This is a genomic window from Novosphingobium mangrovisedimenti, assembly GCF_025153475.1.
Classification (GTDB): domain Bacteria; phylum Pseudomonadota; class Alphaproteobacteria; order Sphingomonadales; family Sphingomonadaceae; genus Novosphingobium; species Novosphingobium mangrovi_A.
In genome coordinates this window covers 112174-167455 of the sequence record NZ_JANZXA010000010.1, presented here as the reverse complement: position 1 = coordinate 167455, position 55282 = coordinate 112174, and the positions used below count along the sequence as shown (strand labels likewise).

At 63.3% G+C, this 55282-nt stretch carries 62 protein-coding genes and 2 tRNA genes (2 of these 64 running past the window's edge); 32 read left to right on the top strand and 32 right to left on the bottom strand.

The features are described 5' to 3' along the window. Positions 1–167, top strand: the final stretch of a protein-coding gene (locus NZK81_RS15250; protein ID WP_051010071.1) for a universal stress protein. Its footprint begins 664 nt before the window's first position; only the last 167 of its 831 coding nucleotides appear in the window; its start codon lies beyond the left edge, outside the window; its stop codon occupies positions 165–167. 13 nt (positions 168–180) lie between these two features. On the opposite strand, the gene NZK81_RS15245 is transcribed toward NZK81_RS15250, so the two are convergent. Further along, on the bottom strand, positions 181–1215 hold the full coding sequence (locus NZK81_RS15245) for a hydroxyacid dehydrogenase (RefSeq protein ID WP_013833495.1): 1035 nt from the start codon (positions 1213–1215) through the stop codon (positions 181–183). Positions 1216–1463: 248 nt separating this feature from the next. On the opposite strand from NZK81_RS15245, the gene NZK81_RS15240 reads away from it, so the two are divergent. Continuing rightward, positions 1464–2102, top strand: a complete 639-nt coding sequence (locus tag NZK81_RS15240; protein ID WP_013833496.1) for a c-type cytochrome — start codon at positions 1464–1466, stop codon at positions 2100–2102. A 127-nt stretch (positions 2103–2229) separates the two neighbouring features. Continuing rightward, complete coding sequence (locus tag NZK81_RS15235; RefSeq protein ID WP_260046963.1) at positions 2230–3513, top strand: type II restriction endonuclease; 1284 nt, start codon at positions 2230–2232, stop codon at positions 3511–3513. A gap of 12 nt (positions 3514–3525) precedes the next feature. Here NZK81_RS15235 and copD read toward each other — a convergent pair whose 3' ends face one another. From copD to NZK81_RS15215, 4 genes are all read right to left on the bottom strand, one after another. After that, entirely contained in the window at positions 3526–4452 is a 927-nt protein-coding gene (gene copD / locus NZK81_RS15230; RefSeq protein ID WP_260046962.1) for a copper homeostasis membrane protein CopD, read from the bottom strand. A 13-nt stretch (positions 4453–4465) separates the two neighbouring features. Further along, the gene (gene copC / locus NZK81_RS15225) at positions 4466–4849 is read right to left on the bottom strand and encodes a copper homeostasis periplasmic binding protein CopC (protein ID WP_013833499.1); all 384 of its coding nucleotides are present in this window, start codon (positions 4847–4849) and stop codon (positions 4466–4468) included. Between the two features lie 266 nt (positions 4850–5115). After that, the gene (locus tag NZK81_RS15220; RefSeq protein ID WP_041558976.1) at positions 5116–5583 is read right to left on the bottom strand and encodes a DUF411 domain-containing protein; all 468 of its coding nucleotides are present in this window, start codon (positions 5581–5583) and stop codon (positions 5116–5118) included. Then, positions 5580–6284: a class I SAM-dependent methyltransferase gene (locus tag NZK81_RS15215; RefSeq protein WP_013833501.1), complete on the bottom strand. Its 705-nt coding sequence runs from the start codon at positions 6282–6284 to the stop codon at positions 5580–5582. Before NZK81_RS15215 ends, NZK81_RS15220 begins: the two co-directional genes overlap by 4 nt. Positions 6285–6471: 187 nt before the next feature. On the opposite strand from NZK81_RS15215, the gene NZK81_RS15210 reads away from it, so the two are divergent. The 8 genes from NZK81_RS15210 (at position 6472) to NZK81_RS15175 (ending at position 13223) form a co-directional block, all read left to right on the top strand. Continuing rightward, the gene (locus tag NZK81_RS15210; RefSeq protein ID WP_041558977.1) at positions 6472–6753 is read left to right on the top strand and encodes a hypothetical protein; all 282 of its coding nucleotides are present in this window, start codon (positions 6472–6474) and stop codon (positions 6751–6753) included. Continuing rightward, positions 6750–7193 carry a Spy/CpxP family protein refolding chaperone gene (locus NZK81_RS15205; protein ID WP_013833502.1) on the top strand — a complete coding sequence of 148 codons (444 nt, stop codon included), beginning with the start codon at positions 6750–6752 and terminating at the stop codon, positions 7191–7193. The genes NZK81_RS15210 and NZK81_RS15205 overlap by 4 nt, the downstream gene beginning before the upstream one ends. A 6-nt stretch (positions 7194–7199) precedes the next feature. Continuing rightward, positions 7200–7760, top strand: a complete 561-nt coding sequence (locus NZK81_RS15200) for an RNA polymerase sigma factor (RefSeq protein ID WP_013833503.1) — start codon at positions 7200–7202, stop codon at positions 7758–7760. A 56-nt stretch (positions 7761–7816) separates the two neighbouring features. Further along, a complete protein-coding gene (locus NZK81_RS15195) occupies positions 7817–9598 on the top strand; it encodes a copper resistance system multicopper oxidase (protein ID WP_013833504.1) in 1782 nt (593 codons plus the stop codon). Further along, on the top strand, positions 9595–10635 hold the full coding sequence (locus NZK81_RS15190) for a copper resistance protein B (RefSeq protein ID WP_041558978.1): 1041 nt from the start codon (positions 9595–9597) through the stop codon (positions 10633–10635). Before NZK81_RS15195 ends, NZK81_RS15190 begins: the two co-directional genes overlap by 4 nt. A 127-nt stretch (positions 10636–10762) precedes the next feature. After that, complete coding sequence (locus tag NZK81_RS15185; protein WP_013833506.1) at positions 10763–12151, top strand: APC family permease; 1389 nt, start codon at positions 10763–10765, stop codon at positions 12149–12151. Beyond that, a complete protein-coding gene (locus NZK81_RS15180) occupies positions 12148–12573 on the top strand; it encodes an ion channel (RefSeq protein ID WP_232512440.1) in 426 nt (141 codons plus the stop codon). The genes NZK81_RS15185 and NZK81_RS15180 overlap by 4 nt, the downstream gene beginning before the upstream one ends. A gap of 128 nt (positions 12574–12701) precedes the next feature. Then, positions 12702–13223 (top strand): hypothetical protein, encoded by a 522-nt coding sequence (locus tag NZK81_RS15175; protein ID WP_051010072.1) that lies wholly within the window; start codon positions 12702–12704, stop codon positions 13221–13223. 4 nt (positions 13224–13227) lie between these two features. On the opposite strand, the gene NZK81_RS15170 is transcribed toward NZK81_RS15175, so the two are convergent. The 3 genes from NZK81_RS15170 to NZK81_RS15160 form a co-directional block, all read right to left on the bottom strand. Beyond that, the gene (locus tag NZK81_RS15170) at positions 13228–16968 is read right to left on the bottom strand and encodes a conjugal transfer protein TraG N-terminal domain-containing protein (protein ID WP_013833509.1); all 3741 of its coding nucleotides are present in this window, start codon (positions 16966–16968) and stop codon (positions 13228–13230) included. Positions 16969–16982: 14 nt separating this feature from the next. Next, positions 16983–18419: a conjugal transfer protein TraH gene (locus NZK81_RS15165; RefSeq protein ID WP_013833510.1), complete on the bottom strand. Its 1437-nt coding sequence runs from the start codon at positions 18417–18419 to the stop codon at positions 16983–16985. A 61-nt stretch (positions 18420–18480) separates the two neighbouring features. Then, entirely contained in the window at positions 18481–18969 is a 489-nt protein-coding gene (locus NZK81_RS15160) for a hypothetical protein (protein ID WP_369799482.1), read from the bottom strand. Positions 18970–19105: 136 nt separating this feature from the next. Here NZK81_RS15160 and NZK81_RS15155 point away from each other — a divergent pair, with 136 nt between their 5' ends. Both NZK81_RS15155 and NZK81_RS15150 read left to right on the top strand, forming a co-directional pair. After that, positions 19106–19357 (top strand): AbrB/MazE/SpoVT family DNA-binding domain-containing protein, encoded by a 252-nt coding sequence (locus tag NZK81_RS15155; protein ID WP_013833512.1) that lies wholly within the window; start codon positions 19106–19108, stop codon positions 19355–19357. Continuing rightward, positions 19354–19752 carry a type II toxin-antitoxin system VapC family toxin gene (locus NZK81_RS15150; RefSeq protein ID WP_013833513.1) on the top strand — a complete coding sequence of 133 codons (399 nt, stop codon included), beginning with the start codon at positions 19354–19356 and terminating at the stop codon, positions 19750–19752. Before NZK81_RS15155 ends, NZK81_RS15150 begins: the two co-directional genes overlap by 4 nt. Positions 19753–19793: 41 nt before the next feature. Here NZK81_RS15150 and NZK81_RS15145 read toward each other — a convergent pair whose 3' ends face one another. From NZK81_RS15145 to NZK81_RS15055, 19 genes are all read right to left on the bottom strand, one after another. Continuing rightward, complete coding sequence (locus NZK81_RS15145) at positions 19794–20708, bottom strand: conjugal transfer protein TraF (protein ID WP_369799501.1); 915 nt, start codon at positions 20706–20708, stop codon at positions 19794–19796. A gap of 5 nt (positions 20709–20713) precedes the next feature. Then, positions 20714–21310 carry a S26 family signal peptidase gene (locus tag NZK81_RS15140; protein ID WP_013833515.1) on the bottom strand — a complete coding sequence of 199 codons (597 nt, stop codon included), beginning with the start codon at positions 21308–21310 and terminating at the stop codon, positions 20714–20716. Further along, positions 21282–22187: a type-F conjugative transfer system pilin assembly protein TrbC gene (locus NZK81_RS15135; protein ID WP_041558979.1), complete on the bottom strand. Its 906-nt coding sequence runs from the start codon at positions 22185–22187 to the stop codon at positions 21282–21284. The genes NZK81_RS15140 and NZK81_RS15135 overlap by 29 nt, the downstream gene beginning before the upstream one ends. After that, a complete protein-coding gene (gene traN, locus NZK81_RS15130; RefSeq protein WP_013833517.1) occupies positions 22159–23244 on the bottom strand; it encodes a conjugal transfer protein TraN in 1086 nt (361 codons plus the stop codon). The genes NZK81_RS15135 and traN overlap by 29 nt, the downstream gene beginning before the upstream one ends. Beyond that, positions 23241–25106, bottom strand: coding sequence for a hypothetical protein (locus tag NZK81_RS15125; protein ID WP_013833518.1), 1866 nt, complete (start codon positions 25104–25106; stop codon positions 23241–23243). The genes traN and NZK81_RS15125 overlap by 4 nt, the downstream gene beginning before the upstream one ends. A gap of 412 nt (positions 25107–25518) precedes the next feature. Beyond that, positions 25519–26535 carry a TraU family protein gene (locus NZK81_RS15120; protein ID WP_013833519.1) on the bottom strand — a complete coding sequence of 339 codons (1017 nt, stop codon included), beginning with the start codon at positions 26533–26535 and terminating at the stop codon, positions 25519–25521. After that, on the bottom strand, positions 26532–27158 hold the full coding sequence (locus NZK81_RS15115) for a conjugal transfer protein TraW (protein WP_013833520.1): 627 nt from the start codon (positions 27156–27158) through the stop codon (positions 26532–26534). Before NZK81_RS15115 ends, NZK81_RS15120 begins: the two co-directional genes overlap by 4 nt. 76 nt (positions 27159–27234) lie before the next feature. After that, complete coding sequence (locus NZK81_RS15110; protein WP_065762434.1) at positions 27235–27471, bottom strand: hypothetical protein; 237 nt, start codon at positions 27469–27471, stop codon at positions 27235–27237. Further along, positions 27468–27863, bottom strand: coding sequence for a hypothetical protein (locus NZK81_RS15105; protein WP_041558981.1), 396 nt, complete (start codon positions 27861–27863; stop codon positions 27468–27470). Before NZK81_RS15105 ends, NZK81_RS15110 begins: the two co-directional genes overlap by 4 nt. Then, positions 27860–28186 carry a hypothetical protein gene (locus tag NZK81_RS15100; RefSeq protein ID WP_041558982.1) on the bottom strand — a complete coding sequence of 109 codons (327 nt, stop codon included), beginning with the start codon at positions 28184–28186 and terminating at the stop codon, positions 27860–27862. The genes NZK81_RS15105 and NZK81_RS15100 overlap by 4 nt, the downstream gene beginning before the upstream one ends. Continuing rightward, complete coding sequence (locus NZK81_RS15095; RefSeq protein ID WP_013833521.1) at positions 28186–30726, bottom strand: TraC family protein; 2541 nt, start codon at positions 30724–30726, stop codon at positions 28186–28188. Before NZK81_RS15095 ends, NZK81_RS15100 begins: the two co-directional genes overlap by 1 nt. After that, a complete protein-coding gene (locus NZK81_RS15090; protein WP_041558983.1) occupies positions 30723–31391 on the bottom strand; it encodes a TraV family lipoprotein in 669 nt (222 codons plus the stop codon). The genes NZK81_RS15095 and NZK81_RS15090 overlap by 4 nt, the downstream gene beginning before the upstream one ends. 41 nt (positions 31392–31432) lie before the next feature. After that, complete coding sequence (locus NZK81_RS15085; protein ID WP_041558984.1) at positions 31433–32758, bottom strand: TraB/VirB10 family protein; 1326 nt, start codon at positions 32756–32758, stop codon at positions 31433–31435. Beyond that, complete coding sequence (locus NZK81_RS15080) at positions 32755–33552, bottom strand: type-F conjugative transfer system secretin TraK (protein WP_041558985.1); 798 nt, start codon at positions 33550–33552, stop codon at positions 32755–32757. The genes NZK81_RS15085 and NZK81_RS15080 overlap by 4 nt, the downstream gene beginning before the upstream one ends. Beyond that, the gene (locus tag NZK81_RS15075) at positions 33536–34174 is read right to left on the bottom strand and encodes a TraE/TraK family type IV conjugative transfer system protein (RefSeq protein WP_013833525.1); all 639 of its coding nucleotides are present in this window, start codon (positions 34172–34174) and stop codon (positions 33536–33538) included. Before NZK81_RS15075 ends, NZK81_RS15080 begins: the two co-directional genes overlap by 17 nt. 8 nt (positions 34175–34182) lie before the next feature. Further along, positions 34183–34449 (bottom strand): type IV conjugative transfer system protein TraL, encoded by a 267-nt coding sequence (locus NZK81_RS15070; RefSeq protein WP_013833526.1) that lies wholly within the window; start codon positions 34447–34449, stop codon positions 34183–34185. 130 nt (positions 34450–34579) lie between these two features. Further along, positions 34580–34894, bottom strand: a complete 315-nt coding sequence (locus NZK81_RS15065; RefSeq protein ID WP_013833527.1) for a hypothetical protein — start codon at positions 34892–34894, stop codon at positions 34580–34582. Between the two features lie 201 nt (positions 34895–35095). Then, complete coding sequence (locus tag NZK81_RS15060) at positions 35096–35908, bottom strand: DsbC family protein (RefSeq protein ID WP_013833528.1); 813 nt, start codon at positions 35906–35908, stop codon at positions 35096–35098. Then, the gene (locus NZK81_RS15055) at positions 35892–36161 is read right to left on the bottom strand and encodes a hypothetical protein (RefSeq protein ID WP_041558986.1); all 270 of its coding nucleotides are present in this window, start codon (positions 36159–36161) and stop codon (positions 35892–35894) included. The genes NZK81_RS15060 and NZK81_RS15055 overlap by 17 nt, the downstream gene beginning before the upstream one ends. Positions 36162–36459: 298 nt before the next feature. Between NZK81_RS15055 and NZK81_RS15050 the strand changes: the two genes are divergently transcribed. From NZK81_RS15050 to NZK81_RS15020, 7 genes are all read left to right on the top strand, one after another. After that, positions 36460–36936: a hypothetical protein gene (locus tag NZK81_RS15050; protein WP_013833529.1), complete on the top strand. Its 477-nt coding sequence runs from the start codon at positions 36460–36462 to the stop codon at positions 36934–36936. Positions 36937–37031: 95 nt separating this feature from the next. Continuing rightward, on the top strand, positions 37032–37448 hold the full coding sequence (locus NZK81_RS15045) for a helix-turn-helix domain-containing protein (protein ID WP_013833530.1): 417 nt from the start codon (positions 37032–37034) through the stop codon (positions 37446–37448). After that, positions 37423–38208 carry a helix-turn-helix domain-containing protein gene (locus NZK81_RS15040; protein WP_148275008.1) on the top strand — a complete coding sequence of 262 codons (786 nt, stop codon included), beginning with the start codon at positions 37423–37425 and terminating at the stop codon, positions 38206–38208. The genes NZK81_RS15045 and NZK81_RS15040 overlap by 26 nt, the downstream gene beginning before the upstream one ends. Before the next feature lie 139 nt (positions 38209–38347). Continuing rightward, entirely contained in the window at positions 38348–38833 is a 486-nt protein-coding gene (locus NZK81_RS15035; RefSeq protein WP_013833532.1) for a Ros/MucR family transcriptional regulator, read from the top strand. Positions 38834–38885: 52 nt separating this feature from the next. Beyond that, positions 38886–39161: an HU family DNA-binding protein gene (locus NZK81_RS15030; RefSeq protein ID WP_013833533.1), complete on the top strand. Its 276-nt coding sequence runs from the start codon at positions 38886–38888 to the stop codon at positions 39159–39161. Between the two features lie 423 nt (positions 39162–39584). Further along, on the top strand, positions 39585–39797 hold the full coding sequence (locus NZK81_RS15025; protein ID WP_013833534.1) for an excisionase: 213 nt from the start codon (positions 39585–39587) through the stop codon (positions 39795–39797). Further along, the gene (locus tag NZK81_RS15020; protein ID WP_013833535.1) at positions 39767–40927 is read left to right on the top strand and encodes a tyrosine-type recombinase/integrase; all 1161 of its coding nucleotides are present in this window, start codon (positions 39767–39769) and stop codon (positions 40925–40927) included. The genes NZK81_RS15025 and NZK81_RS15020 overlap by 31 nt, the downstream gene beginning before the upstream one ends. Positions 40928–40976: 49 nt before the next feature. Here the strand turns inward: NZK81_RS15020 and NZK81_RS15015 are convergent. The 3 genes from NZK81_RS15015 to recJ form a co-directional block, all read right to left on the bottom strand. Beyond that, positions 40977–41052 (bottom strand) — tRNA-Glu (locus NZK81_RS15015). A gap of 38 nt (positions 41053–41090) precedes the next feature. Further along, positions 41091–41166: transfer RNA gene (locus tag NZK81_RS15010), tRNA-Glu, on the bottom strand. Between the two features lie 80 nt (positions 41167–41246). Further along, positions 41247–43034 (bottom strand): single-stranded-DNA-specific exonuclease RecJ, encoded by a 1788-nt coding sequence (gene recJ, locus NZK81_RS15005; protein WP_260046951.1) that lies wholly within the window; start codon positions 43032–43034, stop codon positions 41247–41249. A 71-nt stretch (positions 43035–43105) separates the two neighbouring features. On the opposite strand from recJ, the gene NZK81_RS15000 reads away from it, so the two are divergent. The 3 genes from NZK81_RS15000 to NZK81_RS14990 all read left to right on the top strand — a co-directional run bounded on the left by NZK81_RS15000 (position 43106) and on the right by NZK81_RS14990 (position 44994). Next, positions 43106–43579 carry a flavodoxin family protein gene (locus tag NZK81_RS15000; protein ID WP_260046950.1) on the top strand — a complete coding sequence of 158 codons (474 nt, stop codon included), beginning with the start codon at positions 43106–43108 and terminating at the stop codon, positions 43577–43579. A gap of 102 nt (positions 43580–43681) precedes the next feature. Next, positions 43682–44431, top strand: a complete 750-nt coding sequence (locus tag NZK81_RS14995; RefSeq protein WP_260046949.1) for a hypothetical protein — start codon at positions 43682–43684, stop codon at positions 44429–44431. Beyond that, the gene (locus NZK81_RS14990; protein ID WP_311202098.1) at positions 44413–44994 is read left to right on the top strand and encodes an AHH domain-containing protein; all 582 of its coding nucleotides are present in this window, start codon (positions 44413–44415) and stop codon (positions 44992–44994) included. The genes NZK81_RS14995 and NZK81_RS14990 overlap by 19 nt, the downstream gene beginning before the upstream one ends. Here the strand turns inward: NZK81_RS14990 and NZK81_RS14985 are convergent. Further along, complete coding sequence (locus NZK81_RS14985; RefSeq protein WP_260046948.1) at positions 44949–45899, bottom strand: NAD(P)H-dependent flavin oxidoreductase; 951 nt, start codon at positions 45897–45899, stop codon at positions 44949–44951. The two genes, NZK81_RS14990 and NZK81_RS14985, sit on opposite strands and share 46 nt — an antisense overlap. A 196-nt stretch (positions 45900–46095) precedes the next feature. Here NZK81_RS14985 and NZK81_RS14980 point away from each other — a divergent pair, with 196 nt between their 5' ends. Continuing rightward, positions 46096–47262, top strand: a complete 1167-nt coding sequence (locus NZK81_RS14980) for an FAS1-like dehydratase domain-containing protein (RefSeq protein ID WP_260046947.1) — start codon at positions 46096–46098, stop codon at positions 47260–47262. A gap of 212 nt (positions 47263–47474) precedes the next feature. Here the strand turns inward: NZK81_RS14980 and purL are convergent, their stop codons facing one another. After that, positions 47475–49655 carry a phosphoribosylformylglycinamidine synthase subunit PurL gene (gene purL, locus NZK81_RS14975; protein ID WP_260046946.1) on the bottom strand — a complete coding sequence of 727 codons (2181 nt, stop codon included), beginning with the start codon at positions 49653–49655 and terminating at the stop codon, positions 47475–47477. A 122-nt stretch (positions 49656–49777) separates the two neighbouring features. Here purL and NZK81_RS14970 point away from each other — a divergent pair, with 122 nt between their 5' ends. The 8 genes from NZK81_RS14970 to NZK81_RS14935 form a co-directional block, all read left to right on the top strand. After that, positions 49778–50032 (top strand): exodeoxyribonuclease VII small subunit, encoded by a 255-nt coding sequence (locus NZK81_RS14970; RefSeq protein ID WP_260046945.1) that lies wholly within the window; start codon positions 49778–49780, stop codon positions 50030–50032. Positions 50033–50035: 3 nt separating this feature from the next. Next, a complete protein-coding gene (locus NZK81_RS14965) occupies positions 50036–50944 on the top strand; it encodes a polyprenyl synthetase family protein (protein WP_260046960.1) in 909 nt (302 codons plus the stop codon). Beyond that, complete coding sequence (gene coaD, locus NZK81_RS14960) at positions 50944–51462, top strand: pantetheine-phosphate adenylyltransferase (protein WP_260046944.1); 519 nt, start codon at positions 50944–50946, stop codon at positions 51460–51462. Before NZK81_RS14965 ends, coaD begins: the two co-directional genes overlap by 1 nt. A gap of 90 nt (positions 51463–51552) precedes the next feature. Further along, positions 51553–52233, top strand: coding sequence for a peptidylprolyl isomerase (locus tag NZK81_RS14955; RefSeq protein ID WP_260046943.1), 681 nt, complete (start codon positions 51553–51555; stop codon positions 52231–52233). A 65-nt stretch (positions 52234–52298) separates the two neighbouring features. Beyond that, a complete protein-coding gene (gene queA, locus NZK81_RS14950; protein ID WP_260046942.1) occupies positions 52299–53339 on the top strand; it encodes a tRNA preQ1(34) S-adenosylmethionine ribosyltransferase-isomerase QueA in 1041 nt (346 codons plus the stop codon). A 2-nt stretch (positions 53340–53341) separates the two neighbouring features. Beyond that, positions 53342–53830, top strand: coding sequence for a hypothetical protein (locus NZK81_RS14945; protein WP_260046941.1), 489 nt, complete (start codon positions 53342–53344; stop codon positions 53828–53830). A gap of 48 nt (positions 53831–53878) precedes the next feature. Then, a complete protein-coding gene (locus NZK81_RS14940) occupies positions 53879–54820 on the top strand; it encodes an ABC transporter ATP-binding protein (RefSeq protein ID WP_260046940.1) in 942 nt (313 codons plus the stop codon). Further along, positions 54817–55282, top strand: the 5' portion of a protein-coding gene (locus tag NZK81_RS14935) for an ABC transporter permease (protein ID WP_260046939.1). 308 nt of this gene lie beyond the right edge of the window; the window shows 466 of its 774 coding nt (coding positions 1–466); its start codon is at positions 54817–54819; its stop codon lies beyond the right edge, outside the window. Before NZK81_RS14940 ends, NZK81_RS14935 begins: the two co-directional genes overlap by 4 nt.

Here is a 55282-nt window from a genome sequence, read left to right as displayed (position 1 = left end):
CCGAACCATCGGTGGCCGAGACGCTCAAGGCCTCAGCCCGCGAACTGGGCGCTTCCTGTATCGTCATGGGCGGCTACGGCCATTCGCGCTTCCGCGAGCGGGTGTTCGGAGGCGTCACGCGCGCAATGCTGCAGGATTGCCCGATCTCACTACTTCTGTCGCATTGACGGTCCCAGAGCTTCAACCGTTCACCGCACGGGCCTGCCCCGAGTCCATCGCCACAAGGTTGATCGGATGACCTGCGACAAAGGCACGAATGTTCTCGATCGTCATGTCGATGAGCCGGCGAAGAGCATCCTCAGTGTTATAGGCAACGTGCGGCGTGATGAGGACATTGGAAGCGCTCGCCAAGACATGATGAGCAAGCAGTTCCTTGAGTGCGTCCGCCCCAATCTCACGTCCACGAAAGACCTCGGCTTCGTCCCGGATAAGCGGTTCCTGCGGAAGAACATCAAGACCCGCTGCCCGTATCTTGCCGCTGGTGATGGCCCGAACGAGCGCCTCAGTCTCAATGATGTTGCCACGCGCCGTGTTGATCAGGACAGCTCCGTTCTTCATCAGTGCGAATTCGGCATTACCTATCATGCCCTTCGTGCCGGGCGTCGCAGGCAGGTGGAGAGAAACGACGTCGGCATCACCAAGCAGGACAGGAAGATCGACATAGCGAAAGCCCAAAGCCTCAGCGACCTCGTTGCGAGGCGCGATGTCATGGGCGAGCACTTTCATTCCGAAACCGCGGGCAATCTGGATGACGCATTGGCCGATCCGCCCGGTGCCGATCACGCCGATGGTCTTGCCGAACAGATCGAACCCGCGCAGATCGGCCGGGTTGAAATCACCGTGCCGAGCCCTTTCGCTATAGGCAGGCAGATGGCGCGCCAAGCCCAGCAGTAGTGCAAACACATGCTCGGCGACAGTCACATCGCCATAACCGGGCACATTCGCGACAGCGATGCCCGCCTTTGCGCAAAAGTTCAGGTCAATATGATCATAACCGGTCGACCGCGTCGCGATAAGCCTGAGATGTGGCATCTGGGCCAGAACCGGTATCGTCAATCTCGAATGGACGAAAACGGTTATGATTTCCGCGTCGTGGTAAGCGGCGACATTGGTCTCGTCGAGCGCGCCCTCGGTGCAGGTGAACTCGATCTCCGGCGGAAGGGCGTGGCACGCCTCAGCCTCCCAAGCTTCGGTTTCGAATGCGATCAACTTCATATGGCCCTCTTGCCCGATTAGGTAGCGAAAGACAGCCAAAAGCGATGCGCGACCGTCTCCATCTACTCGGACGCGCGACAAACCCTGTGGTTACAGGCCGACCGGAACCCACCGGACCCCGGTTTCGAAAAAAAGCGCCTGCCTTTTGAGGGATTTTGCACCGGCGCGCGTATCACGTTCAAAGTAGGCGCGGCAAGCAGTGCCTCTCATTTGACGCCCAATCCGGGCGCTGTCACGGGAGATAGCCAATGGCTGGTTTGCGAAACATCGACTTGCGGCACCATTTGCCGAGCACGACCTTCATCATCTTGACCCTTCTGATCCTTTCCGGACTGGGTGGCATCGCAATCTATCTCGGTGTGTACAACATCGCTGCCGACGCGCCCCATTATCGCTTCACCTATTGGCTCATCGAGAATCTTCGCGACCAGTCGATTGCCACCCGCGCGCGGTCGATCGCCGTGCCCAGGGATCTGGCCGATCCAAAGCGCGTCTCCGCAGGCGCGGGCCTCTACACAGAGATGTGCAGCGGCTGTCATCTGGCGCCGGGTATGGAGAAGACCGAAATCAGTCAGGGCCTCTACCCACAGGCGCCGGAACTCGCCCGAGTATCGGACCATACGCCGGCACAGGAATTCTGGATCATCAAGCATGGTGTCAAGCTGACCGCGATGCCCGCATGGGGCAAAACCCATGACGACAAGCTCATCTGGGACATGGTCGCCTTCGTCCAGCAACTCCCGAAGCTTTCACCCGCTCAATATCAAGCGGTGATAAAAAGCGCACCGCAGGACCATGATGCGATGATGATGAACGAAATGGAGGGGACGCCAAAAAAGCCGCACGACGATGCTCACCCCGATTCGCATCATGAGGGAACGCATTGACCCCTTCCAAAAGCCGGAAGCAGCGCCCGTCTTCAACTTGGGACTTGAGATCCCAATAACTGGACGCGATCGATTTACGTCGAAATATAATGCCGTAGGCACGACGAGTCGAAGGGGGACCATCTGTATGAACACCAGGCGCGATCTGGTCCGCGAACTGATCGGTCGCTGGCGCGAGGATCCGGGAGCAACTTACCGGAGCTGGTTCCTCTGGGACGAGCGCTTGAAGAACTTTCGCTCGATCCGGCGCGGGATTGCACAAGTCGTTGCAGAGATCGAGGCGGGCCGCTTTGGTGTCGCCTACCGCGGATCCTCGCTCGAGACGGTTGTGCATTCGGTGGCCGAACAGCGCCAGATCTTCAAGGGCGCCGATCACGCCTTCCTCTGGAAGCCAAAGCTCCGGATCCCCGACATTTACGAAAATCCGGACAACCAGCGCGCCTTCGGGCGGCTGCTTCATCATTGCTCTTGCTGCGACAACGCGGAGGAGATCATCTCAGGCATCCACGCTATCGACCGGTTGAAGATCAAGGGGCTGGGTCCGGCGGTGGCCAATCTGCTCTACTTTCTGCACCCGACGCTGGTTCCCCCGTTCAACACGGCCATCGTCAAGGGGTACAATGCGCTCTCCGGCGCCAATGTGAAGCTTGGAAGCTGGGAGCATTTTCTTGCCATGCGCTCCGGCATCCTCGATCTCAACGACCGCTACCGCAATCTGCTTTCGAACGATCTGGGCGCGATCGGCGGGCTGTTGTTTGATGTGGGTTACGGCCGCTATCCGCCGCCGCCTCCCGACGATGCTCAGGCTCTGGCGGGCGACTGGCTGGCCCGGCTCGACGAGGCGCGAGCGCAGGCGCAAAAGCTCGACAAGGTGACGATCGCCCAAAACGAAAGTGATCGCAGCCACACCGAGATCCAGGCCTGGCTGCGCGATCTTGGTCATGCATTGGGCTATGATGTCTGGATCGCCGCAAACGACCGGGGGCGGCTTCACGACGGCATGCCGCTTGGGACACGCTGTCTCGATCATTTACCCAATGCCGTCGCAACCGCCTCCGGCGGAGATTCCATCCGTCTGATCGACGTCCTCTGGCTCGAACGGGGCAATGCGAATGTCACCGCGGCTTTCGAAGTGGAGCATTCGACGTCGATCTATTCAGGAATTGTCCGCATGCTCGACCTGGCGCTGAGCGGCGGAGACCTTCACGCCTCCGCCGGGCTGTTTCTCGTCGCGCCGGACGCGCGCGAGGCCGATGTCCGCGCCCAACTACGCCGTCCGGCGTTCAGCCGGGTCGCCGACCTCGATATCTCCTATCTCCCTTATGGCGAACTCGAGCAGCACCGCGAGGCGATCGCCCGCTTTGGCTCCGGCCTCAAGGCCATCAAGGCGATTGCGCATCGGTTGCCCTGAGGGCGAACGGGGCTACATCCCGGATATCGGCGGCTCGAGCATGCCGAGCCATGCTACCAAGCCGAGGATTACGATCGCGCAGGTGGTTTCGGTAAGGAGAGTCTTGCGCAGCCCGTTGACCGCGCCAATGTGATCGCCGCAGGCGATGGCCGCCTCGAGCACAGGGGTCATATAGAAGCGGTTGGCGGCGGCGAGTCCCAGCATGACTCCGAAAAGCAACAGCTTGACCAGCAGGAGCTGGCCGTAGAGCGATCCCAGCAGCGAACCGAAGCGCTCCGGGCCGACGAGAAGCCAGCTGTTCACGCCGCCCGTCAGAACCAGCAGCGCGACGACAACGGTTCCGACCACGGCAAAGCTTGCCAATGCGCGATGCGAGAATTCGACATGAGCCTGGGTCATGCGGCGATGCGGCCGGAATAACAGCGTGGTGAGCGCCAGCAGCGCTGCCACCCACACACCCGCGGCTAGCAGATGAATAATGTCGGCACCGAGGTGAATGAGACCAACCCATCCCTCGTCCATCGCGCCGTGCCCTGTCCAGACGACGCTCGAAAGCGCCACCGCTCCCAACAGCGACAGCAGCCACATCCAGCCCGTGCGCAATCCGTGCGGGCTCAGGGCTATGACCAGGAAAAGCAACAGCGCGCCGATGCGGACGAGCCATGTCGTCCCGACGCTCGTGCCACCGATCACCAGGCGCAGTGCGGAGCTGTCAACTTCGCCAGGAGCCACGCCGCTCATCGAAGCGGTGAGCGATACAATCGCCTGGCCCGACAAGAGCAGACCGATGAAGGCAATTCCACCCACCAGCCTGCGCAGCGTGAGAGCGGCCTCGGGAGACCGTTCCACGCCGCGCAGGCCGTAAAGCGCGAAGAGCGGCAAACCGAAGAGCAGCATCAGGTCCATGTAAAGCGCGAACCTGATAAGGACGGCGGCCACGTCAGGCACAGGCTCACTTCACCTTGAAGTTGAATGTGCCATTTACGCGATGGGTGTCCGCGGTAACGGCATGCCAGTCGAGCTTGTAGGTGCCCGTGTGCAGAGCACTTTTGGGAACCGCGACGAGCGTCTTGCCGTCGGCGCCCACGCTGGTATCGACCGCAATCTTCATTGGAGGCATCTTCATACCCGGCATGTCGGTCATGACGAGGTCGATGCCTGAGAACTGGTTCACGAGCGTTTCGTTGAAGCGCAACTCGATCCTCGCCGGCCTCTCCACGGTCGCATCGGCTGCGGGGGTCGATGAGACTAGCTTGGGATGGGCCTGGGCCGCGGTTCCGCTGATGAGTGCGGTAGCGAGGCCAAAAGCGGCGAGCAATGTGCGAACGGGGGTCATGGCATACTCCATTTGGCGGCAACGACGATTGATACGCGCGTCGCGGGGTAATCCCTCACATGAGGGGCAAAAATTTTTGTTTGCGGGCTTGAGGCCGCCTTGTCCGACAAAATGGCATTAGAATATTGACAGGTAACAGGTTCTGCCGCGCATTCGCACGAATGCGCCCGATTGACGCACGCAGGATCCGTTGGATGGCGTGGAAAGACCGATACCTTACCTGCAAGTTCCAACTCCCCACCGGTTTCGCAATATTTGAAGGGCCTTCAGGGGTAGCTGGCAAAGAGCTTCGTTCCGCCGGGGCCGAAGGCGATGACTGCGTAATGCTGGATGCGGCCACCCACTTCCATCCCGGGCGAGCCGAGCGGCATGCCGGGAACGGCAAGTCCGCGAACACCTGCAGGCTTTTCGCGGAGCAGTCTGGCAATATCGCGCGCCGGCGCATGGCCTTCGATTACGTAGCCATCGACAACCATGCTATGACATGAGCGAAGCTGCTGCGGGACGCCCTTGCGGTCCTTGAGCGAAGTCATGTCTGCCGTGTCCACAACCGAAACCTTCGCTTTCATATCCGAGCGGATGTGGGCCGCCCATTTTTCGCAGCAACCGCATTGGGGATCGCGATACATCGTGTAGCTGGCCGCCTGAGCTCCGGCCGAACACGCGGCCAGCCCGAGCATGAGCAGACCGGATACACTCGTTCCGCGTATGGATCTGGAGAAATTGCCAATCATCGGCTGGTCCTTTCATTGTCCTGTCGGATCTTCCTTGCGCGCCAGAGCGAAATGGTGCCTGTGAGTGTGTTGAAGCGTTCCAGGCATTGAGCGTCGTCAAATCGGCTCAGGAGCAACTGCTCCAAAGCTCCGTCTGCGTTCGGCTGCGTATCGGTAATGCCGTCCAGGCGCTGGACACTGTTGCGATACAGAGCGCGCATCAGCCGACCGTCCTGCCGCATATAATCGGCGATGAGCAACTCACCTCCCGGCGCAAGGAAGCCAATCATCTGGTCGAGTAGCGACTTCTTGCTCACCAAGGGGACCTGATGGAAGACAAGGCTGCTGACGATCTTGTCTGCGCGCCAGTTTGCTTCCGGCACCAAGCTGTCCAGAAAGCCATTGTGCCAGCGCGGCGCATTGGCGACGCCTGAAAACTTCCTTTTCGCAAGAGCCAGAGCCTGGGCGTCGGGTTCGATGCCGATCATGTCGGCATCTGGGCAAGACTGCGTCAGCTCGGCCAACAAGCTCCCTGTGCCGCAGCCGACATCGATCAATCTGTCCCCCTTCTTCAATCGCGCGTGCTGAATGATGGCGCCGCGCCACGCAGATTCCGACGTGCACACGCGAATGGCCAGATCATAGAACGGTGTCAGAAGGTGGTGACCAAGAGGAGGCGTGTAGCCATGGTCCGCCTTCGCCGCTGTGTTGGAAGCTTCCATCTCTGCTTGAGTCCCCGATGATTGGAGTGGAACACGATCTCTCCGCCAAGTTGGCACTGAACGAGAGGGGCTCGGCTCGATTCATTGCCTTTACGCCTGCGGAAGTATGATCCCTCAAAAATATTTCGAGGGCTGCAGGGCCGCGCTGCGTATAGACAACCGGAGCCATGATTAAGGAGGCCGAACGATGGACGACGAAGCGCTGGATATGCTCCTGCGAAGGCTTGCGGCCGATGCGCCCGTTATGGTTGCGGGGCCGGAATTTCACGACAGTCTTTGGCAGCGCATCGGGCAAATGACTGAGGCGCGCGAACATCGCCGCAGAACCATATTGGGCCTGCTGATATTTGCGATCGGCCTCGGAGCAGGCATGGGAACGCAATATCCTGGCCCAGCGCATCCTGTCGGCTATACGCTGGTGGACGGGGCCGATCTGGCTCCCTCTGCGCTTCTCCACATCGCGCCATGAAGGTCACGCCCTTCTACGCGGTCCTGCTGCTGATTTTGGCGGTAGCGGCCGGCAGTCTTGGTGCATTCGCGACCAACCGCTGGCTTGCCCAAGAGGATACGTCCCGCGGCATGCACGACTTCGTGCACAAGGAGTTGCGCCTTACATCCGCGCAGGAAGTCCGCCTCGGTGCGCTGGAGCGGAATTTTGCCATAGAGCATCGTAAACTCGAACTTGCATTGCGCTCCGCCAATGCGGGCCTTGCCGAGGCAATGAGCGAGGAGCAGCGCTACGGCCCCAAGGTCGCTGCCGAGATCGACGAGGTCCACGCACGGATGGGAGATCTCCAGAAGGCGACCGTCCGACACGTCTTTGATATGCGCGCCCTGCTCGATCCCGCGCAACAGAAGGCGTTCGACCGCGAGGTAAGCAAGGCTCTCACCAGTGATCCAAAGAGCTAGACGGTTGTGTTCGAGGACTGCGACAGCGAGGACCGGCGGCTTATCGTTGCGGCGAGAGCCGGTGATCGCAGCGCATTTGACAGGCTCGTCGCAGATCATGCTTCAAGACTCCTTGGTCTTTCCCTGCGAATGCTTGGCGAAAAATCCGACGCCGAAGATGCCGTGCAGAATGCGTTGTCCTCAGCGTGGCTGGCGCTGTATCGTTTCGACCAAACAAAACCGGTCGCGCCATGGCTTACGACAATCACAATCAACAAATGTCGCGATATTATGCGACGGCGCCGTATTTCCCGCCTGCTGAGATTCGAAGCGGAAGATGACGCGAATTCCATCGCTCATCCCGACCCCCATCAGGAAGAACGGCTGATAATCCGTCAAAACCTCGAATTCTTGCAGCGGGAAATAGTGCGTCTGCCGCCGAAACTGAAGGAACCATTCATCCTGGTCGTGTTCGATGGGCGCAGTCACGAGGAAGCCGCAAAGATTCTCGGCATCAGCAGAAAGGCGGTGGAAACACGCATATACCGCGCACGAAATTTTCTTCGCGAGAAGTTTGAAATAATCTGAGGGGTCGTGCGTCCTGCCTCGTACCAGCCATTGACATCCAACAACGGGTTTTCATTATGCCAACACTTAATCGACGAAAATTTCTGGCCACGGGCACAGCCTCGTTGGGAGCGCTCGGCGTAGCGCATGCCATGCCGGCCTGGGCACGTGGCGCGGCGGGGGGCACTCTGGCACGGCGCGGCAGCGATGTGCTGTCTGGCGAGCACCTCACCATGACCGTTGCCGACGCCGCCTTCCGGACCGGCAAGCGCCACGGGCCGGCGGTTACCGTTAATGGCACGCTGCCGGGGCCGCTGGTGCGGCTCAAGGAAGGCCAGAAGCTTGTCGTCGACCTCGTCAACGACAGCTCCGAAGGCACATCCATCCACTGGCATGGCATGCTGGTGCCGTTCCTGATGGACGGCGTACCGGGCGTGACCATGGCGGCGGTGAAGCCCGGCGAGACATTTCGCTACGAATTCCCGATCCGCCAGGCTGGCACCTATTGGTGGCATGCCCATACGCTGCAGGAGCCGATGGGGCACTACGGCCCGATCGTGATCGATCCGCTTGAGCCCGATCCCTTCACCTGGGACCGGGAATATGTGCTGATGCTGTCCGACTGGTCGCCCATGCAGCCCATGACGATCATGGAAAAGCTCCGGACCCAGGCCGATTATTTCAATTACCATCAGACCACCGCCACCGACGACTATCCGCTGAACGGCGCGCAGCGGCGGATGTGGGCGAAGATGCGCATGAGCCCGACCGACATCGCGGACGTTACCGGCTCGACCTATACCTATCTGATCAACGGCCATGGCCCGGCGGATGGGCTCGAACTGCCGTTCACGCCGGGCGAGCGCATACGCCTGCGGATCATCAACGGCAGCGCGATGACCTTCTTCAACATCCGCATTCCCGGCCTGCCGATGACCGTGGTCGCAGCCGACGGACAGAATGTGAATCCGGTCGAGACCGATGAATTCCAGATCGGCGTTGCAGAGACCTACGATGTGCTGATCACGCCCAGGGACGCAGAAGCGTTCGCGTTCGTCGCCGAGTCCATCGATCGCTCCGGCATGGGCGTGGCGATGCTGTCGTCGCGCCCCGGAGCTCGCGCGTCTGTTCCACCGCTGCGCAAGCCGCCGGTCCTGACCATGGCCGATATGGGCATGGCGATGGGCGGAGATGCCATGGCCGGCATGGACATGAGCGGCATGGACATGGCCGGAATGGACATGGGGGGCGACAAGGGCGGCAAGGGCTCCGGCATGAAGATGTCAGGCATGAACATGCGCGATACTTCGCGACTTCCTGCTGACGTGAAGGTCGGTCCGGGGCTCGGTATGGTGGCGATGAACCCGGTCGACCGGATGGATTTTCCCGGTCTCGGCCTCGATCATGTCGATCACCGGGTCCTGACCTACAAGCAGCTTGTCGCCGCCAGCCCCAATCCCGATCCGCGCAAGCCCACGCGGCTCAAGGAAATCCACCTGACCGGTAACATGGAACGCTACATGTGGTCCTTCGACGGCCAGAAGTTCGACGCCGTTACCGACAAGCCTATACGCTTTGCCTTCAACGAACGGGTGCGTGTGCGTCTCGTCAATGACACGATGATGGTCCATCCCATCCATTTGCACGGCCACTTCTTCGAGCTGGTGAACGGCGCGCCGGGCGATCATCAGCCGCGCAAGCACACGGTCAATGTTCAGCCGGGGGGCAGCGCGACCTTTGACCTGACGGCCGATGCCCCGGGTGACTGGGCATTCCACTGCCACCTCTTCTACCACATGCACCAGGGCATGTTTCAGATCGTGACGGTGCGTCCGCTGCAGGAAGGAGCCGAGCTGTGAAATACCTTCTCGCTCTCCCGCTGCTGGTCGCCAGTCCCGCTTTCGCGCAGGATCAGGCGGATCACGCCGGCCATCATCCGCAAGCATCCACGCAGAAGCCTGCCGATCCATCAGACAGCAGCGCCGGCACGCCAAGCGCCCCCGCGTCAAGTGACACGAAGAAGATGCCCGGGGGCATGGATCATTCGATGATGAATGGCTCGATGGATCACGGAACGATGGACCATATGCAGATGGGGCACGACATGGACATGAGCCATGGCAATTCTGCCCCGGTGTCCTCCGATGATATCCCCCAGTCACCGCCGCCGCCTGAGGCCTTCTCCGGTCCGGCCTTTGCGGCTGACCAGTATGTCGGGGCCGACGTGATGGCGGCATCGCGGGCGCACGTAGTTCGCGAAGTGAGCGGATTGCCGGTCTTCTGGTTCATGGCCGACCGCGCAGAGTACCGTGCCCGCAAGGGCAAGGATGGTTATACCTGGGATGTTCAGGGCGCCTATGGCGGCCATATCGACAAGCTTTGGTTCAAGAGCGAAGGCGAGGGCAATTTCGGCAAAAAGCCGGAGCGAGCCGAAGTCCAGGCCCTGTGGAGCCACGCCATCGGGCCGCGGTGGGATCTCCAGGCCGGTGTTCGTCAGGACCTTGTGGGGCCTTCGCGAACCTATGCCGCCATCGGCGTGCAGGGCCTGGCGCCCTACCTGTTCGACATCGAGGCCACGGCTTTCGTTTCAAATAAGGGCGATGTCACGGCCAGGGTTCAGGCTGAACTGGATCAGCGCATCACCCAGCGACTGATCCTGCAGCCCCGCGCGGAGATCAATCTTGCGGCTCAGGACATTCCGGAACTGGGTATCGGAGGTGGTGTCGATCGTATTGAGGCAGGGCTGCGCCTGCGCTACGAATTCAGACGCGAGTTTGCCCCCTACATCGGCATCGCGCAGGAATGGAAGGTCGGCACCAGCGCCGATTATGCCCGCGCCGCGGGAGAGAACCCGAGCGTCACCAACTTCGTGGCCGGTGTTCGGTTCTGGTTCTGAATGCAGTCGATACGATATGCACCTGCCCTGGAGCACAAATTGGCTCCAGGGCAGGTACAGTCGGCATTCTGATCGTGCGATGATGCCAAAGGGCTGGTTCGCAAGGCCACCCGGAAGGAGCGAATAGTTGCAGAACCATCATCTCCAGGCACAGGAAAAGGACGCCACGAACAAAGCTACGGACAAGAATAGCATCACCCTGAGCGGCGCGGTCGCGATGGGAACCGGCGTCATGATCGGCGCGGGTATTTTCGCATTGACCGGACAGATCGCGCAGCTTGCCGGACCGCTTTTTCCGCTCTCGTTCATCGTGGGCGCCGCTGTAACGGCGCTCGCGGCCTACAGCTACATCAAGATGTCGAACGCCTGGCCGTCTTCGGGCGGCATCGCCATGATCCTGAACAAGGCATATGGCCCCGGGACCGTCGCCGCTTCCGCATCTTTGCTTATGGCGCTTTCGATGGTCATCAATGAAAGCCTCGTGGCTCGGACCTTCGCGACCTACGCATTGCGTCCTTTCGACATGGAGAGTAGCGGGTTACTGCTGTCCCTTCTGGCGCTCGGCCTGATTGTCCTGGCCTACGCGATAAACGCATCGGGTAATCGCTCCGTCAGTGCGTTCTCCCTGGTCATGTCGATCATAAAGATTGGCGGGATCGTCATCTTTGCCGTGGCAGCGATCTGGGCGAGCGGTCTCACCTCCGGCGCATTTTCTGGCGAGGCGATGACCGGTGGCCCCGTGGATTTCGTGGCGTCGGTTGCGTTTTCGATTCTTGCCTTCAAGGGCTTCACGACGATCACCAACAGCGGCGGAGAAATCGTCGATCCGCATCGAAATGTCGGTCGCACGATCATGATCGCGATCGGCATCTGCGTGGTGACCTATCTGCTTGTCGCCATCGCTGTCGGATCGAGCCTGAGTATCAACGCCATCATCGATGCCCGCGATTACTCGCTCGCCGCAGCTGCGGAGCCTGCACTTGGCCGGATAGGATTCTATTTTACCATCGCCATCGCATTGGCTGCGACAACGTCCGGCGTCATCGCCAGTGTTTTCGCCGTGTCACGGATGCTCACGATGCTGACGGAAATGAAAATGATCCCGCACAGCCACTTCGGCATGAGCGGGAGCCTGCGCAGTCACCTCCTGATCTATACGGTCGTAGTGGCCGGAACGCTTGCGGTGCTCTTTGATCTCTCACGTATCGCCGCGCTCGGTGCCTTCTTTTACCTGGTGATGGACATGTTGGTTCATTGGGGCGTTTTTCGTCACCTGCGCCGAGAGGTCGGTGCGAGGGCGACGGTCCTGCTTGCCGCACTGGCCGCCGATTTCGTCGTGCTGATCGCGTTCACGATTGCCAAGCTGCAGACCGATCCAGCGATCGTTGCGTATGCGGCCGTGGGCATTGCCGCAGCATTCGCAGGAGAGGCTATGTTTCTCTCGCGCGGAAGACATTCCCCGGCGCACGATCGTGCCCCCCATTCGCACCAAACAGCAAAACGAGGGCCGAAATGATGATTGTTGCGATCGTCATCGGGGTTCTCCTGTTTCTTGGAGCCATTTGGCTACACATCGGTATGCTGGCTCTTGCGCGCATGACCTACGGCGGAAGCGCTGTGCGTCCACTGAGATTCAGTGCCGCCTATCTCATCGTCCTTATGAGCCATCTGCTCATTGCTCTCGAATTCGCTGCTGGCTTCAAATGGAGTCACAGTCTGGGGCTGGGCGGATTCGTCCATACGCCAGGTGAGAACTGGATGGATCTCTTTTATTTTTCGTTGGTCAACATCACGACACTTGGCCTTGGCGACATCTATCCGACCGGACACGTTCGCGCTCTTGCGGGAATTGAGTCCCTCACCGGTTTCCTGCTGATCAGCTGCACAGCGCAATTTATTTTTGAAACACTTCACAAGCCTGCCACCGCAACAGGCTGATAGTTGCTCGTATCGGGCCCTCACAGAACCTTGGTATGCGCGCTCCCCTCGGATCCAGCGCCGACGGACTAGAACCCATTGTCCTGGTAATGGATTTGAAGGGGGGAGGGAGGGGGATGGTATCTGTTGTGAGCAAGATCATGGGACACCAATTCCACCTCGACACGTCAAATCCTCGTTTCCCCATCTCCGGCGGATATGCTAGCTTTCCGGCCGGAAGGGATACGATCGTGGACACTCCTATCGAACCGGTCGAAACTGAAGCTGAGATGGTCGCGCATGCGAGCGAGCGCCCGCGCGCGTCTGTCTGGCTGTGGCGCCCCTGGTACGCAAAACTTTGGTGGGCCGGTATTGCCATCTATTGGCTGGGAAAAGCCGGTTCGATCTATTCCTCCATTTTGGACCAATTCTATTCCAGCGCGCTCGGCGGTCTTCTGAACGTCGCCTTCTTCCCACCGCTGGCGCTCATGGTGCTTGGCCTCGGCTTCGCGAGGGCCAGGTTTGAGTGGAGCGATTGGGAATTTGTCGAGCCGACACATGAGCAGATGTTTCCGAAACGCTCGGTGGGCGGAATGCGTGATCCCTATGCTGACCCGCTTGATCCACGCTCAGGAGCGCTTCACTGGAGGCGCGTCGACGGCACCCCCTGATCCCTTATTTGTCGCGACGTTCCTTGAAGGTCGGATCACCGTCAAACGGACCGTTTGCCAAATCATCTGAGAACCGTCCGGTCTTGAGAACGGATGATTGTTCGATTGACGTCAGCGGTCCAGTGACGTCTGCAGTACCACGACCTGAATCAGCCTGTTCCAGATAGCGATTGCGCAGTCCGCTCGGTCCCAGAATTTGACGACTCAACGCGCGCGAGAACGCATCCGCCGGACTGTCGGAGCGCGAGGCCGCTCGCTCCGCTGCGGCAATCGCTTCACGCACGTCGTAGTTCACGATGTCGATATTGGCGTTGGCGGTTTCCGAAGTGGTCCCGCGATCGGAGCTTTCAAAACCCAAGTTTACCCCAGCCCCGCCGGCTACAGAACTGCCCGATTGCTTCCCTGCATTAGGCCTTGCCTTGGCGGGAGCGGCACGACTGGCAGACGCAGATATTGAAGCACCGGCATCCGTTCCCATCGATGTGCTGTCTTCCGCGCGCCGTGCGATATTTCGCGTCCACCCGGTCTGCGCCATGATCGCCTGAACATCGCGCTGCAGCGTGTCGGCGACCTGAGGCTTCAATCGCCAGTTGCCGCGCCGATCCATTTCGAACCCGCCGCGCAGCCAATTCGCCATGGCGGCTTGGCCTTCCTTGCCACCGCCCATGAAGCTCTCGATCGTGTCGGGTCCGGCCTGCTTGCCCGCCTCGAACCGCGTGCTGGTGTCGCTCCGCGCCGAACGCTGGAAACCCGTGCTGCTCGATACCAGCAGATCGTTGTGAGCGAAGCTGAACCGCGCTGACCCGCCATTGGCGACGGCGCCCAATTGACTCTCGTTGATGAGACCACCTTTCCACATTTGCGCGGCGGTTTCCGGGGTGACGTTGAGATTGAGATCACCATTCTGGTCCATCGCGATCTGGCGCTTGGTGAGATTAATGCCGTGCTCGCGGAGCAGACCCTGCATGCGGGTCAAGCGCTCGTTGTCGACAATGCGGGTCATGCGCTCATTGCGCGCACGATCGGCGATCCCACCGGCTCCCCCTTCAGCCATGTCGGTCTGGTTGCCGGCCGTGCGGCTCAGCGCCTGGATGAAGCTGTCAAGCCGCGCGGCTTCCCGTGTCGAAATCCCGGCCGCAGCCGCACCCTCGGCAAAGCCGAAGTTCTCCGACTGGCGGCGCTCCTCGCCGATGCGCGCGGCGCTGCGCGTGCCGCCGGTTCCCGCCTCGCGCTGGGCGTCAAGCTTGCCTGTACGCTCAGCAAAATCATAGCCCGCCGCCTCACGTGTGCGGCCATAGATGCTGGTGCCTTCGCGGCCTGCTTCGGCGGTCGCGCCATCGGCGGTGCCGAGCTGAACCGCGGCATTGTAGGTTTCGAGGGCTCGCACGACCTGTGCTTCGTTGCGCCCTGTCGAGCGGGAGAGCTGCGAAATGGCCGACGAGCGTGCCTCGCCCGAGAGTGCATTGATGAACGAGGTGCGCCGGCTTGTCTCGTCGAGTGACAAACCGAGCATACCGGCTGCACTGCGCTGCCCCTCATTACCGCCCGTGCGCCAGGCCTGTTCGGTTGCGACATTGCGCCGCTCGGTCTCGGAAACACGGTCCCCGGCATAGTCTCGGCGCCCTTCCATCGCTCCGACCTGGACCTCAGCCCCGGTGAGGTCGTTCCTGAGCATCTGCTCCTGATCGTAAGTGTTGGCGATGAGCTTGGCGAAGGTCGGATCGGCGCCAGCGTCACCGATCACCCCCGACGCCTTCAGCTCGGCATCCGCCTTCGAATAGCCGCCGCGCTCAAAGTGCCGCGCGGCGCCCTGGAACATCATCGCATAGGCGCGCTCGTCGCCGAACGCTTTCCACTGCACCATGTTCTGCGCGAAAGAGGCAAAGGCCTTCTCTCCGGCCTGACCCGAACCAAAATAGCCAGTGCCCAAGCCACGCAGGGCATCCCTTTCGGCAAAATTGTGGATCGCCGCCGTGATGGCATTGGCGCGCACGGCGCGCGCGACAGTTGGATCGCTCAAATCTTTGCCATTGAGCACAGGGGCAAGCCCGCCGAGCTCGCGCGCGGCATCGATCCCGCCCATGCCGAAGGCCGGAACGCCCGGTACACCGCCGCCTTGTTCGCCGAGTACGCCAGAAGCTGCCCCGAATGCGCGGTTGGCACCGAAGGTCGCGCGCTCGCCAAAGTCGCCGAAGCTCGATGCCGCGCTACGCCTTGCCATCGTACCCGCGGCGGAAGCCTGCGATTCCAGCGCGGAGGCGTAGCCCTCGCGCGTGGCGAGCGGCGCGGCGGCGGCGGTGCCGAGCCCCTGCGCCTGCAGCGCGCTGCCGGTGAAGCTGGTGAAGACATTGCCCGAAAAGCGGAACACGGTGAAGACGAAGGCGCCGGCGAGGCCGGCGGCTGCCGTGCGGAAGGTTCCGAAGATCGCCAGCGCCTTCATCGCCGAGGAGGGTGCAAGCATCCAGGCATTGGCCGCCACCGCGTTCGAGCGCATCTCGGCGAGCACGTCCATCGCCCGACCCAGCGTCAGCTGGTAGATGCCGGCATCGATGACGCCCCAGAGCGCGACGAAGACGAAGAGTCCCAGCGCGAAGCTCGCGACGCGCAAGTTGATCGGGGTGAGGATGAACAGCAGCGCGATCGGCACCATGAACAGCATGATGCCGAACACGGTCGCGCGGATCGTCGGCAGCCATTCGTTGGCGACCGACATGGTGGCAAGTCCGTTGGAGACGATCGCCCGGTTTGCCATGACCCGCGCCGCCGAGGCCGGGCTGTCCTCGAACAGCACGTCGCCAACCGTGTTTCCGAGCAATATATCGGTCATGAACGTCTGCAGTGAGAGCGGCGTTCCCATCATGATCTGGCCCATCTCGCCAAGGTGTGAGCGGCAGCGCGCGAGTTGGGACGGATTGGTAACGTCATAGCCTGTGCGCTGGCAGACCTGTGTCGTGTAGCCATCGAACAGCGTGGGCTCGGCGAGGCGCGACCGGATATTGTCCCAGGCCTCCTGGCAACTGACGGTGGTGCCGCCCTTGTCGGCTGCGGTGTAGACGGTGCTGAAGGTAGCGGGGCCCGCCATCGCCGCGAAGGAAGCGGGCAGGTCGGTGGTGGTCCGGAACAACTGGTCGTCGTCCACGCCATAGGCGGGCGAGACCCGCGCGACGGGATAGCATTGCCGCACATAGTCCTTGATCGTCGCGTCCAGGAAACTGTCGGTCATCGGGCCGCGCGGCGAGACGGCGTTCAGGAACAAGTCGAAGCTGTGTCCGCCCGCGCCGAATTCCAGCTTGGCGCCCGGATCGATCGTATTGTCGTCGATCGCCTCGGCGAGCGAGCGTTCCATGAGATTGGTGACGCCGGCGACCAGCACGAGAAGATTGGGCACCCCGCCGACCGGCTGATAGGCGTTTCGGACCTTGTCGTAGACATGGACCGTGCCCGTGGTCGAGACGAGCCCGACGAAGAGGCCGACCCCGACGAGGATCTGGAAGCCGAAGGCGACGAGCCCCATGCCGGAGCCGCGCACGCTGGCGATCACCGCACCAAGTGCGATGCCGGCCACCGCGATGATCATCACCAGCGTCTCGTAGCGCGGGTCGGCGAAGATCAGGGAGACCATGCGGAATGCGTCCACCGTCTCGCCGAAGCCGTCATAGGTATAGAAGCTGGTATCGACCGCCAGGGCGGGTGTCGCGGCGAAAGCCAGCAGCAGGGCGGGAAGGGCGCGGAAGGCCAGGCGCATGACGGTCTTCCCCCTCAACGGTTGGGGGCCGCGGCGGTGCCGCTGGCGTCACGCGCGTCGCGGTCGCGCTGGCGCAAGAGCCCGGCATAGTTCGCAGAGAGATTGGCGGAATTGAGGGCCGCGATATAGCTCTGGCGCATCTGCGCGCGCTGGCGCAGCACTTCCTCGCGCAGGTCGCGCAGCTGCTCGATGCCCTTGGAGAGGATGCGGGTCTGACAGACATTGGTATCGGCCGCGTCCGCCGCGCCCGCGGTGCTGACGCCGCGCTCGGCATTGAAAACCGCGAAGTCGATCGAACGCGTCAGATCGTTGAGCATCTGATAGGCCAGCGTCAGCGCCACCAGTTCATCGGTGTCGGCAATCACCGAGTCCGGCACGCCCTGGCGCACGCCCCATTCGAGCATGCGATAGACGGGGAGCGTGCGGACATTGGCGACGAATTGCTTTTCCTCTGCGGTAAGCGCTGCGCGTGTGCGGATCTTGGTGGTGATCGACTGCATCCTTGTCCGGGCAAGCTCGAGCGCACCCTTGCCGGTGTCGGTCGAGCAGTCGGCGCCGGTCGCCGGAATATTGAGCGCGCGGCGCTGGACCTTGCCGCTCAGAAAATCGTCGGGGCTTTCGTTATCCTGGTGCGGACAGGCGGGGATCGCCGAGAACAATGGCACCTTGTCCGCCGGATCCCAGCGCATATAGACATCGCCGACCCTGGCGCGCATGACGCTCGCCCATTCGCCGGCGCCAACCCGAGACGCGGCATGGGCGAGGAGCGAGCCGGTACGGAAGATGTCGGTGACTTCGGCCGGGCAATTGACGAGCGCGTCCTTCAAATCCTCGGTCGGGTTGTTCTGGTTTGCCTGGATTTTCTCGCGGGATTGCTGATAGCTCTTGGCAAAACCTTCCCTGACCGACTTGTAACCGGTCATCTCCTCGATAATCCCGGACATATTGTCGTCGCCCTTGGCGATCTGGACCATGCGGTTGGCGAGGCGGCAGTCGTTTACCTGGATCGAATTGAGGAAATTGGTCGCCGCTTCCATCTTCGAGATGATGTTGCCCATCTTCTCGTCGAGGGTTTCAAGCAGATACTGGAAGGCGACCGCGGGCGCGGCCTGGAGGATGCTTTCCAGCTTCTGGACGAGATAGTCGGGGTCGAGGAACGACATGCCGCCCAGGAACATGTCGATCCCGCCGCAACCGGCTTTCACCTTGGGCAAGGTGAGCGACATCAGGTAATCGTTGTGAACGTCGACACGGCCCGACATGCCGCCCGCGGTCACATAGCCGCGCGCCTGGTCCTCGAAACTGCCGGGTGAGGTGTAGGTCACATTGTCAAACCAGCTCTCTGCCCAGCTCTGGGCATGGGCGGGCGCGGTCGCAGTGCAGGCAGCAAGCAGGGCAAGTGCGGAGACGCTCAGGCGCCGGATCGATGGGAATATGCTGAACCTGACCATGGCGGGCTTCCTTTCGGACAATCAACAGGGGAGAGGGACCGGCCCGCCATGATCGGTTCCTTCAGCGGATGGATGCAGGACGCCGGGCCAAACCGACGATACCTGTAAACTTGGACAAGGCGCGTACGCCGACATCGACGCGAACGCCGGTCAGCATTTTCGCAGCCAGATAGGCATTGCGCGCGAGGTTGACCGCGTGATCGGTGCCGATCGCAATGGGCACGGTGCGGTTCGGGTCATTGACCGGACGTACCCATGCGACCGGATGACCGACCCAGGGCAAGCCGAGCCGGCCCGAACGCAGCATTGCCTCCTCGCCAGAGATCGTGCGGATCTGCCAGCCATAACGGCTTCGCAGCACGGCGAGCTTGGTCCAGAGGTCGGCGCAAGGCAGACATCCCGGCGTCGTGCTCATCTCGATGACGAAGGCCGGCGCCTCACCGCGCAGCGTCACGGCAAAATCGGGCGGAAAGTCGGGGGTGACTGGCACGCGCGCGAGCCACGCCTGCATGTCCGTGCTGTCGGCAACAGGATGGATGGCCGCGCGCATCGCGTCGTCAGGCGTGACGGGACGCGCAATTGCGATCGTGGCAGCGGTGAAACAAAGCGAAGCCGCGGCTATTGAGCTCGCCTTGACGGTAAGGTTATATATCCTTACATTGTGTCGGAACAAAAGGAAGCTGCCAATGACCAGTCTCACTGTTACAGCCAAAGGCCAGATCACGCTTCGGAAGGATCTGCTGCAGCATCTGGGTGCCCATCCGGGCTCGAAGCTGGAAATCGACAAATTGCCTGGAGGTGGGATCAAACTGACCCCTGTACCTGCGAAGGGCAAGATTTCCGACTTCTGCGGCTTTCTCAAGCGGGAGGGGCAAAAACCGGTTTCCATCGAGGAGATGAACGACGCCATCGCCAGGGGTTGGGCTGGGTTGCCGTGAAGATTACCGCCGACACAAACATTCTCGTTCGCGCCGTCACTGAGGATGATCCCATTCAGGGGCCGCTGGCGCGCAAACTCGTCACGACTGCTGGTTTGGTCGCCGTGACGTTGCCGGCACTGTGCGAACTCTGCTGGGTGCTTCGTACAGTCTACAAGTTCGGGAACGCGGACGTTGCTGCAGCCATCCGTTTGCTGCTTGACGCCGACAATGTTGCCATCGACAGGCAGGCGGTCGATGCCGGACTCGCGATACTGGATGTCGGTGGTGACTTCGCCGACGGTGTTATTGCTCATGGCGGCCAGTGGCTTGGCGGCGAAACCTTCGTCTCTTTCGACCAGAAAGCAGTTGCCTTGCTCAAGAAGGGGGGCACAAAGGTCTTGCTGCCACAATAGCGGCGTCGTCGTCTCTGAGATTTTGCGGGTAGGGATTGCTGTCATGGCCGCCGCTCCTCGCCCGTTTCAACGAGATCGCCGCCGAGCATGTCGCTGCTACGCGTGCGCGGATCACCGGCTCCTACCGGGCCGTTGGCGAGCGCGTCGAAAAAACCGTCCTCTTCGCCGGCGCCGGTCATGAACTGCTCGGGGCGGATGTCGCCGGTGAGGAGCTTTACGGCCTGATAGGCCATCTGCGCGAGATTGGGGTAGGTCTCGACCCCGGCGGCGATGACCATGCGCTGTTTGCTGCCTCGGCGGATGATCATCGTGGTGGGCGTCACCTCGACCCCGAAGCGCTGGCCGAGATCGGGGCGTTTATCGATGTCCATCAGCGTGACCTGCCAACCCATCTCGTCCTGGAAACGCTGCACGATCGGCCACTCGACCCGGCAATAGCCGCAGGTCGCGCGCGAGAACATGACCAGCGCGAATTCGTTCGAGTGGGCGCGCAGATACGAGCGGCGCACCTGGTCCTTCCACGCGGCAAGCTCAGAACGCGCATCGCCGACCATCGGATTGGCCGATTTGGAATTGAGTTCGGGATGCTGGAGCATCGCGATCTGCGTCAGTCCCGCGAAAGCGCGCGCTTTCCTCCGAGCAAAATCCTCAAGCCGCCAGAAGTCGGCGACGGCATCGACGGTAAGTACCGTTGCGGCATAGTCGCGCTGCTGCTCGATCAGCTTGTGGATTCTGGGCGGGGTCCATGTTGCGAGCTCGCCCATCGGAGGAATCACTGGCTTGATCAGCGCATCGGGATCGGGGGCAGCGGGCTCTTCCGGCCTGGTTGGTGGCGCGTACCACCAATAGCCCTGCTTGGCGGGCTCGCTCATTCCCTGGCTCGCCTGCGCCTCGACCGAAGCGGCGCCGGCGAAGAGTGCGGGTAGCATTGCGATCGTAGCGCACAGGCGCCTGATCGTACTCACAGGATCTTCTCCATGCGGGTGAGACGGCCAATCGCGACCGGGCCGTAATAGCGGCTGTCGAAGCCGTCGGGATGATGCGAGCCTACGAAGATGAACCCTGGCGGGATCGTGTCTTGCTTCGGCTGCCAATGGACGAGCTTCTGCCCGTTGCGGCCGAAAGGTTTGGACACGCCCAACAGGCGCCCGTTGCAGAAATAATACCCATCCCAGGCTCCCGGCGTCATCGAAGGTTTTTCGATCATGACGATCCGCTCGCCCGGCATACAGAGCGCCTGCTTGGTGACATTGACCGGCTTTGGCCCAGCGAGCGGATGCGAGAGCATGAACATGACATAGTCGCCCTTGCGGATCGGCCCGGGGCTTGTCCGAACCGCGACCGCATCGATCGAGGGGCTCATCACCCAGGTCACCTGCGGTATCGCCCACGCGGCAGCGAAACCGATCGGGAGCACGATGCCATAGGCTTTCCATAGCTGGGCGGGGCGGGGCGGGCTTCCAAGCCCCGAGCTCCCGAGCGCGACGGCGGCGCGCAAGGGCAGCAGCTTGACCTGGCCCCAAGCGGCCCTAACGGCGTTCCAGGCGAGCCTGAGCATCGCGCACCTCCACTTTCCCGCCCAGACGGGCATATTCCTCGAGCATTCCGGAGAGCGCGGCGTCGCCGTAAACCACATGAGTGGCCTGCGGACTGCTCTCGTCGCGTTCGCAATAGGGCTGGGTCGGATCGCCCGGGATCATCGCCAGAGCCGGCACCGTATTGACGCCGTGCTGGCGGAACGCCCGCGGATCGACGATCAGCTGGACACCCCGCATCGCGCAAGCCGGGCCCTCGCAGCCGGGATCGAGCCGCAGGATTTCGGCGGAGAGCTTCGCCATCGGCCCGACCCTGGAGAGACCGCCGGGCATCCCGCGAAACGCCATGACCCCGCCGACCTTCTCGAGCTGCCTAGCATAGGTCCGAAGCTCCGCGATCGGCATCGAGGACGAGACGAACAGCAGCGGCACCCAGCTGTGCGTCCCATCGGGCGCGGCGGTCTTGGCCACGACTTCCATGTCGGGGGCGTCCAAGCCGAGCGCCTGGCGCAGGCGTTTCGCCATCGCCTCCCGCTGGGCGGCAAGGGCATCCTTGCCCGCCTCGAGCGCGGCGCGCGCGCGGGCTTCCATGGCGGGCGATGGTGCGCGGGCGTGCAGCCCGTCGAAGGCGCGGCGGCGTTCCGCCTCAGGCAGTGCGGGAAGTGTGGGGGGGGCCGAGGCGGTATTCGCCTTCTGCAGCGCGACTGCTTCCTTCAGCCGCTCCATCGCGGCATCGCCCTGCTGCTGGGCCTTGGCCCGTCCGCTGGCTGGCGTCGTCGATGCCGATTCCTGCGCGGCGGCGGGGAGAGGGTTTCCCAGCACCACCGCGAGCAGCAGGGTGGGCGCGAGCAGTCGTTCACCCGCCCGGGCGCTATTGCCCGACGGTTTGCATATAGGCATCAATCCTATCCTTCATGTCGATCTGGATCTGGCCTTGCGTGCGGGCCTCGATGTCCGAATAATATTCGGAAAGGTCCATTCTGGAGAAATCCAGGGCCTGGAACTCTTCGGGCGTGAAGCCGCGGCAATAGGGCGCCTTGGGCGTGCCCCAGCCGACCGCGTTGAAGCTCTTGAGCTGTGGCCGCCCCTGCTCCTGGATAATGCGGCCGAGCTTGGTGTTGAAGCAGCAGTGCCCCTTGGCCTTCTGAAGGCAGATACCCAGAAACTTCGCGGTGCAGTAGCTGCCGACTTCGTGGCACATGCCCGAGCCGCGTAGCATGCCGGTTTCCATGTCTTCTTGGTCGCAGCCCTGGAGCAGCACCTCGATCATGAAATTTATGGCAAGACTGATCGCGATCGAGGTCGGATCAATCCCGACGATCATCGCATTGGCGCCGGCGCTTGCCGCTTCGCTCGCCGTCGCGCCGGCCAGATAAGCGGTATAGGCCGCCTTCATCCCGGTCAGAACGCCCTTGGCCACCGCGATCTTGGTCCCGAGCGAGCCGATCGCCGAACCCATGCCGTCCTTGACGATCTTGCCCTTGTCCTTGCAGCAGTTGCTGAAGGTCGTGAAAAGCCCCGGCGGCCGGCAGCGCATCGCGCGCCCCGCAAAAATCTCGATATTGGCGGTGCAATTGCCATTGGCATCGACGCTACCATCGGCCGGCACGCCGGGATCACCCATCGGAGGTTCCTCGACGATCGGGTTCACGTTTGTGTCCTGGCAGGCATTGGGCGCGCAGGTCGGCGCGCCGCCCGAGGCCGGTGCCTCGCACGGATATTGCGTACCCAGGGGGCAGGCATAGGCGCCGGGTCCTGTAACGGTGCAGGCCACCTGCTGGAGGGGACATTGCCAGGTCCCGCTTTGGGTCTCGGTGCAGCTTGCGGTCTCGCCGGGATCGGCGGCATCGCCGTTGCCGTTGAGGTCGGCCGCGCAGATCTGCTCGGCATGGGCAGGCGTAATGCTGATGGCAGCGGTGCCCAAAAACAGGGCAAGGGTAAAGGTCAAGCGCTTCATGGGGTTGCACTCGTGCAAGTCATGTCGGCGCCGGCGAGGCGGACGGTCTGCATCATCACCACGGCTTCGGGAAAGTCGTCGAGACAACCACAGGCCGACACGATCTCCTCGCCGGGGCCCGCCGGGCAGACGTTGGCGGCATCGCAGCTATGATAGAAGGTATCGTAGCCGGTGGGCGTGTTTTGCCGGCTTCCCACTACGCCGGCGGGCGCGGCGGCGGTATTGGCCTTGGGTGCGCGCGTTTTGCATATCGCCTCGCATGTCGGCACTGCAGCCTGCGGTGGCAGCGAGAAGGCGCGCGTTGAGGTGGTCACGGTACCGTCCGCCGCTTTGGTCCGGTCGGCGAGTAGCGTCTCGGTCGAATGGTCGATGATATAGGCGCCGCGACTCAGGTCCGGTTCGGGGAGCGCCGCGCTGTCAGTCATGCAGGCATAGGTCCGGTCGCGTTCGAAGAAGTCCCGGGTCAGTTGCAGCGTGCAGGTCGCATCGCCGAAGAGGCGCGTCTGCGGCAGCGGTTTGAGCCCGGTCGCGACACCGTTACGGAAAGTTTCGATACCATCGACCTGTTCTGCCGACAGATGGCATTTGGGATCGGTGGCATAGCCCGCGCACAGATCGACGATCCGTTCGGCCGTCTTGCAACTCGTATCGACCTCGGCGTGAACCCGCGCATAGGCTTCGCCCCGGTTGCCCACCGCCACATGCAGCCAGATCTCGTGATCGCCCCTGGTGAGCCAGGGTTTGAGATCGGTATTCGGCCAATAGTAGGTGGTGTGGTTCTGCTCGCAGCTTCCCGGTGGATAGCCGCTGCCGGTCCAGGCGCCAGGACCGTAGCCGACGAGATTGCCGTCGACCCGGATCTGCGCCCAGTCATCGGCGAAGAACAGCGGCAGGGTCACCGACTTCAGCCGGTCGGGATCTTCGATATGGAGCGTCATCCTGTAGTCGAAAAAGCCACAGCGGCCGCCGTAGAGATTGTTCTTGCCGGGCGAGCCCATCAGGAAATCGACCATGCCCGAAGGGTCGGCAATCGTCGCATAGCCGCCCGACCTGCGCGAAATGACGTCGTCGATCGTGACATGGTTCAGCGTCACCTCGCGGGTTACCGTGCAGGCGCGGAGCTGCTGCGCCTTGCCGGCGCCGGCGGGCGAGGCTGCCAGGACCTGAAACACGGGATTGGCCGAGGAGAGGGCAAAGGCGTCGCCCTGGATCGCCGCCGGGTTGGCGCGGTAGGCGGTCTGGCCGATCGCGGGACTGGAGGTGCAGGCTGTGGTCTGCGCGCCAACATAGTCGATCACCGGGCCGTTGATCCGCGCTTCGGCGACGCCGATGCGGGGATCGGCCGTGGTGAGCGCCCCGACCATGCCACCGCCCAAGTCCTTCAGCACAGAAGCGAGATTGGTCAGCACGAGATTGCTGCCGCAGCTGTCGTTCACGCAATAGCAGGCCGAGAGCTCGGCCATGTCGACCTGGGTCAGCTTCAATTCCTTCGCCGCGTCCAGATCCCAGCGCAGCGAGCGGCACTGGTTCCAGGTGCCGGGACTGCAGGAAATCACGCCGTTGGCGCAGATTCCCGAGACCGGCACGGGGAGCGTCAAACTGCTGTCGAAGGTGCCGTCGAGATTCTTGTCGCGCGAAATCCGGACGAGGGAGATATCACCGGTCGCCGAAGGCTGGATCAGCACTTCCAGCAGGTTCGCGGTCTTCTGGCAGGCGAGCGTCGGGGTGAAGCTTTTGCTGCCGTCGACCGTCGAAACCGGCTGTCCGCTCATCCCCGGGGTCACATAGTTCTTGAGCAGCGTATCGCTGTCGCCGCTTTTGGCGCGCGAAGCATCGGCGGCGGCACGCGCTCGGTCCTCCATGGTCTGCGCATGCACTAGCGCAGGCAGGAGCAGCGCCGCGCCTGCGAGGATGAAAGCTGGTCTCTTCAAGATCCCGCACTCCGGGACGCACGTAGGCGCGATCCCCTGCGCAGGCGGAACAGGTCGCCCGTCTTGAAGTCGGCCTCGCCAGCGCCGAGCACATGGAACAATGCCTCGCCTTCGAAGGTGGCCAGCACGGCCGTGATGGGTGTCCGAGCGTCTGAGAGGGGAAACGCTCGCGGTGACACATCGACGACCGTGCTGGCCGGGGTTGGAGCGGCGCCATGGGGGGCTGGCGGCGCCGCTCCCGCCTCGCGCGCGCCCTGGCAGCCTTGCTGGCTGTGGCGGGCAGACCACGGCAATTCCGGGGCTTGCGCGAGACGTTTGCGAACAAAAGTGAGGGCGGGGCAGCTCATGGCACGGCGACCCCGGCGCAGCAGATCACCTTTTCGAAGAGCATGAACTGGGCATTGTCTTTGCCCGGCGCATGCTTGGCCGAAGACCACAGTGCTCCGGGCCGGCCAATATTGACGCATTTGCCGCCCTTGACCGGCTCCATGATCTGGAGCTTGTAGCGCGACTTGGTCCAGATCGGCTGCGGAATGAACGAGCAGCCGTCGCTCGACGAAATGGTGAGCGCGCCGAGCCTGCCCATCATGAAGGTGCCGCGTGCGGCGAGCCCGGCCCAGGCTTCGACCGAATCGTCGAAATGAATATCGCCGGCGATGGGATAGGTCGCGCCCCAGGATCCCATGCACCAGAACAAGGGATCGATGACCTTGCCCGCGGCGGCGGCCGCGCTGTCGGCCATGCAGGCAAGCCCTGCGGCGGGATTGCCGAACAATATGCCCTCGGGCTGGATGATCGCGCCCAAGATCCCCGATTGCCAGGTCGGCAGCACCTCGGTGATGAGGGCGACATCGAACCCGTCATCCTCTAGGCAGGGAAGGTCCGTGAACATGTCGAGCATCTTCCAGACCGGCGAGATGTAATAATGCATCTGCGCGAACATCTTGCGGGTGTTCGTTCCGTCCGAGATCGAACTTTGCGAACCCTGGAGCTTGCCGTGGGTCGGCATCAGATCGGCGCCCAAAGCCATCATGCAGCCGGGCTCAGTGACGACGTCGACCATCCGGTTGGGCGACCAGAAGCTGACCTTGACCCCGAACCAGAATGTCGCGCCTTTGCGGCAGGCGCACAAGGGTTTGGACGAGGACTGCGCGTCCAATTCCTTCGAGAGCTTGTCGAAACTGCCGATCCGCACACCGCCGATGGTGATCGGGAAAATGCAGTTCCAGCGTACCTTGGTGATCGGATTGAATACTGTGCCCGTGGGACAGGAGGAGGCGTGCGCCGGTGCACTGACACCAAGACCTGCCAGCAGTAGCGAGGCGGCGGCGATCCAGGATTTCCTGCATGATCGGGTCATGGCGCGGGCCTCCGAACGGGTTGGGAAATATTCGGTGCGCCGCGCGCGGTGCTCTCGAGACGGACTTCGGTGAGTTCGAGCCTCGTGCCGACCTGGGTGATGATCACCGGCGCTACCGTCAGGCCAAGCCGCTCCTTGATCCGGGGTTCGAGGATATAGATCGCGCGGCCGGTCCGCTCGGAAAGCGTGATGGCGTCGTCGTCATGCGCTCCGCCCGCCGCGAGCAGGATGAAGTCGGTCAACCGTGCGGTCTTCAGGGCCCAGCCGAGATCGCGCGGATGGACCACGACGAGCCGCTGCGGAAGCTTCACATATTCGAGCGGATTGAAGCTGTAGCCCTTGGGGTAGAGCAGGTCGCCCGTCGGCAGGCGGATATCGGTGTCGAGCGTGTAGAAGGGTACGACGCTGCGGGTCTGGTTCCGGGTTGCGGGCGCCAGGCTCGCCGCCTTCATTGCCGACCAGGACGAGCGCGGCCCAAATCTCTCGCGCATATCGGGCGGGAGCTTTGCCGTGCGTGCCTCGATTTCGGCGAGTGCGTCGGGCTCGGCGATCGGCCAGGTCCGCCCGATCGTCGATGTCGCGGCACGTGCGCTGGCGGCAGCGATGATGGAAGCCGCGAGCATTAGCGCGACCGTGGCCGACTGGAACTTGACCACGCCCCAGCCCTGCTGCGGTTCGCGCGGGTTCCGAGCTGGAAGTTTACCGGCCATGACCGTGCCTCCAGCAGCTCCGGCGATCGTCGTTCGAACCTCCATGGATCGCGGCGACGAGGCCGCCGAGCGCCATTGTGAACACCAGCGCGACCAGAACCCGCAGCGCAACATCGACGCGCGGCAATGACCACAGCACCAGCGCGGCCTGGATCAGCGGCAGGTGCGTGCCGACTATCAGACGGACCGCCGAGGGACCGGGCGCGGCGGAAAGGATGCCTCTCATCGCCGCCTCCATCCGCGGATGCGCTCAAGCATGTGCCAAAGCGCCGATGGCAAGCGAACGAGGCAGATGCCGCCGATCATGCTCGCGAGCGCGACGGCAATGACCAGGCCGAGCCAGTCATCCGGACGAAGGATTCCGAACAGCCCCGCCACGGCGGCGGCGATCCAGGCCTGGCCGACAAGCAGCGTACATTCGTGCGCGATGCGCGCCTCCTGCTCGGCCCAAAGCATCGCAGCTTGCCGTTCGCCCATCGCTTCGAGCGCGGTAATCTCGTCGCCCATTTCCTGATGGCGGCGCAGCAGGAAGGCGTGGAGCGTTTCGTCGGGGCGGCGACCGGCGAAGGGGCAGGCCTGCAGACGATGCGAGCCGTTCAGCGACGAGGGACCGTTCATTGACCCCTCCAGCGACGATAGCGCGCGATCATGTGGCCAGTGAGCCCGGCGAGCGCAATCAGCAACAGACCGCTTATGAGGCAGGCCGCCCCGACCATCGCTGCTCCGCGCAGCACCATGGCGGTCGGCTGATGGAGGGTAAGGCCGGCGACGAATACCAGGCTTGCCATCAGCACGGTCTCGATCAGGATCAGCCGGAGCCGCCAGCGCAGCGCCGCAGCTTCGGCGCGGATCGCAACGCGCGCCTCGATGATGCGCTCGATCTCGGCATCCTTGCTCCAGTCGAGCGGAAGCTGGTCGGGATGGGTGCGTTTGAAGCGCATCACACCGCCTCCCGCATTGGCATGTGGGGGAAGGGCGGTCTGTTTGTCCCAAGGATCTCGGCGGGATCGACGCCGGCGAGTTCGCACACCGCCTCGAGCGGCGAGCGGCCGGTTCTGAGCAGCGCCTCGAAGGCGGCGACTTCGGTCGGCGCGGAGGTGTTGATCCAGTAGCTGAAGGGATCGACCACCAGCCGCGCGATGCCGAGGCCGAGCGGGCTGTCGATGAACACCTCGGAGTAGTTGGGCTTGTTGTTGCGGACCGACTTCAGGAGGTCGAGCACGAAGGGCGAGTAGTCGAGGATCTTGTTCTCGACCGCCTTGTCGTAAGTCGAACCCTGCAGCAGGAAGCGCGTCGCGGCATTCTCGAGAATGACCTGGCCGGTGCCGCCGAACAGTAGCAGGTCGTTCATCGACTGCATGACGATGCCGAAGCTGCCCTGGTATTTGCGCGCGCGGCGGTAGCCCTGGCCGAAGGCTTCGGCGAGCCGCGAGAGATCCTGCCCTTCGGTCCTGGTCATGAACTGCGCGGCTTCGTCGCAGAGCACGAAACGCGGTCGGTCGCGGCCAGAGAGGTAGAGCTCCTGGGTGACGGCGTTCACCACCACCATCACGACGACGTTGAAGAGGTCGGGCATGTTCTTGAGACGCTCGAGTTCGAGCACCACGAATTCGTCGCGGGAGATGTCGAGGCTCGAGGGTCCGTTGAAATAATGCCCATAGGCGCCGTCCGAGGCGAAATCCCTCAGGTTGAAGGCAAGCTCGCGCGCGACCGGCACGAGATGATCGACCCGGTCGAGATCGCTCATGGTCTGGGCGGGATAGGCGCCGAGCCAGTCGCGCACCGCGTCGATCCCGTCCTCGGCTCGGCCCGTATCGATTGTCCACTGGACGGCCGACTTGAGCAGGTTCCATTCCGAGGTCGAGACGCCCTTGCGCGTCGCGGCATTGGCCATCTCGGCGACGATCGCGACCGCCATGGCAATTGCCGACTGCCTGTCCTCGCCGTCGAGCGCCAGTCCCATGTCGAAGGGGTTGAGAACGAGGCGCTCCTCGCCGATGTCGATATAGCGGCCCGAGCACAGCGTGCAGAGCTTCCGGTACGAGCCGCCGATGTCGATGATGCGGATGAGCGCGCCGGACGCGTAATATTGCTGGCACAGGTTGTTGAGCAGGAAGCTCTTGCCCGCGCCGCTTTCAGCCGAGACGATGAAGTTGTAATTGTTGATGCGCTGGTCGAAGAGGTCGAGCGTGATGAGCTGGCCCTTGCGCCCCGTATAGAGCAGCGCCGGACGGCCGCCCCCGCGAAAATCGGTCTGGATCGGCGCCATCAGCACCGCGGCCTTGACCGGCATGCGGAAATCGCGTTCGAGCATCCTCAATGTCTTGCCGTCGGGATAGAGCCCGAAGGGCAGGCTCATCGGCAACAGGATCGGGTTGAGGTAGCTCTCCTCCTGCATCATGAAGGGGAGGGGCTCCGATTCCCACAGCCGCTTGGCACGTGCGGCCATTTCGCGCGCCTGGGCGCGGTTTCGGCCGAACACCCAAACACAAGGGATGACGCGCACGAATCGGCTGTTGCCGGCTTCGTCCAGGACCCAACCGATCTCCTCGATCTGCTTGCCGACCTCGACCGCGAAAGAGCCCGCCGCTTTCTGCGCCGAGAGGATCTGCGCGCGCTTGTGGATCTCGAAGGCCGAGTGGTCGAACAGGACATTGAGCGTGTAGAGGAACGGCCCGCCGATCTGGTCGCTGTCCTCGGCGCTCCCGCGCATGCCGCCTGTGAGGCGATTGGCGCGCTCGGCGCTTATCCGCCGTGCCGGCGCCTTGGGGGTGAGGCAGCGCGCGACCTGGTTGCCGAGGAAAACCTCGGGGCCTTCGAACAGGAGGTCTGGTCCGGCATCGATGATCTGCTTGCGCAAGGGCCTGGGCACGCTGCCGTCGGCGGACCCGCCCACAAAACTGCCGGGCGCTGCCTCGAACACGCCGTTGAACACCCGGCGGTAGAAGGCCATGATCTCCTCGGGCGGCAGGGAAACGATGCCGAGCTTGGCGAGCTGCTCTTCGATCTGACGCCTTATGTCGGATCCCAGAGGTTTGCGGGTCTTGACGGCAAGGATCGTGCGGAAATTCCGGATCGGAATGCCGTGGAGGGCACGCAATCCCCGCGTTCCGCCCTGAAGATAGTCGTAGGTGCGCCGGGCGGAAGCCTGGATCAACGGGTCGTCGCGAGTCTTGAGATCGAGGTAGCTGTCGAGCGCATCGGTGATCAGCGGGTCGGCAAAGCTCATAGTCTGAAGCACCGTGCCCGGCTCAAAATGGATGTTGAGAAGCCCGAGCAAGGCACTGTGAACATGGGAGAACATATAGGCCGAAGGCACCAGCTCCCAAGCATAACCCCAACCGTCGTCAATGGTGAGGAAGGCTTCCTCCTCTTCGACCCAGGCGACCAGCGGCAGATGGTCCGAATAGGAATCGCGCGCGACATGGCGCCGAAGCGCGGCGAAGCTGAGGCCGCCGGTGTCGTTGGAACCCGCGCTCACCGCTTCGGCTCCTTGACCGGAGCGAGAGCGGGGGCGGGCACGGTGGCAGGCGGATCGATATTGCCAGTCGCCTTCTCGCGCAGTTGCCCCAGCACCGGGAGCTGGCTGGCTGGCGAAACAGGTTCGACCAGATAGCCGCCAACCACCCAGGAGGGCTTGTCGAGGATCGAATAGACATAGCGCGGCATGTAGAGCCGGTCGGGCCGCTGCCGGTCGGCATAGGGCAGGATCAGCGTGCGCACCGCTTGGGCAGGTTTCAGCATCGGCGTTTCGGGCTGGTCGATCAGCCCCTGGAGCTCGCGGTAGACACTGTCGCGATAGCCGGCAAAGGCGCTCGGCCCTGGTTTGCCGCGTGCCTGCGCTGTGCGTTTCGCACCGGACGCCATGGCCTCGACCGAAGCCGACTTCGCCTTGCGCAGCAGTTTCCTGTCGCGGGTGACGGCGGAATCGGAGCGCGGTGGACGCCCCGCCACGGCATCTTCATAGGCCTTCTCGGGGTGAATGCATTGGCCGTGGTCGGGGTTCTTGCACGAGAATTTCTCGGAATAGGGCGACATGACCGAACCGATCGTCGCACAGGCTGAGAGCGGCAGCGCCGCGGCGACGAGCAGCAGCATGTGTGGACGGCGTTGGCGTCGCCGCACGGCGGACACGGGAATGTCCATGAGCGAATCTCCGAATTGGGGGTGAGGGTGAAGACGGGGCATCAGAAGTGACTTTCCACGCTGGGCTTGATCTCGAGGGTGACGCCCTCCTGAATGACCACGACGACCTCCTTGGCAGCGCCGACCTCGACGATCGGTCCGGCCTGACGCGCAAGGTCGAGGTAGAAGTCGGTCAGCTTGTCCGAGGACTTGGAAAGCCCCCCGGCGATACCGGTCTTGGCCGCATCGCCCGCATCGAGCGTGCGCACCGTGCCGAGCGCCGAGGTCGAGGTCGAACCGAAAGTGTTCTCGACCGACTGGCTGATGCCGCTGATGGTGCCGGCGAGGAAGCTTCGCGCCAGCGCCGCGCCGGCGCGAGTCACCACCCGGCCCGACAGGCCCTTCTTGCCGTCGGCGTCGACGAAGAAGCCCTTGACCGGCTGATCGACCACCGAGTGTTCGTCGAAATCGACGCAGGACAGCGAGACCAGCTGGACCTCGACGCGCTCCTTGGCGAGGCTGCCGGTCGCATTGCCGATGACGAAACAGCCCGAAAGGTTCGCCTTGACATCATTGGGGAGCACGGCGGGCGCCTGGACGCGGGCGATGATCGGTTCCGGATTCGAGGTCGCGTCCCGGCTCGCCAGCGCGTCCACCCCCGTCAGCAGCCGCGCCTTCATGAAACCAGGCGGCAAATAGATCGTCCGATTCTTTTTTTTCGAGTCTGCGGCATTTCCCGCACCGTCCTTCGGAATGACCGGACTGGTTGCCGCGCCGATCGAACCAACGACTTTCTCAACTGGCGGTGCCGGCGGCGCCGCCGGAGGCACCGGCGGGATGGGCGCCGAAGGCAAGGCCGTATCGGCTTCGGATGGCGAGGGCGGGAAGGGCGGTGCCGCTCCAGGCAGTGCGGGCGGCAGAGCCCCGCTATCGTTATCCTCGCCAGCTACAGCCGCACCATGCGGCACGACCTTGCCTTCCTCGATCGCGGTCACCCGGTCGCCGAGCAGCTGCTGGCCGTCGAGGATCTTCTTGAAATCGCCGCGCAGCTTCTCCTCGAGACTGTCGCCGCGCAGCCCCGCACCCATGTCGAGCTTGGATGCAGCAGGCGCGACCTTCTCAGGTGCATCGCCGCGGCTTGCCAGGTAAAGACCACCGCCCAGAACCGCGATCGTGCCCGCGAGTGCCGCTTGCTTGACCCTCAGCCTCGCGGTCGAACCGAGCGCGTCCCAGCGGGTCTTCCAGTCGGCAAATGCGGGCAGGCGCGCCTGCTTGCCATCGGCCAAGGCCTGCTGCGCCAAATGTGCGCGATACGAATGCTCCGCGCCGGGCGCTTCGGTGCTCGGCGAGCGAGCGCCCTCATCTGCGGGCTTGTCGTCGGCGCTCATTGCTCTTCTCCCCGGCGCACAACAATGAGCCGCGCGGTCTCGCCGGCTTTCAGCGACAGCCGGTCAAGCGAGACAGCGAAGATGTTGGCGCCGAGCGCGCGGTCGAGGAACGCCCGCTCATCCAGCACCACGTCGGCACCGGCGGTGACCAGATACTCCGATGCCGACAGCCCCGCGCCTTCGATCGCCACGCGGCGGCGCTCGCTAAGCCTCGCGGCGGGAAGTCCGGCCAGGATCATGCTGTCGCTGCGCGGCGCGACTTCGGCAAAGCTCGCTGGCACCCGGTCCTGCAGCAGCGCCAGCGTGATCGAAACCGCGCGGTCTTCCTCGACCAGCGGCCCCAACAGGTCGGCATTCGCCTTGGCCCGTTGGCTCGCGCCCGGCGCCAGCGTCACCGTCTGCGCCGGAATGTCCGAAGGTTCGGCGTAGAGCGGGTAGATCGCTCCGTTGCATGAGATGAAGAATTCGGACGGGGTCGTCACATAGCTGCGCGTGACCTGCCCGGAGTCATCGGTCTCCTTGACCAGGAACTTGATCCAGGCGTCCGCCCCGGCTTTCTCGACCGCGATCGCCTTTTCCGCCGAGAACTTGACGTCCTCGATTTCGCCGCCCTCGCAGATCACATGGTTGATGTCACGATTGGACAGGCGAATGCTGCTCGTCTGATCGGGTAGCGCGATGATCGGCTGATTTGGCGCTTGAGCCATAGCGGGCGCGGTGGGCGTCAGGATCAAGGCGGTGAGCAGCACCGCCGGGCAGGCGCTTGTGCGCCGCCGTTTACCGGGTTTCGGCATCGAAATTTTCCTCTGTGAGCCTGGTGAGCCAGAAGCGGCCATTGTCGATCGCGTAACCGATATGGAGATTGCCGCGGAACTTGCGGATCACCCCGCCAATGACGCGGACCTTCTCGACAGGCACGACGATGTCGGTCTTGTCCCAAGTGACGGGCTGGTCGGGGCGAATATACGTCGCGATCGACAGCGTCGGATTGTCGGCCAGCTCGTCGAGAATGCCGTTGAAGCTGTCGCGCATGGCGTTGTAGGCGCTGGGATGGGCGAGGCTCAGCAGTTCCTGGAACTGCTTGTCGGCGCTGTAGGCCGAATAGGTGCCCGACAGACTAACGATGTTGCGGGTCATGGTTCTGAGATACGCGGCCGAGGGCGTATTGCCGGTCACATAGAGATCGCCACCTGCCCCGAATGGCACGATCACCGTGCGCTGGTTCTGGTTGGTGGTGTAGATCAGCGTACCGAGCACCGCGCTCACGCCGAACATCCCTGCAATCGCGAACTTCAGGAGCCGGTTCTCCTCGAAGAGGTTCGCCGAGCCCTGCAGGTAGCGATGGAGGCCGTAGCTCGCGGGCTTTCCCGCCAGGGGATCCTCGTCTGACCGCTTGCGGAATTTGAGAAAGGGCATGGGCGTCCTCACTCGAAGAAGCGGGTCTGGGTCGGACCCGGATAGTGACGGAAAGCGACCAGCCCCCAGCGCCAGGCGAGGTGCGAGAGAAACCCGCGCGGCTTCGATCGCTTCCAGGGAATGAAAAGGAGAAGGGCGCCGATGAGCGTCCAGCCGACCAGTCCGCCGACGATGACCGCGACGAAGATGGTCGACATCACCAGGATGAACTCGTCCGAGCCAAACCAGAGGATCTGGACCGGGCCGTGCAGATACTGGGGCAGACGCTCGTCCAATGCCCTTCTCCTCCTGCTTCATGACACCCGTCGTCAGGGGTCATTTCCGAAGGCCGACCATCGGCCTCCAGCTCGTGTCAGGGCGCTCCGGATTCCGCTCCACATCGGGAGCCGGAGCGTCCCTCGTGGATCAGATCACCATGCCGAAGGTCTGGAGGATGGTGTCCGACTTGATCAGGCAGACCGCGGCGACGATGGTCGGGATGCCGACCATGACGTTCGAAAACAGGCGGCTGACACCGAACAGAAAGGCCGCGACGCCGCCGACAAAGCCGAGCGGACCCTTGACCCCCTTGTTCACGACAATGTCGTAGATGTCGTAGCCGAGGTCGCCCGCCGCTGGCGCGGTGAAGGCATGGGCGCTGGTGCTCGCCAGCGCGAGGACGGCCAAAGGGACGCCGAGATTGGCGATCCCCAGTGCGTGACTGCGAAGTGTCTTGATCATCTTGCTACTCCGGTTGGTGAAGCCACCCGAATTTCTGCCTGCCGGCATCGATGAAGATCGCTGTCGGCCGACGCGCGCGGTGGGCGGCTCCAAGCTGGCCGCGAGCGCCGGCATTCCGGTCCGCCCGGACCCGGCCGCTCGGCCGGAGGACAGGCGTCCGCCATGTAGGATGGGTTGCGGCGAGCGGCGCCGCGCCGCCCGTCAGCGCGCGGCATCGACGCTCCCCTTCTTGCCGTCGAGGAAGGCCTCGAGCTCGGCCTGCTGGAAACCCGAAATGAGCTTGCCGTTGACGATCAGCGTCGGCGTGCCAGCGACGCCTATTTCGCGCACGATCTCGGCATCGGCCGCGACCTTGGTCGCGCCTGCGGCGCATTTTGCCAGTTCTTTGGGCGCGGCGCCGGCATAGATGGCGTGGAATGCGGCCTCCCGGTCGGGCGAGCACAGGATGTGCTCGGCCTTGGCCGCCGCCGCCGGGTGAATCCCGCTGACGAAATAGACCAGCCTTCGCACCGGCTTGCCCTCGGCCGTCTTCGCCGCCCAGAACTTTTCCAGCGCGCGGCAATAGGGGCAGTCAGGGTCGGTGAACTCGATCACCGTCGGCGCCTTATCGGGGCCGATCACCAGCGCCTTGGCCGGATCGATCAGCTTCAGCCGCTTGCGCGCGCTCGCTTCCTGGGCAAGCGCCGTGACATTGACGCCGTTGCGGTCGTAGACGGTGGCGAACAGGATGTGCTCGCTTGCCGGCGCGTAATAGAGGATCCGCCCGCCCGCGATCGCCTGATAGATCGGACCCTTGACCGGCGCCGGCCCGAAATCCTCGAACTTCAGATTGGTGAACGTCTCGTGGAGCTGACGCTGAGCGGCTTCGGCCGCTTCGCTGAGCACCCTGGTCGCACCTTGGGCTTCGGACTTGGCGTCGCCGTCCGGCGCGGCCAGCGCGGCGCTGGCACCCAGGAGCAGCGCGAGGCCGCAGGTCGCGGCATAAAGCTGACCGTACTTAGCGAGTTTCGCCATGGGAGATGTCCTTCTGTTGGGAGGGGAGAAGCGCCGTCCGATCGATGTGGACGCTGGCACCAAGGGGAATTGCACCACGCGGAAATGGGATGTTCTGCGGCTCTCGCGGTGTCTCGCAGCGGATGAAGAAGCCGCCGTCAGCCTGGGCGATGACGAGGCGCGGGTGCCGCGGCTGCGGAACGACCGGTCGGGGGTGCCGCGCCGGATGGGCCTCGGCCGTGCCCGCCACAAGCGCCAGCAGTGCAAGGCTCAAGCAGATCCTTCGATATCGATACATTGACCGCTTCCTGCCCGTGGTTGGTGCACCCGGTTCTGGAACCCCACGAGCGGGGAGCCGTTATCGGATGCAGTTCGTGGGAGAAGGAATGGTGTGTTTGACTTCAAAGCCGCAAGGTGCAGGCCATTGTCATGCGGTTAGGCTTGCGTCATCGTTCGAAGCGCCAGCGAGTTACGCTTTTGGTTACTAATTCGTTGTAGATGTGCCCGGTCGAGGAGCCGGCGGGAGGAATTCGAGGATCGGCTCAGCAAGATGAGAAGGGACGAGTCGCGCGGTGGGAAGGGTATCGAGAACCTTCAAACTGAAACTGTCGCCCGCCGGGGTCGAGCTGTTCCTCGACTGTCATTGCCGGCTTGGCCATCTCGTCAAGGAACTGCTTCCCTTTGGCAACACACTTTACTGCGCGCTTCTCTATCTGGATCACGTCGATGTGCAGCTCATTGCTGACGATCTGAAAACCTTGAGGGATTCAGGGCTCAATGGGGATCGCGTCTGCTTCGTCGGCGCCCCCCTGTCGCTGACCGATGTCATGTCGCGGGTCGCCGCGCGGCTCGGACCCGCGTCGCAGCGGCGCGGACCAACGGCCCTCAATTCGCGGCTGTTCATCGTTGCGCTGAAGCAGTTTCGCCTCGCGCCGTCCGAAGCAATCCTTGGCGCCTATGACGAAATGCTCAGTCAAGCGGGCGATTATTTGAAGATCGGTAAGACATTGCGGTCACGTCGTACGGAGCTCGGACCGATCGGGCAATAATGGCCTGAATTTCGATTGACCAATTGTGTATCAGACACCAATTCCTGACTGTCGAGCTGCCGTGGCGGGCGATTAGCTGCAGTCAGGAGTAGGTGATGCCGCAGGAATGCATGGCATCCGGCTCAGACGCATCGTCGCTTGCCGAAATCAAGCAGATGTCAGGCCGGAGGATCGAAAATGGACGCAAACGCGAAGGTCTCACGCAGTCGATGCTGGCAAAGCGTGTGGGTCTTGGCGTCAGTTGGATCCGAGAGATCGAATCGGGCAACCCCAAAACGAAGATCGACGATCATCTGCGCTGCTCCGCGGCGCTTCGGATTTCGCCGAGCTACATTTTCATCCCCCTGCTGTTCACGGTGCATGGGTTGCGGTTCGCCCCGCAGCTGCTTGCCGGCAACCTCTTCGAGCTCGAGCGCCGCTGGCTTCAGTTCATCGTCGATCAGAACATTGCCGACATGCGCAAGACACTTTTCGACGGCGGAAGCGATGACCTTCTTGCGGAACAGAGATGAAACCGGGCCGGTCGCGATTGCGGCATGGCCCAAATCGCAGGCCATCCCGCACGAAGAATTTGCCAACAAATCTCAAAAATATAGGGCGGAAAGGTCACATGAGAAACGGCCATCGTTCGAGCTTCGGGCGCAGAAGTCACATTTATCAATCTGCGAGGAGTTTCATCCATGGTGCGAAACTGGCCGCCTGCGGCAAATGAATTTTCTGGCGCTTCCGATAATGGCGCAACGCAGTCGATCCGCACGGGATTGTTGGACTTCGAGCACATCACCGGGGCATCCGGTGGCCCACGATGACCTGGAGGGTGAGAGTCGGCCGCACCGGCAGCACGCATTCATGCTCGAAGGAACTGGTTCAGCAGGCACCGCAGATGAGGATGAGGTTCACGCCACGGGGCTTCGGATAGCGAACTGGTGGCTGAAGGCCCGCCGCTTGCGGGAAGAAATGTTCGGTTCCGAGATGTTTGCCGAACCCGCCTGGGACATTTTGCTCGATCTCTACACGGCCGAAGCCAAGGGCGAGAGCGTGCAGATTTCCAGCCTCGCCGTAGCCGCACGCGTCCCGCACAGCACAGCCATCCGCTGGGCGAAGAACATGACTCGCTCGGGATTTCTGGTCCGGGAAAGGGATCCGACCGACGCCCGCCGCGTCCACATCCGACTGAGCCCCTGGGCCAAGGAACTGATGGAGAATTACCTTGCCAGATTGATCGGCCATGGGGCTTCATCGACGCAGATCATGCTCGAGCCTTCAGGATGAACTACCCACAAATCTCGTAGAACCGTGCGGAAACTCATCAGGGATATTTGTGCGGCAATCTTTTCAACACTTATTGCGGGCGATAGAGGCTCGGTGAGTATTCTTTTATGCGCCGCCCTAAACGGAAGGATCCCGATAGATGGACAATCAGCCGGTTGCCGCCCTCGACCTGCTCGCTCTAACAGCCGATATCGTTTCCGCGCATGTTTCCAACAATAATTTGTCTATTGCCGATGTGCCGGCGTTGATTGTCAACGTTCATGCCTCGCTTGCTGGACTGGGTGCCGCGGATGAACCTGCAGCGGCTGAACAGGAGCCAGCGGTTTCGATCAGGCGATCGGTCAAGCCGGACTACATTGTCTGCCTCGAGGACGGCAAGAAACTGAAGATGCTCAAGCGCCATCTGATGACGCATTACCAGCTGACGCCTGACCAGTACCGCGCCAAGTGGAACCTGCCGACCGACTATCCCATGGTCGCGCCCGACTATGCCGAGCGGCGGCGCGCGCTGGCGAAGAAGATCGGCCTTGGCCGCAAGCCGGGTAAGGTTGCAGCGAAAGCACCGCCCGCGCCGATGGCGAAGGCACCCCGCAAGAAACTATCCGCTACTCCTTTTCAAGGCTGAGGAACGCTCGTCATTCCTGGGCCTCTGGATCACCACCGACTGGAGAAATTTGATGAACAATGCCGAACTCGCCGAACTGGTCGCCACCGCCAACGATCTTACCAAGGCGGATGCCCGCAAGATCGTCGATTCCGTGTTTGTCTCGATCGGCGAAGCCGCGGCGCGTGGTGAAGAGGTCGCTTTGAATGCGTTCGGGAAGTTCAAGGTGAAGCATACTCCGGCACGCGAAGGCCGTAACCCGGCCAATGGCGAGACAATAATGATCGCGGCCTCCAGGAAGCTGACCTTCTCGGCAGCGAAGGCGGTGAAGGACAAACTTAACGGATGATCCTTCGCACCGACTCTTGACCTTCGGCAACCGTCGTCGCGCAAGCAGCCTCCCGTCCCCGACGGGGGGCTGTCGTCATTTACGATTTCTATCGTCGCTGGCGCAATTTCCATTCTCGTAACGAGTTCGCCATCATAACGGCTGCGGCAATCGAGTGCGGCAAATCGTCCTTCACGCGGTCTGCCGATTTCCATATCATCAAAGTGCTTCATGGCCGTTCGGCAGGGTTTCGGAAGGAAACCTGTCGGTGCAACTGTCCGGCCAAATTTCTCCACATCGGTCGCCGCTTGCCAGTTCCATGGCCAATTTTTGGTCGCGGAACGCGGTTCCCGGATACGGGCTTTGTCTTGGTCCCGACCCCACGGAGGGAGGGGGAAAAGACATAGCGGCACGCTTCGGGTGTCTTCCTGGCGCGCCATCATCATGACCGCAGAGACTGGCGTCGTTCATGCCCGCTATGTTCGCATCAAGAAGTTCGCGGAATTGACCGGCTACACGGAGAAGGCGATCTACCACAAGATCGAGAACGGCACCTGGCTTCAGGGCCGTCACTATCGCCGTGCGCCCGACGGCCATATCTGCATAGACATGGAAGGATTCTACCGATGGGTAGAAGGGGCCGCGGGTCCGGTGTAGAGCCGTTGAAATCCTGCATACGCGTTACATTCGTCTGGCTTGGCAGGCGCTGCCGGGAAACGCTCGACCTTCAGCCTACGCCCGCCAACATCAAGGCCGCAGAGCGGTTGATGGCGAAGGTGTTCCAGGAGATCGAACTCGGGGTCTTCGACTACGAAACCACATTCCCGAAATCTGCTCAGACGGCCGGGGTGCGGGGGTTCACGACCATTGCCAGGGAGTGGCTCGAAACCGTGACGGCGGAAAAATCGACCATGCAAGGCTACACGGCGGCAATCGAGAAGATTTGGGGGCCGGCATTCGGCGAGCGCCAGTTGGCCAGCATCAAGCCCAGCGAGATCAAGCGAGAAATCGCCAAGCTGGCCAAGCGTGTCAGCGGAAAGACCGTCAACAACAACCTTATTCCTTTGCGCGCCATTTTTGCCACTGCGGTCGACGATGGGATTATCGACCGATCTCCCCTCGAGCGGATTCGTAACCTCAGCCATCAGGCGCCGATGCCCGATCCATTCGACCGCGAGGAGATGGAGCGGATCCTTGTCTACCTACGCGACTACTTCGACCAGCAAGTCTGGAACTGGTACGAATTCGCCTTCGGAACGGGTATGCGACCGAGTGAACAGATAGTCGTCCAGTGGAGCGACATCGACTGGAAACGCCGGACCATCCGCGTTCAGCGAGCCCGCGTACGTCACGTCCTCAAGTCGACCAAGACCCGAAGCGCTCGAGATGTCGATCTCACCAGCCGTATGATCGCCGTGCTCCAACGGCAGAAAGTACACAGCTTCATGCGGGGTGCGGATACACCGGTCTTCATCAATCCGGTGACGAACACGCCGTGGCCGGACGTACAGGATCAGCGCAAACTTTATTTTCATCCCGCCCTGCGGGCATTGGGCATCCGGAGCCGCGATGCCTATCAGACGCGTCATACTTACGCGACGACGGCGCTCATGGCGGGCGTGAACCCTGCCTACATCTCACGGCAATTAGGTCATCGCAGCGCGGCCATGCTGTTCAAGCATTATTCGAAGTGGATCGACGGTGCTGACGGCGGGCGAGAAGCAGCGAAACTCGAGGTTCTCTACAGCAGCGATGAAGGTGGCTCGGCAAGGGCCGAACAGGCGTAAGCCGCGCCGAATTGGGTGTCGCTGCCGGTGGTATTGCGACGTGCTTTGGTGGTGACCCCTACGAGAATCGAACTCGTGTTTCAGCCGTGAGAGGGCCGCGTCCTAGACCGCTAGACGAAGGGGCCGTTAAGCCATTTAGCGCGCTGCCGTGCCCGGCATCGGATGGTGACCCCTACGGGACTCGAACCCGTGTTTCAGCCGTGAAAGGGCCGCGTCCTAGACCGCTAGACGAAGGGGCCAATCCGATCAGTGCCGGAGGCAGGACCGGCCCTCTAGCGGTGGGTTGCGGGGGGGTCAAGCCCCTGCGGAAGATAATATCTCACTCGGCGAAGGCGGCATCGTCCACGTGAAGTTCTGCCTGCGGCCGGCTGCCCCAGTCATCGATCCTGGCGCGGCCCGCCAGCCACAGTCGCCGCCCCTGCGATGCATGGAGCAGGGCCTGCCCCATTTCGGTTTCCGCGGCGCGGAACGCCATGGCCTTGAAGCGGCCGCTATCCTGACCGCTCACGATCAGCCGTACGTGATCGGCACCGACGATATCGGCCTTGATGATGCGTACCGGTCCGACGGCGACGCGCGGGCCCGGCCAGCCCATGCCGAAGGGACCGGCGCTTTCGAGTGTTTCGACAAGCGCCGGTGTCAGGCCGCCCGGTGCAAGGGCTAGGTCGAGCAGCATGGCCTGATTCGCGCTGGCCCGGGAAATGTCGGCGGCAAGTTTCGAATCGAGCCACTCGGACAGGGCTTCGAGTTTGTCGGCCGTGATTGTCAGGCCTGCGGCCATGGCATGTCCGCCACCGCCGACCAGCAAGCCGGCCTCGCGTGCGGCGATGATCGCGGCGCCCAGGTCCACGCCCGTGATCGAGCGGCCCGAGCCCTTGCCGTGGCCCGCATCGTCGGCGTCGAGCGCGATGACGAGCGTCGGCTTGCTGGTCTTTTCCTTGATCCGTCCGGCGACGATGCCGATCACTCCGGGATGCCAGCCTTTTCCGGCGAGAACGAGCACCGCGCGGTTGTGCTGGCGCTCGATCTGCGCCTCGGCGGCTTCCTGCACGGCCTGCTCGATGGCTCGTCGTTCGTCGTTGAGGCGCGAGAGCTGGCTTGCGATCTCGCGCGCTTCCTCGGGGTCGGTAGTGGTGAGCAGGCGCACGCCGAGCGTCGATTCGCCCACGCGGCCACCGGCATTGATGCGCGGGCCCAGCGCGAACCCGAGATCCGAACAGGTCGGTGCGCGGTTGAGGCGGCTCGCGTCTATGAGGGCTGCCATGCCGATATTGTCGCGGCGGGCCATGACCTTGAGGCCCTGCGCCACCAGTGCCCGGTTGAGACCGTGCAGTGCGGCGACGTCGGCGACGGTGCCCAGGGCCACGAGATCGAGCAGGGCGAAGAGATCGGGTTCGGCGCGCGTCTCGAAATAGCCGCGCCGGCGAAGCGTCCGCACGGTCGCCACGGCCAGCAGGAAGGCGACGCCGACGGCGGCGAGGTGTCCGTGAGCGGCCGCCAGTTCGCCCTCGTCGAGCCGGTTCGGATTGACCAGAGCAGCGGCACGGGGAAGCTCGGGAGAGCACTTGTGATGGTCCACGACGATCACGTCGACGCCGGCCTCATGCGCCATCTGCAGCGCTTCATGTGCCATGGCGCCGCAGTCGACCGTGACGATCAGGCTCGACCCTTCGCCCGCGATCCGCACCAGCGCCTCGCCCGACGGACCGTATCCTTCGAGCAGGCGGTCGGGGATGTAGTAGCGTGCTTCGTGGCCGAGATGGCGCAGCAGCAGGATCAGCAGCGCCGCGCTGGTGGCACCGTCGACGTCGTAGTCGCCATAGATGGTGACCGTCTCGTTGGTCATGACCGCCTGGGCCAGCCGCTCGGCGGCGGCATCCATGTCGCGGAACTCGGACGGGTCCGGCAGGAAGGCGCGCAGCGAGGGAGAGCGGTGGCGCTCCAGATCCTCGCGCGCCACGCCGCGGGAGAGCAGCAACTGGGTGGCGATGTCGTCTTCCAGCCCCATCGGCCCTTCGGACAAGTCCATATTGCCGCCTCGCCATCGCCAGGATTTGCCGGACAGGGAGCGGTCGATGCCGAAAACGGAAGCGGGTCGCGAAGCCATGCTCTCCCGGTTAGACTACCCGCAGTCCGGCGAAAAGTGCGCGGGCCAACGAAGTTGAGGAGACCGGCCCCATGCTTGCGATCATCTGGCACAGCCGCACAGGTGCCTCCCGCGCCATGGCCGGGGCAGTCCATCAGGGCGCGGGCAATGCATCGCGCCTGATCGTCGCAAGCGATGCTTCCCCGCAGGATCTGCTCGACGCACGCGGTTATGTCTTCGTCTGCCCGGAAAACCTCGCCTCGATGTCGGGCATGATGAAGGAGATGTTCGACCGCTGCTATTATCCGCTGCTCGGCCGGATCGAAGGCAGAGCCTACGCCACCGCCATAGCCGCGGGATCGGACGGACACGGGGCGCAGGCGCAGATCGACCGTATTGTCACGGGGTGGCGCTTGCGGCGCGTCGCCGAGCCGCTGATCGTCAACATGGGTGCCCAGACGCCCGAGGAGATAATGGCGGAGAAGACCGTCCCGGAAAGGGAACTGGAGCGATGCCGCGAGCTGGGAATGGCCCTGGCCGAAGGCGTGTCGCTCGGAATTTTCTGAAATGGATTCATCTGCTCGCAAACAGACTCGACCTGCCGGGCCGAATAGTGCCTACTCACCGGCAGCCCGGCCGCCGGTCGAAAAACGGGAGCTGCCCGATCCATGGAACAAGGCGATTCTCTGAAACCGGGGATACTGCTGCTGTTTCCCGCCGGTTCGCGTCCGACAGCCGATGACATCGAACGCCTGCTGGCTGCACCCGAATCGGGCATTCCGGCCCGCGTGAGTCACCGCCCCGAAGCGGGCGAAGATTGGCTGGAGCTCCTGGTGAGCGGGCTGACGTTCGATCTCCGTGGACTGTCTCCAGCAGATCCGGTGCCCGGTACTGACGCGAGCCATGCCTACGGGTTCGCGGATGGGGCGCCACAAGGCGGACTGGAGGCCGTGCAGATCGTCGCTGGAAGGCATGTCGCGTCCGGCAGCGGGCTGGAGCCCGTGGTGCGCATGATGGTCAACCTTGCCGCGAACCTTGTGCTGCACCTGCCGGTGGCAGCGGTCGCCTGGCAGCCAGCGCACACCGTCATGGAGCCGCGCTATTTCTCGCGCATCGCCTTCAACTGGCTTTCCGGCGGTGCCTTTCCGGCACTGGGCCTGACCGCGCTGACGCCGGTCAGCGACGGAAGCGTCGCCAGCGCCGGCCTTTCGCATTTCATCGGTCAGGAAATGCATCTCGAGGGCCGCGAGGGAGAGCCGCAGGCGGACAGCGTGAAGCTTGCGATTCGTCTGATCGACTACTTCACGCGCCACGGCCCGCTGACGGAGCCGCTGACGATCGATGACGGGAGCGATGTCTTGCTGGCCGAACCGTCGCGGGCCGGGCGGCGGATCCGGATCTGGCGGGAGGAAGCCTGACGGCGGGACGGCGTCTGCGCGCGTATCTGGCATTTCGCGCGGTCAATCGCAGGGGGCTGCCCGATCACGATCCGGGATTGCAGCGCCATCATCTCCTGCCCCGGCAGATTCTGACGAAAGGCGCGTTTTCTCGGATGTTCGGGGAGATCGGAGGAACGCGTCGCAGGTTCAGCGATTTCCGCGAGAATGGTCTCCTGCTGCCATGTGAGGAGATGGCGGCGGCGCGTATGGGGATGCCGCTTCATCGCGGACCGCATAGGCACTACAGCGATCTCGTGTTCGAGCGGGTCGGTCAGATCGAGGCGACATGGGGCCGGGCGCGGATGCGGGACTGTGAAGGTGCGGCCGTGCAGGCGCACATGAGGTTGGACCTGTTGCAGTGCGCCTTGCGCCGGTTCCTGCTCGACAGCAGCAAGCGGCGGCTCGTGCTCAACCGGCGCGATCCGCTGCGCCGGGACATCGACTTCTCCGATCTCGACGCCGTCGCCGACGCTATGTGGGGTGCGACGGAGGCGGATCAGCCCATGCCGATGCGGCCGAGCAGCTCTTCCTTGGCGGACTGATACTGGGCCATCAGGGTCTCGACACGGCTGGCGACGGGCTGGACGGCGTCGATGGCGCCGATGCCCTGGCCCGAGCCCCAGATGTCCTTCCAGGCCTTGGCTTCCATGTTGCCGCCCGAGCCGAAGTTCATCTGGCTCTTGTCGCCTTCCGGCAGGTTGTCCGGGTCCATGCCGGCGGCGGCGATCGAGCCGCGCAGGTAATTGCCGTGCACGCCGGTGAACAGGTTGGAATAGACGATGTCGGACGCACTGCCTTCGACGATCGCCTGTTTGTAGCCGTCCACGGCATTGGCTTCGGTCGTGGCGATCCACGGCGTGCCGATATAGGCGAAGTCGGCGCCCATGGCCTGTGCGGCCAGGATCGAGCGGCCGCATGCAATGGAACCCGAAAGCGCCACCGGCCCATCGAACCACGCGCGGATTTCCTGCATCAGCGCGAAGGGAGATTGCGAACCGGCGTGCCCGCCCGCGCCGGCGGCCACCGCGATGAGGCCGTCAGCACCTTTTTCGATGGCCTTGCGGGCAAAGCTGTTGTCGATCACGTCATGCAGGACCATGCCGCCCCAGCCATGCACGGCGGCGTTGAGTTCCGCATTGGCGCCCAGCGAGGTGATCACCAGTGGCACTTTCCACTTTTCCAGCAGCTTGAGGTCTTCATCGAGCCGCTGGTTGGTCTTGTGGACGATCATGTTGACGGCGAACGGCGCCGCGCAGCCGCGCGTTTCCTCGGTAATGCGGTGCAGCCATTCGTCTAGCTGGCTCGCGGGCCGGGCATTGAGAGCCGGGAAGCTGCCGACGATTCCCGCCCGCACTTGCGCGATCACCAGATCCGGGGTGGAAACGATGAACATAGGCGATGCGATGACGGGTAGGCGCAAGTGCTGGAAAGGAACGGGCAGGGTCATGGAAAATCCGTTTAATCGCTCGATTAAACGGCGGCATAGAGCTGTGCGAAAGCGTTGTCGAGAGGCCGGGGCAACGCCACTGCGTTTCGCGTCTCGGCGGTGCGCAAATCGGGGTGACCTCTCGTTCGGGGCATGTAATAGACACCGCTGTCGACTAGTTTCCAGCCGGACACCGGCCCAGTGAGAGGATTATTCCATGTCTGAACAGACGCTCGATTGCAGTGATATCGACCAGTATCTCGGCAAGCCGATCGACTCTTCGCCGACCCGCGAGGCCATCGGTAACAACGATATTCGCCGCTGGGCCCAGGCGATGCACTACGCCAATCTGCTGCACTTCGATCCCGCCTATGCGGCCGAAAGCCGCTACGGCAAGCTGGTCGCCCCGCAGAGCTTCCCGATCGTGATCGACGATGGCCACGGCTCGGCTCCCGCCTGCGTGGGCAAGATCCCGGAATCGCACTTGCTCTTCGCCGGTGACGAATGGTGGTTCTACGACGTGAAGGTCCATGGCGGCGACACCATCAGCAACGAGCGCGTTCCCTTCGACTACACCGTCAAGAATACCGGTTTCGGCCCGACCTGCTTCCAGCGCGGGGACAATTTCTACCGCAACCAGAACGGCGAGCTGATTGCCAAGCAGCGCTCGACGGCGCTGCGCTACAGCGCGAAGGCGGGCGGCGAGAACGTCAACCCGGCTGATTTCGATGAGCCCGAATGGAGCGACGAGGAACTCGCGGCGCTGGAAGACCGCAAGTTCGCCTGGATCCAGATGCTGCACGACCTCGGCCACCAGGAGCGCTGGTGGGATGACGTGAACGTCGGTGACCAGCTTCCCGAGCGCGTCTTCGGTCCGCACACCATTGCCAGCTTCACCACCGAGTGGCGCGCCTACATGTTCACCACCTGGGGCACGCTCGACCGGCGCGAACTGGACCTTGAAGCCCTGGGATTCACCAAGGAAATGGCCGGGCACGAGAACGATCCGCACATGGAGCGCATCAATCCCGAGCTGACCGACGGCGCCTATTTCGGCCCCTCGCGCGGGCACTTGTTCCCCAAGTACGCCCGTAAGATCGGCATGCCGCGCGGCTATGGCTATGGCGCCTCGATGGGGGCCTGGGTGACCGACTACCTCGCGGGCTGGGCCGGTGAGCACGGCATGGTCGTGCATTCGACCGCCAACTATCGCGGTCCGGCGCTGACCGGCGACATCACCATCCAGACCGCCGAAGTGGTCGACAAGATGGTCGATGACGAGGGGCATCACCTCGTCCAGGTCAAGCACATGATGCAGAACCAGAAGGGTGTGAAGATGTGCATGGGCACGGCTGAGATCGCCCTGCCGAAGAAGGCGGGTTGATCGCCCGGTTCCTCCCCGTTGCAGCGCAATGGGGAGGATGTCCGCCCACCTGATCGAAGCGGGTGAGGAGGGGGCTAAAGCGTGATCATCTTACCTAGAATCATCATTGCGAGGCCCAAAGGGCCGTGGCCAATCCAGGGCGGCGCCATACCGCTCTAGATTGCTTCGCTTTGCTCGCAATGACGAGTGTTTTATCCAAAGGTGATCGCGCTCTAGTCCTCCATCCAGTCCTTGAAGAAGGCCTCGTTGGCTTCGCGCAGGGCGACGAGGTCGACATTGATGCCGCCATCGCGGGTTTCCGTGATGCCGCTGCCGCCGACAGCGCCGATGCAGACCGCGCCCGGGATCTCCACGCCCTTGGGGGCCGTGACGACGTAGCGCCCCTGATCCTCGCCGAAAGCTTCCGCCGCCGAGGCGATAGGATCGAGCAACGCGCCGCGGTTGCCCGCCAGCGCCATTTCCGCGATCGCGACGAGCAGGCCGCCGTCGCTGATGTCGTGCACGGCATTGACGGTGCCCGCCGCGATCAGCTCGCGCACCCTGGCACCGTTGGCGGCTTCCGCCTTGAGGTCGACCGCCGGTGCCTCGCCGGCTTCCTTGCCGGCAATCTCGCGCAACCAGAGCGACTGGCCAAGGTGCGTGCCCTTGCCGCCGATCACCCAGATCGCGTCGGTTTCCTGCTTGAAGGCGATCGTGGCCATCTTGTCGTGGTCGGCCAGAAGGCCGACACCGCCGATCGCCGGGGTCGGCAGAATCGCCGAGCCGCCGCCGGTCGCCTTCGATTCGTTGTAGAGCGAGACGTTGCCCGAGACGATCGGGTAGTCGAGCGCGCGGCAGGCATCGCCCATGCCGTTCAGGCAGCCCACGATCTGTGCCATGATCTGCGGGCGCTGCGGGTTGGCGAAGTTGAGGCAGTTGGTAATGGCGAGCGGTAGGCCGCCGACCGCGCTGATGTTGCGATAGGTCTCGGCCACCGCCTGCTTGCCGCCCTCGTAGGGATCGGCGTAGCAATAGCGCGGGCTGCAGTCGGTGCTGATCGCCAGCGCCTTTTGCGTGCCGTGGACGCGCACGACCGCCGCATCGCCGCCCGACTTCTGCATCGTGTCCGCGCCGACCTGGCTGTCGTACTGTTCCCAGATCCACTTGCGCGAGGCGAGATCGGGGCAGCCCATCAGCTTGACGAGGTCCGCGCCGAGATCGGTGCTTTCCGGCACGTCGCCGAGCGCGGGAACCGCGGCCCAGGCCTTGTATTCTTCCGGCGAGACGTAGGGACGCTCGTACTCCGGCGCATCGTCGGCCAGCGGGCCGAGCGGGATGTCGCAGACGACCTCGCCGTCGAATTCGAGCACCATGTGGCCGGTGTCGGTCACTTCGCCGATCACCGCGAAGTCCAGTTCCCACTTCGTGAAGATGGCTTCGGCCATGGCTTCCTTGCCGGGCTTGAGCACCATCAGCATGCGCTCCTGCGATTCGGAGAGCATCATCTCGTAAGGCGTCATCGCCTCTTCGCGGCAAGGCACCTTGTTCATGTCGAGCCGGATGCCCGCGCCGCCCTTGCTGGCCATTTCGACCGAGGAGGACGTCAGGCCCGCCGCGCCCATGTCCTGGATCGCGACGATGGCGTCGGTCGCCATGAGTTCGAGGCAGGCCTCGATCAGCAGCTTTTCGGTGAAGGGATCGCCCACCTGCACGGTCGGACGCTTTTCTTCCGAGTTCTCGTCGAAGTCGGCCGAGGCCATGGTGGCGCCGTGGATGCCGTCGCGGCCGGTCTTGGAGCCCACGTAGACGATGGGGTTCCCGAGGCCGGTGGCCGCGCAGTAGAAGATCTTGTCGGTATCGGCCACGCCCACGGTCATCGCGTTGACCAGGATGTTACCGTCATAGGCCTTGTGGAAATTGGTCTCGCCGCCGACGGTCGGCACGCCCACGCAGTTGCCGTAGCCGCCGATGCCCGCGACGACGCCCTGCACGAGGTGCTTCATCTTCGGGTGTTCGGGACGGCCGAAACGCAGCGCGTTCATGTTCGCGACCGGGCGCGCGCCCATGGTGAAGACGTCACGCAGGATGCCGCCAACGCCCGTTGCCGCGCCCTGGTAGGGCTCGATGTAGCTGGGGTGGTTGTGGCTCTCCATCTTGAAGATGGCGGCCTGTCCGTCGCCGATGTCGATCACGCCTGCGTTCTCGCCCGGGCCGCAGATGACCCATGGGGCCTCGGTCGGCAACTGCTTCAGGTGGAAGCGGCTCGACTTGTACGAGCAATGCTCGGACCACATGACCGAGAAGATACCGAGTTCCACGAGGTTGGGCTCGCGGCCCAGCGCATGCAGCACGCGCTCGTATTCTTCGGGGCTGAGGCCATGCGCCTCGACGACGTCAGGGGTGATTCCGCTCATGGCTTGGCGCCTTAGCCTCGTCCTCGCGCGGAGGCTAGCCTGCTCGGCAGGCTTGGGTGTTGATCCCCGAATTCTCAGGGTTCCACCTTGACCGTGCCCGGTGAGACCGCCATTGCTTCGCCATGGTCGAAGAGACAGAGAATATCGAGACCCTGAGCTTCGAGGATGCCTTGCGCGCGCTGGAAACCATCGTGCGCCAGCTCGAAAGCGGGGACGTGCCGCTGGAGGACTCGATTTCGCTTTATGAGAAGGGCGAAAAGCTTCGTCAGCATTGCCAGAAACGGCTGGATGCGGCGCAGGCGCGGATCGAACGGATCGTCACCGGTCCCGACGGCGCACCGGCCGGCACGCAGCCGTTCGACGCGCCGGACCGCTGAGTGGTGAGCGCCATCGGCGTGTCTGATGCCTTGCTGTCCGAAGGACTTGCCTGCATCGCGGGGGAGATCGACAGGGCCTTCGATGCGCTCCTGCCGGTGCCTGACGATGCGCGTGCGCGCCTGGTCGAGGCGATGCGCTATGCGGCGATCGGCGGTGGCAAGCGGCTGCGGCCGCTGCTGCTCACCGCGGTCGCGGACATGTACGGCGTCCAGCGCGAGGCGGCCGTTCGGGCTGGCATCGCGATCGAGGCGATTCACGTCTATTCGTTGATCCACGATGATCTGCCGTGCATGGACAACGATGCCATGCGCCACGGCAAGCCGACCCTGCACCTTGCCTATGACGAGGCAACGGCGGTGCTGGCCGGCGATTCGCTTCATGCCTTCGCGTTCGAGGTTCTGTCCGATCCGGCCACCAGCGCCGATCCCTTCACGCGTATCGAACTGGTGCAGACGCTTGGCCATGCGAGCGGCGCGCAGGGTATGGCAGGCGGGCAGATGATGGATCTGGTCGCAGAAACCAGCGAGTTCGACCTGCAGACGGTAACGCGACTGCAACAGCTCAAGACCGGCGCGCTGCTGGGCGCCGCGATCGAGATGGGTGCGATTCTGGGCCGCGTGGCGCCCGAGGGACGCACGCATCTGCGCGGCTATGCCCGCGACATCGGCCTGGCGTTCCAAATCGCGGACGATCTCATCGATCACGAGGGCGATCCCGAAGTGGCGGGCAAGGCCGTGGGCAAGGACGCCGAGGCCGGCAAGCAGACCTTCGTTTCGCTGCTGGGGCCCGATCGGGCCCGCGATCAGGCGCGAATGCTGGTGAATCAGGCCGTCGGTCATCTCGCGCAGCATGGGCGCGAAGCCGATCTCCTGCGCGCGGTGGCGCGCTACATCATCGAAAGGGACCATTGATGACGCAGGGGCAACGCATAGGCGTCTATCCTGGCACGTTCGATCCGATCACGCTGGGCCACGCCGACATCATCCGGCGCGGGGCCAAGCTGGTGGACAAGCTGATCATCGGCGTCACGACGAACATGTCGAAGAACCCGTTGTTCACGCCCGACGAGCGCATGGCCATGGTCGAGCGCGAAGTGGCAAGGCTCGGGATCGACAACGTGGAGGTCGTGGGCTTCAACGCGCTGCTCATGAAGTTCGCGCAGCGGCAGGGGGCCACGGTCATCATTCGCGGGCTGCGCGCCGTGGCCGATTTCGAGTACGAATACCAGATGGCCGGCATGAACCAGCAGCTCAACTCGAATATCGAGACGGTATTCCTGATGGCTGACGTCAGCCTGCAGCCGATCGCCTCCAAACTGGTCAAGGAAATCGCCATGTTCGGCGGCGAAATCGCGAAGTTCGTCAGCCCGACCGTGCGCGATGACGTGGTAGAGCGCATCGCCGCGAATGGTCTTCAGGGAGACTACTGAGGCCATTCGCGCTCAAATCATTCATTGTACCGACAGCGGGCGCGTTCTATCGCGCCATGCCATGGTTCGGACCCAGCTTGTGAGTATTCGATGAAGTTTCGCCTCCCGCTTACTGCCTTGATGCTGGGCGCCGCGCTCGCGGCCGGTCCTGCGTTCGCCAAGAAGAAGGAGCCCGTCGCTCCGCCTGCGACCGCGCTGCCGACCTTCACCGATCCCGACGTTGCGCACGATCCCGACGACGTTCTCTATCTCGATCTGTCGGATGGCGGGCGCGTGGGAATTCGCCTGATGCCCCAGTGGGCGCCCCACCATGTCGAGCGCATCAAGACGCTGGCCCGGGAAGGGTTTTACGACGGCCTCATCTTCCACCGCGTCATCGACGGCTTCATGGCGCAGACGGGCGATCCGACCGGCACCGGGCAGGGGGGCTCGAAGCTTCCCGATCTGGACGCCGAGTTCAATTCGATGCCGCACTTGCGCGGTACGGTCTCGATGGCGCGTACCAACGATCCGAACAGCGCCAACAGCCAGTTCTTCATCGTGTTCTACCCGCGCTTCGCGCTGGACCGGAAGTACACGGTGTTCGGTCGCGTGATCCTGGGCATGCAGTACGTCGACAAGATCGAGCGCGGCGAGCCGCCGGAAAAACCGACCAGGATCATTCAGGCCTCGCTCGCCTCGCAGCACAAGGCGCCGCCGGACTTTGCGGCCCTGAATGCGCCTGCCGCTCCCATCACGGCGGACCAGCTCAGCAATTCGCAGTCGAACTGACGGGCTCGCGCATTCGCGCATCCTGAGCTTGTCGAAGCGAGCGCCTTGCTCTAGCCCGCCGCGCCATGCGCGTTGACCTTTTCGACTTCGACCTGCCGCCCGAACGCATAGCCCTGCGCCCAGCACGGCCACGCGACGCGGCACGGCTGCTCGTGGTCGATGGCGACGCGCCTTTCGCGGACCGCCATGTGCGCGACCTGCCCGGCCTGCTGCGCAAGGGCGACGTGCTGGTGTTCAACGATACCCGCGTCATTCCCGCCCAGCTCGAAGGCAAGCGGGGCGAGGCGCGGATCGGCGCGACCTTGCACAAGCGCATGGATCTCAGGCGCTGGCAGGCCTTCGTGCGCAATGCCAAGCGTCTGAAACCCGGTGATCGCATCGCATTTCCGGCCGGTGTCACGGCGCTGGCCGAACAGCGGTACGAAGATGGCAGCTGGACCTTGCTGTTCGAGGGTGAGGAGCCGGTCGAAGTGCTTCTGGAGCGTGCGGGGCGCATGCCGCTGCCGCCTTACATTGCCGGCAAGCGCGAGACCGACGAAGCCGACGCCAGCGATTACCAGACCATGTTCGCGCGGGAAAAAGGGGCTGTCGCGGCGCCCACGGCGGCCCTGCATTTCACGCCCGAACTGGTGGAGAGGCTCGATGCCGCCGGGATCGCCAGCGAGACGCTGACGCTGCACGTCGGCGCGGGCACGTTTCTTCCGGTCAAGGCGGACGATACCGCCGATCACCGCATGCATGCGGAATGGGGCCGGATAGACCAGGCCACCGCCGATCGCCTCAACCAGGCACGCGCGGCGGGCGGTCGGCTGATCGCGGTTGGTACCACGTCGCTGCGCCTGCTCGAGAGCGCGGCCGGCGAGGACCGCGTGATCTGTCCCTTCGAAGGCGATACGTCGATCTTCATCACGCCGGGTTATCGTTTCAAGGCGATTGACGGGTTGATGACGAACTTCCACTTGCCCAAATCGACGCTGTTCATGCTGGTCAGCGCGCTGATGGGGCTCGAAAAGATGCAGGCGGTCTATGCCCATGCCATCGCCGGGGGCTATCGCTTCTACAGCTACGGCGATTCGAGTCTGCTGCTGCCATCGGAGGAACTATGAACATGAAGCGAGTTGCGGTTTTGCTGTGCGCGATGCTGGCATGGGGCTCCGGTTCGGCGCATGCGGTTGAGCCGTCAGCCGAAGTCAAGGCGCTGACGCCCGAAGCCGAGCAGCAACTCGCCGCGGAGCTCGGCCAGTGTTTCGCCCTGAAGTCGACGGGCGAAGACCGCCTTACCCTTGCCCGCTGGTTTGTCGCTGCGCTTGGCTCCGCGCCGCAGACGGCCGATGTCGCCAAGGTCGATCCGGCCCAGAAGGACAAGCTGGATCGTCAGGTCGCGGTCATCTTTACACGGCTGATGACGGTCGACTGCGCCGAACAATCCCGTCCCCTGTTCCAGGCGCGCAGCAGTGCCGGCTTTCGCGCGGCTGGTGGAACGCTTGGTCGCCTTGCCATGCAGGAGTTGATGGGCGATCCTAAAACGGCGTCGGCCATGCTGGGCGGCTATACCTCGTACCTGCGTGAAGAGGATTTTGCCGATCTGGTGAAATGACGCGATGGGCCCTTGGCACTGGGCATTTGCCATCCCATTGTGGGCCTCATGCAATCCATTCTCGAAATCAGTGGCCTGACGAAGACTTACGCGGGCGGCTTCACTGCGCTCAGGGGTGTGGACCTTTCGATCCGCAAGGGCGAGATATTTGCGCTTCTGGGCCCCAACGGCGCCGGCAAGACCACGTTGATCGGCGCGGTGTGCGGTCTGGTACGGCCGACTTCGGGCACGATCCATGCGTTCGGCGAGGACATGGCCACGCACTGGCGTTCGCTTCGCGCACGTATCGGCCTCGTCCCGCAGGAACTTGCGACCGACATGTTCGAGCCGGTGCTGCGTTCGGTCGGTCATTCGCGGGGGCTGTTCGGGCTGCCGCCGGACCCGGCCAAGATCGAGGAAATCCTCCGGGCGCTCAGTCTCTGGGACAAGCGGAACGATCAGATCAGGATGCTGTCGGGCGGGATGAAGCGCCGCGTGCTGATCGCCAAGGCGCTGGCGCACGATCCCGAACTGCTGTTCCTCGATGAGCCGACCGCGGGGGTCGATGTCGAACTGCGCCGCGACATGTGGCGCCAGATCGCGCTGCTGCGCGAGCGGGGGACGACGGTCATCCTGACCACGCACTACATCGAAGAGGCCGAGGAGATGGCGGACCGTGTCGGCGTCATCAACAAGGGCGAGATCCTGATGGTGGACGAAAAGCAGGCGATGATGGAGCGGCTCGGCCGGACCGAGGCGCTGATAACGCTCACGCAGCCGCTGGGCGACGTGCCCGATAGCCTTTCGGCCTTTCCGGTCTCGCTCGACAAGGACGGCACCGTGCTGTGCTATCGCGGCGGAGGCGGCGATGGGGACAGCGCGGGGACATCGGAAGTCGCCGAACTGACCAAGGCGCTGACGCGCGCGGGTATCGACTATTCAGCCATCGACATCCACGAATCGAGCCTCGAGGACATCTTCGTCGACCTGCTCGATGGAGGTGCGGCATGAGCCTGTTCAACGCACGCAGCGCCTGGACCATCTACAAGCGCGAACTCTTTCGCGCCTTTCGTACTGCGCTGCAGTCGATCATCGCGCCGGTCCTGACCACGACGCTTTATTTCGTGGTCTTTGGCGCCGCGATCGGCGGGCAGATGCAGGGGGGCATGGGCGGCGTGAACTACGGCGCGTTCATCGTTCCCGGCCTGCTGCTGCTGACGCTGCTGGGCGAGAGCACGTCCAACGCCAGCTTCGGCATCTACATGCCGCGCTTCACCGGCGCGATCTACGAGCTTCTGTCGGCTCCGGTCGGCGTCGCCGAAACGCTGGTCGGCTTTGTCGGCGCGGCGGCCACCAAGTCGCTCATCCTTGCGACGATCATTCTGGTGACGGCCAGCTTCTTCGTCGACTATTCGATTGCCCATCCGGTCTATGCCTTCGGCTATATCCTGCTGGTTTCGGCAAGCTTTTCAC

Bases quoted from the DNA above. Each gene is read 5' to 3' on its own strand.
- NZK81_RS15245 (WP_013833495.1), bottom strand. From the start codon at position 1,215: ATGAAGTTGATCGCATTCGAAACCGAAGCTTGGGAGGCTGAGGCGTGC.
- NZK81_RS15240 (WP_013833496.1), top strand. From the start codon at position 1,464: ATGGCTGGTTTGCGAAACATCGACTTGCGGCACCATTTGCCGAGCACG.
- NZK81_RS15235 (WP_260046963.1), top strand. From the start codon at position 2,230: ATGAACACCAGGCGCGATCTGGTCCGCGAACTGATCGGTCGCTGGCGC.
- copC (WP_013833499.1), bottom strand. From the start codon at position 4,849: ATGACCCCCGTTCGCACATTGCTCGCCGCTTTTGGCCTCGCTACCGCA.
- NZK81_RS15220 (WP_041558976.1), bottom strand. From the start codon at position 5,583: ATGATTGGCAATTTCTCCAGATCCATACGCGGAACGAGTGTATCCGGT.
- NZK81_RS15215 (WP_013833501.1), bottom strand. From the start codon at position 6,284: ATGGAAGCTTCCAACACAGCGGCGAAGGCGGACCATGGCTACACGCCT.
- NZK81_RS15210 (WP_041558977.1), top strand. From the start codon at position 6,472: ATGGACGACGAAGCGCTGGATATGCTCCTGCGAAGGCTTGCGGCCGAT.
- NZK81_RS15205 (WP_013833502.1), top strand. From the start codon at position 6,750: ATGAAGGTCACGCCCTTCTACGCGGTCCTGCTGCTGATTTTGGCGGTA.
- NZK81_RS15195 (WP_013833504.1), top strand. From the start codon at position 7,817: ATGCCAACACTTAATCGACGAAAATTTCTGGCCACGGGCACAGCCTCG.
- NZK81_RS15180 (WP_232512440.1), top strand. From the start codon at position 12,148: ATGATGATTGTTGCGATCGTCATCGGGGTTCTCCTGTTTCTTGGAGCC.
- NZK81_RS15170 (WP_013833509.1), bottom strand. From the start codon at position 16,968: ATGCGCCTGGCCTTCCGCGCCCTTCCCGCCCTGCTGCTGGCTTTCGCC.
- NZK81_RS15165 (WP_013833510.1), bottom strand. From the start codon at position 18,419: ATGGTCAGGTTCAGCATATTCCCATCGATCCGGCGCCTGAGCGTCTCC.
- NZK81_RS15160 (WP_369799482.1), bottom strand. From the start codon at position 18,969: ATGCGCGCGGCCATCCATCCTGTTGCCGACAGCACGGACATGCAGGCG.
- NZK81_RS15155 (WP_013833512.1), top strand. From the start codon at position 19,106: ATGACCAGTCTCACTGTTACAGCCAAAGGCCAGATCACGCTTCGGAAG.
- NZK81_RS15140 (WP_013833515.1), bottom strand. From the start codon at position 21,310: ATGCTCAGGCTCGCCTGGAACGCCGTTAGGGCCGCTTGGGGCCAGGTC.
- NZK81_RS15135 (WP_041558979.1), bottom strand. From the start codon at position 22,187: ATGCCTATATGCAAACCGTCGGGCAATAGCGCCCGGGCGGGTGAACGA.
- traN (WP_013833517.1), bottom strand. From the start codon at position 23,244: ATGAAGCGCTTGACCTTTACCCTTGCCCTGTTTTTGGGCACCGCTGCC.
- NZK81_RS15125 (WP_013833518.1), bottom strand. From the start codon at position 25,106: ATGGAGGACCGAGCGCGTGCCGCCGCCGATGCTTCGCGCGCCAAAAGC.
- NZK81_RS15120 (WP_013833519.1), bottom strand. From the start codon at position 26,535: ATGACCCGATCATGCAGGAAATCCTGGATCGCCGCCGCCTCGCTACTG.
- NZK81_RS15115 (WP_013833520.1), bottom strand. From the start codon at position 27,158: ATGCTCGCGGCTTCCATCATCGCTGCCGCCAGCGCACGTGCCGCGACA.
- NZK81_RS15110 (WP_065762434.1), bottom strand. From the start codon at position 27,471: ATGAGAGGCATCCTTTCCGCCGCGCCCGGTCCCTCGGCGGTCCGTCTG.
- NZK81_RS15105 (WP_041558981.1), bottom strand. From the start codon at position 27,863: ATGAACGGTCCCTCGTCGCTGAACGGCTCGCATCGTCTGCAGGCCTGC.
- NZK81_RS15100 (WP_041558982.1), bottom strand. From the start codon at position 28,186: ATGCGCTTCAAACGCACCCATCCCGACCAGCTTCCGCTCGACTGGAGC.
- NZK81_RS15090 (WP_041558983.1), bottom strand. From the start codon at position 31,391: ATGGACATTCCCGTGTCCGCCGTGCGGCGACGCCAACGCCGTCCACAC.
- NZK81_RS15085 (WP_041558984.1), bottom strand. From the start codon at position 32,758: ATGAGCGCCGACGACAAGCCCGCAGATGAGGGCGCTCGCTCGCCGAGC.
- NZK81_RS15080 (WP_041558985.1), bottom strand. From the start codon at position 33,552: ATGCCGAAACCCGGTAAACGGCGGCGCACAAGCGCCTGCCCGGCGGTG.
- NZK81_RS15075 (WP_013833525.1), bottom strand. From the start codon at position 34,174: ATGCCCTTTCTCAAATTCCGCAAGCGGTCAGACGAGGATCCCCTGGCG.
- NZK81_RS15065 (WP_013833527.1), bottom strand. From the start codon at position 34,894: ATGATCAAGACACTTCGCAGTCACGCACTGGGGATCGCCAATCTCGGC.
- NZK81_RS15060 (WP_013833528.1), bottom strand. From the start codon at position 35,908: ATGGCGAAACTCGCTAAGTACGGTCAGCTTTATGCCGCGACCTGCGGC.
- NZK81_RS15045 (WP_013833530.1), top strand. From the start codon at position 37,032: ATGCCGCAGGAATGCATGGCATCCGGCTCAGACGCATCGTCGCTTGCC.
- NZK81_RS15040 (WP_148275008.1), top strand. From the start codon at position 37,423: ATGACCTTCTTGCGGAACAGAGATGAAACCGGGCCGGTCGCGATTGCG.
- NZK81_RS15035 (WP_013833532.1), top strand. From the start codon at position 38,348: ATGGACAATCAGCCGGTTGCCGCCCTCGACCTGCTCGCTCTAACAGCC.
- NZK81_RS15030 (WP_013833533.1), top strand. From the start codon at position 38,886: ATGAACAATGCCGAACTCGCCGAACTGGTCGCCACCGCCAACGATCTT.
- NZK81_RS15025 (WP_013833534.1), top strand. From the start codon at position 39,585: ATGACCGCAGAGACTGGCGTCGTTCATGCCCGCTATGTTCGCATCAAG.
- NZK81_RS15020 (WP_013833535.1), top strand. From the start codon at position 39,767: ATGGGTAGAAGGGGCCGCGGGTCCGGTGTAGAGCCGTTGAAATCCTGC.
- recJ (WP_260046951.1), bottom strand. From the start codon at position 43,034: ATGGCTTCGCGACCCGCTTCCGTTTTCGGCATCGACCGCTCCCTGTCC.
- NZK81_RS15000 (WP_260046950.1), top strand. From the start codon at position 43,106: ATGCTTGCGATCATCTGGCACAGCCGCACAGGTGCCTCCCGCGCCATG.
- NZK81_RS14995 (WP_260046949.1), top strand. From the start codon at position 43,682: ATGGAACAAGGCGATTCTCTGAAACCGGGGATACTGCTGCTGTTTCCC.
- NZK81_RS14985 (WP_260046948.1), bottom strand. From the start codon at position 45,899: ATGACCCTGCCCGTTCCTTTCCAGCACTTGCGCCTACCCGTCATCGCA.
- NZK81_RS14980 (WP_260046947.1), top strand. From the start codon at position 46,096: ATGTCTGAACAGACGCTCGATTGCAGTGATATCGACCAGTATCTCGGC.
- purL (WP_260046946.1), bottom strand. From the start codon at position 49,655: ATGAGCGGAATCACCCCTGACGTCGTCGAGGCGCATGGCCTCAGCCCC.
- NZK81_RS14970 (WP_260046945.1), top strand. From the start codon at position 49,778: ATGGTCGAAGAGACAGAGAATATCGAGACCCTGAGCTTCGAGGATGCC.
- coaD (WP_260046944.1), top strand. From the start codon at position 50,944: ATGACGCAGGGGCAACGCATAGGCGTCTATCCTGGCACGTTCGATCCG.
- NZK81_RS14955 (WP_260046943.1), top strand. From the start codon at position 51,553: ATGAAGTTTCGCCTCCCGCTTACTGCCTTGATGCTGGGCGCCGCGCTC.
- queA (WP_260046942.1), top strand. From the start codon at position 52,299: ATGCGCGTTGACCTTTTCGACTTCGACCTGCCGCCCGAACGCATAGCC.
- NZK81_RS14945 (WP_260046941.1), top strand. From the start codon at position 53,342: ATGAAGCGAGTTGCGGTTTTGCTGTGCGCGATGCTGGCATGGGGCTCC.
- NZK81_RS14940 (WP_260046940.1), top strand. From the start codon at position 53,879: ATGCAATCCATTCTCGAAATCAGTGGCCTGACGAAGACTTACGCGGGC.